The 56,460-nt window shown below is 67.1% G+C and carries 50 protein-coding genes, 3 tRNA genes and 1 pseudogene (1 of these 54 only partly in view); 31 read left to right on the top strand and 23 right to left on the bottom strand.

All coding sequences use genetic code 11. From position 1 onward, the window contains the following. The first annotated feature begins 351 nt into the window (after positions 1-351). A complete protein-coding gene (locus DFP88_RS15440; protein WP_110815609.1) occupies positions 352-2,676 on the top strand; it encodes an AAA family ATPase in 2,325 nt (774 codons plus the stop codon). Positions 2,677-2,863: 187 nt separating this feature from the next. On the opposite strand, the gene DFP88_RS16920 is transcribed toward DFP88_RS15440, so the two are convergent. Together DFP88_RS16920 and DFP88_RS15445 are read right to left on the bottom strand one after the other, a co-directional pair. After that, positions 2,864-3,721 (bottom strand): hypothetical protein, encoded by an 858-nt coding sequence (locus DFP88_RS16920; RefSeq protein ID WP_146227530.1) that lies wholly within the window; start codon positions 3,719-3,721, stop codon positions 2,864-2,866. An 826-nt stretch (positions 3,722-4,547) separates the two neighbouring features. Then, positions 4,548-5,276: an alpha/beta fold hydrolase gene (locus DFP88_RS15445; RefSeq protein ID WP_220032352.1), complete on the bottom strand. Its 729-nt coding sequence runs from the start codon at positions 5,274-5,276 to the stop codon at positions 4,548-4,550. A 146-nt stretch (positions 5,277-5,422) separates the two neighbouring features. Between DFP88_RS15445 and DFP88_RS15450 the strand changes: the two genes are divergently transcribed. Further along, a complete protein-coding gene (locus DFP88_RS15450; RefSeq protein WP_110815610.1) occupies positions 5,423-6,328 on the top strand; it encodes a LysR family transcriptional regulator in 906 nt (301 codons plus the stop codon). A 119-nt stretch (positions 6,329-6,447) separates the two neighbouring features. Here DFP88_RS15450 and DFP88_RS15455 read toward each other — a convergent pair whose 3' ends face one another. From DFP88_RS15455 to DFP88_RS15465, 3 genes are all read right to left on the bottom strand, one after another. Beyond that, positions 6,448-7,581 carry an MFS transporter gene (locus tag DFP88_RS15455; RefSeq protein ID WP_110815611.1) on the bottom strand — a complete coding sequence of 378 codons (1,134 nt, stop codon included), beginning with the start codon at positions 7,579-7,581 and terminating at the stop codon, positions 6,448-6,450. Next, positions 7,578-8,102 (bottom strand): TetR/AcrR family transcriptional regulator, encoded by a 525-nt coding sequence (locus DFP88_RS15460; protein WP_110815612.1) that lies wholly within the window; start codon positions 8,100-8,102, stop codon positions 7,578-7,580. Before DFP88_RS15460 ends, DFP88_RS15455 begins: the two co-directional genes overlap by 4 nt. Before the next feature lie 366 nt (positions 8,103-8,468). Then, positions 8,469-8,816 carry a winged helix-turn-helix transcriptional regulator gene (locus DFP88_RS15465; protein ID WP_110815613.1) on the bottom strand — a complete coding sequence of 116 codons (348 nt, stop codon included), beginning with the start codon at positions 8,814-8,816 and terminating at the stop codon, positions 8,469-8,471. A 94-nt stretch (positions 8,817-8,910) separates the two neighbouring features. On the opposite strand from DFP88_RS15465, the gene DFP88_RS15470 reads away from it, so the two are divergent. From DFP88_RS15470 to DFP88_RS17565, 10 genes and pseudogenes are all read left to right on the top strand, one after another. After that, positions 8,911-9,657: an SDR family NAD(P)-dependent oxidoreductase gene (locus tag DFP88_RS15470; RefSeq protein WP_110815614.1), complete on the top strand. Its 747-nt coding sequence runs from the start codon at positions 8,911-8,913 to the stop codon at positions 9,655-9,657. Positions 9,658-10,174: 517 nt separating this feature from the next. Further along, positions 10,175-10,482: pseudogene (locus DFP88_RS17385) on the top strand (transposase); the annotation flags it as partial. A 313-nt stretch (positions 10,483-10,795) separates the two neighbouring features. Then, complete coding sequence (locus tag DFP88_RS15475; RefSeq protein ID WP_245904849.1) at positions 10,796-12,016, top strand: ABC transporter substrate-binding protein; 1,221 nt, start codon at positions 10,796-10,798, stop codon at positions 12,014-12,016. A 94-nt stretch (positions 12,017-12,110) separates the two neighbouring features. Continuing rightward, positions 12,111-13,391, top strand: a complete 1,281-nt coding sequence (locus DFP88_RS15480; protein ID WP_110815616.1) for a carbohydrate ABC transporter permease — start codon at positions 12,111-12,113, stop codon at positions 13,389-13,391. A gap of 2 nt (positions 13,392-13,393) precedes the next feature. After that, the gene (locus tag DFP88_RS15485) at positions 13,394-14,221 is read left to right on the top strand and encodes a carbohydrate ABC transporter permease (protein WP_245904850.1); all 828 of its coding nucleotides are present in this window, start codon (positions 13,394-13,396) and stop codon (positions 14,219-14,221) included. Beyond that, positions 14,221-15,285 carry an ABC transporter ATP-binding protein gene (locus tag DFP88_RS15490; protein ID WP_110815617.1) on the top strand — a complete coding sequence of 355 codons (1,065 nt, stop codon included), beginning with the start codon at positions 14,221-14,223 and terminating at the stop codon, positions 15,283-15,285. Before DFP88_RS15485 ends, DFP88_RS15490 begins: the two co-directional genes overlap by 1 nt. Then, positions 15,282-16,736: a glycerophosphodiester phosphodiesterase gene (locus tag DFP88_RS15495; RefSeq protein WP_110815618.1), complete on the top strand. Its 1,455-nt coding sequence runs from the start codon at positions 15,282-15,284 to the stop codon at positions 16,734-16,736. Before DFP88_RS15490 ends, DFP88_RS15495 begins: the two co-directional genes overlap by 4 nt. Further along, a complete protein-coding gene (locus tag DFP88_RS15500) occupies positions 16,733-17,740 on the top strand; it encodes a LacI family DNA-binding transcriptional regulator (protein ID WP_110815619.1) in 1,008 nt (335 codons plus the stop codon). The genes DFP88_RS15495 and DFP88_RS15500 overlap by 4 nt, the downstream gene beginning before the upstream one ends. Beyond that, complete coding sequence (locus tag DFP88_RS15505; RefSeq protein ID WP_110815620.1) at positions 17,737-18,573, top strand: inositol monophosphatase family protein; 837 nt, start codon at positions 17,737-17,739, stop codon at positions 18,571-18,573. Before DFP88_RS15500 ends, DFP88_RS15505 begins: the two co-directional genes overlap by 4 nt. 351 nt (positions 18,574-18,924) lie before the next feature. Further along, on the top strand, positions 18,925-19,164 hold the full coding sequence (locus DFP88_RS17565) for a helix-turn-helix domain-containing protein (RefSeq protein WP_220032355.1): 240 nt from the start codon (positions 18,925-18,927) through the stop codon (positions 19,162-19,164). A gap of 38 nt (positions 19,165-19,202) precedes the next feature. On the opposite strand, the gene DFP88_RS15515 is transcribed toward DFP88_RS17565, so the two are convergent. Further along, the gene (locus DFP88_RS15515) at positions 19,203-20,390 is read right to left on the bottom strand and encodes a tyrosine-type recombinase/integrase (protein ID WP_110815621.1); all 1,188 of its coding nucleotides are present in this window, start codon (positions 20,388-20,390) and stop codon (positions 19,203-19,205) included. Between the two features lie 138 nt (positions 20,391-20,528). Beyond that, positions 20,529-20,604, bottom strand: a tRNA-Thr gene (locus DFP88_RS15520). A gap of 136 nt (positions 20,605-20,740) precedes the next feature. On the opposite strand from DFP88_RS15520, the gene DFP88_RS15525 reads away from it, so the two are divergent. Both DFP88_RS15525 and DFP88_RS15530 read left to right on the top strand, forming a co-directional pair. Further along, positions 20,741-20,920, top strand: coding sequence for a hypothetical protein (locus tag DFP88_RS15525; RefSeq protein WP_110815622.1), 180 nt, complete (start codon positions 20,741-20,743; stop codon positions 20,918-20,920). Next, the gene (locus DFP88_RS15530) at positions 20,920-22,389 is read left to right on the top strand and encodes a sodium:solute symporter family protein (RefSeq protein ID WP_110815652.1); all 1,470 of its coding nucleotides are present in this window, start codon (positions 20,920-20,922) and stop codon (positions 22,387-22,389) included. The genes DFP88_RS15525 and DFP88_RS15530 overlap by 1 nt, the downstream gene beginning before the upstream one ends. A gap of 5 nt (positions 22,390-22,394) precedes the next feature. Here DFP88_RS15530 and hpnE read toward each other — a convergent pair whose 3' ends face one another. The 4 genes from hpnE to DFP88_RS15550 all read right to left on the bottom strand — a co-directional run bounded on the left by hpnE (position 22,395) and on the right by DFP88_RS15550 (position 26,345). Continuing rightward, positions 22,395-23,660 (bottom strand): hydroxysqualene dehydroxylase HpnE, encoded by a 1,266-nt coding sequence (gene hpnE / locus DFP88_RS15535; RefSeq protein ID WP_110815653.1) that lies wholly within the window; start codon positions 23,658-23,660, stop codon positions 22,395-22,397. Further along, positions 23,657-24,517, bottom strand: coding sequence for a squalene/phytoene synthase family protein (locus tag DFP88_RS15540; RefSeq protein ID WP_245904851.1), 861 nt, complete (start codon positions 24,515-24,517; stop codon positions 23,657-23,659). Before DFP88_RS15540 ends, hpnE begins: the two co-directional genes overlap by 4 nt. After that, positions 24,514-25,362: a squalene/phytoene synthase family protein gene (locus tag DFP88_RS15545; protein WP_110815623.1), complete on the bottom strand. Its 849-nt coding sequence runs from the start codon at positions 25,360-25,362 to the stop codon at positions 24,514-24,516. The genes DFP88_RS15540 and DFP88_RS15545 overlap by 4 nt, the downstream gene beginning before the upstream one ends. Positions 25,363-25,538: 176 nt before the next feature. Then, entirely contained in the window at positions 25,539-26,345 is an 807-nt protein-coding gene (locus DFP88_RS15550) for a lysozyme family protein (RefSeq protein WP_110815624.1), read from the bottom strand. Between the two features lie 183 nt (positions 26,346-26,528). Between DFP88_RS15550 and DFP88_RS15555 the strand changes: the two genes are divergently transcribed. The 3 genes from DFP88_RS15555 to DFP88_RS15565 all read left to right on the top strand — a co-directional run bounded on the left by DFP88_RS15555 (position 26,529) and on the right by DFP88_RS15565 (position 30,007). Next, positions 26,529-27,902, top strand: coding sequence for an NAD-dependent succinate-semialdehyde dehydrogenase (locus tag DFP88_RS15555; protein WP_110815625.1), 1,374 nt, complete (start codon positions 26,529-26,531; stop codon positions 27,900-27,902). A 111-nt stretch (positions 27,903-28,013) separates the two neighbouring features. Then, positions 28,014-28,640: a glutathione S-transferase family protein gene (locus DFP88_RS15560; RefSeq protein ID WP_110815626.1), complete on the top strand. Its 627-nt coding sequence runs from the start codon at positions 28,014-28,016 to the stop codon at positions 28,638-28,640. Positions 28,641-28,744: 104 nt separating this feature from the next. Next, a complete protein-coding gene (locus tag DFP88_RS15565) occupies positions 28,745-30,007 on the top strand; it encodes a glycerate kinase type-2 family protein (protein WP_110815627.1) in 1,263 nt (420 codons plus the stop codon). 374 nt (positions 30,008-30,381) lie between these two features. Here the strand turns inward: DFP88_RS15565 and DFP88_RS15570 are convergent, their stop codons facing one another. Next, positions 30,382-31,203: a metallophosphoesterase family protein gene (locus tag DFP88_RS15570; protein ID WP_110815628.1), complete on the bottom strand. Its 822-nt coding sequence runs from the start codon at positions 31,201-31,203 to the stop codon at positions 30,382-30,384. Between the two features lie 411 nt (positions 31,204-31,614). Between DFP88_RS15570 and DFP88_RS15575 the strand changes: the two genes are divergently transcribed. From DFP88_RS15575 to DFP88_RS15600, 6 genes are all read left to right on the top strand, one after another. Further along, positions 31,615-32,583, top strand: a complete 969-nt coding sequence (locus tag DFP88_RS15575) for a porin (protein ID WP_181418679.1) — start codon at positions 31,615-31,617, stop codon at positions 32,581-32,583. A 151-nt stretch (positions 32,584-32,734) separates the two neighbouring features. Further along, entirely contained in the window at positions 32,735-34,273 is a 1,539-nt protein-coding gene (locus tag DFP88_RS15580; RefSeq protein WP_181418680.1) for an ABC transporter substrate-binding protein, read from the top strand. A 77-nt stretch (positions 34,274-34,350) separates the two neighbouring features. Continuing rightward, positions 34,351-35,280, top strand: a complete 930-nt coding sequence (locus DFP88_RS15585; protein WP_110815631.1) for an ABC transporter permease — start codon at positions 34,351-34,353, stop codon at positions 35,278-35,280. After that, the gene (locus DFP88_RS15590; RefSeq protein ID WP_110815632.1) at positions 35,277-36,119 is read left to right on the top strand and encodes an ABC transporter permease; all 843 of its coding nucleotides are present in this window, start codon (positions 35,277-35,279) and stop codon (positions 36,117-36,119) included. Before DFP88_RS15585 ends, DFP88_RS15590 begins: the two co-directional genes overlap by 4 nt. 6 nt (positions 36,120-36,125) lie before the next feature. Continuing rightward, entirely contained in the window at positions 36,126-37,199 is a 1,074-nt protein-coding gene (locus tag DFP88_RS15595) for an ABC transporter ATP-binding protein (protein ID WP_110815633.1), read from the top strand. Then, positions 37,199-38,188 (top strand): ABC transporter ATP-binding protein, encoded by a 990-nt coding sequence (locus DFP88_RS15600; RefSeq protein ID WP_110815634.1) that lies wholly within the window; start codon positions 37,199-37,201, stop codon positions 38,186-38,188. Before DFP88_RS15595 ends, DFP88_RS15600 begins: the two co-directional genes overlap by 1 nt. Before the next feature lie 268 nt (positions 38,189-38,456). Here the strand turns inward: DFP88_RS15600 and DFP88_RS15605 are convergent. Together DFP88_RS15605 and DFP88_RS15610 are read right to left on the bottom strand one after the other, a co-directional pair. Beyond that, positions 38,457-38,531 (bottom strand) — tRNA-Asn (locus tag DFP88_RS15605). 59 nt (positions 38,532-38,590) lie between these two features. Then, a complete protein-coding gene (locus DFP88_RS15610; RefSeq protein ID WP_110815655.1) occupies positions 38,591-39,469 on the bottom strand; it encodes an MBL fold metallo-hydrolase in 879 nt (292 codons plus the stop codon). Positions 39,470-39,511: 42 nt separating this feature from the next. Between DFP88_RS15610 and DFP88_RS15615 the strand changes: the two genes are divergently transcribed. Then, positions 39,512-40,834, top strand: coding sequence for an ATP-binding protein (locus DFP88_RS15615; RefSeq protein WP_110815635.1), 1,323 nt, complete (start codon positions 39,512-39,514; stop codon positions 40,832-40,834). Between the two features lie 9 nt (positions 40,835-40,843). Here the strand turns inward: DFP88_RS15615 and DFP88_RS15620 are convergent, their stop codons facing one another. The 3 genes from DFP88_RS15620 to DFP88_RS15630 all read right to left on the bottom strand — a co-directional run bounded on the left by DFP88_RS15620 (position 40,844) and on the right by DFP88_RS15630 (position 44,880). Continuing rightward, on the bottom strand, positions 40,844-41,815 hold the full coding sequence (locus DFP88_RS15620) for an aldo/keto reductase (RefSeq protein ID WP_110815636.1): 972 nt from the start codon (positions 41,813-41,815) through the stop codon (positions 40,844-40,846). 107 nt (positions 41,816-41,922) lie between these two features. Beyond that, entirely contained in the window at positions 41,923-42,303 is a 381-nt protein-coding gene (locus DFP88_RS15625; protein ID WP_110815637.1) for a hypothetical protein, read from the bottom strand. Between the two features lie 108 nt (positions 42,304-42,411). Continuing rightward, on the bottom strand, positions 42,412-44,880 hold the full coding sequence (locus tag DFP88_RS15630; RefSeq protein ID WP_110815638.1) for a penicillin acylase family protein: 2,469 nt from the start codon (positions 44,878-44,880) through the stop codon (positions 42,412-42,414). Positions 44,881-45,002: 122 nt separating this feature from the next. On the opposite strand from DFP88_RS15630, the gene DFP88_RS15635 reads away from it, so the two are divergent. The 5 genes from DFP88_RS15635 to DFP88_RS15655 all read left to right on the top strand — a co-directional run bounded on the left by DFP88_RS15635 (position 45,003) and on the right by DFP88_RS15655 (position 49,196). Further along, positions 45,003-45,869 (top strand): NAD(P)-dependent oxidoreductase, encoded by an 867-nt coding sequence (locus DFP88_RS15635; RefSeq protein WP_110815639.1) that lies wholly within the window; start codon positions 45,003-45,005, stop codon positions 45,867-45,869. Positions 45,870-45,954: 85 nt separating this feature from the next. Further along, positions 45,955-46,695 carry a molybdate ABC transporter substrate-binding protein gene (gene modA, locus DFP88_RS15640; RefSeq protein WP_110815640.1) on the top strand — a complete coding sequence of 247 codons (741 nt, stop codon included), beginning with the start codon at positions 45,955-45,957 and terminating at the stop codon, positions 46,693-46,695. Positions 46,696-46,706: 11 nt separating this feature from the next. Then, complete coding sequence (gene modB, locus DFP88_RS15645) at positions 46,707-47,396, top strand: molybdate ABC transporter permease subunit (RefSeq protein WP_110815656.1); 690 nt, start codon at positions 46,707-46,709, stop codon at positions 47,394-47,396. Next, positions 47,393-48,454 (top strand): molybdenum ABC transporter ATP-binding protein, encoded by a 1,062-nt coding sequence (gene modC / locus DFP88_RS15650; RefSeq protein ID WP_110815641.1) that lies wholly within the window; start codon positions 47,393-47,395, stop codon positions 48,452-48,454. Before modB ends, modC begins: the two co-directional genes overlap by 4 nt. Before the next feature lie 64 nt (positions 48,455-48,518). Next, positions 48,519-49,196: a GntR family transcriptional regulator gene (locus DFP88_RS15655; RefSeq protein WP_110815657.1), complete on the top strand. Its 678-nt coding sequence runs from the start codon at positions 48,519-48,521 to the stop codon at positions 49,194-49,196. On the opposite strand, the gene DFP88_RS15660 is transcribed toward DFP88_RS15655, so the two are convergent. Further along, positions 49,150-50,997, bottom strand: a complete 1,848-nt coding sequence (locus DFP88_RS15660) for a glycosyltransferase family 2 protein (protein ID WP_110815642.1) — start codon at positions 50,995-50,997, stop codon at positions 49,150-49,152. The two genes, DFP88_RS15655 and DFP88_RS15660, sit on opposite strands and share 47 nt — an antisense overlap. Positions 50,998-51,054: 57 nt before the next feature. Then, a complete protein-coding gene (gene carA, locus DFP88_RS15665; protein WP_110815643.1) occupies positions 51,055-52,224 on the bottom strand; it encodes a glutamine-hydrolyzing carbamoyl-phosphate synthase small subunit in 1,170 nt (389 codons plus the stop codon). Between the two features lie 162 nt (positions 52,225-52,386). Between carA and DFP88_RS15670 the strand changes: the two genes are divergently transcribed. Further along, a complete protein-coding gene (locus DFP88_RS15670) occupies positions 52,387-52,842 on the top strand; it encodes a GatB/YqeY domain-containing protein (RefSeq protein ID WP_110815644.1) in 456 nt (151 codons plus the stop codon). Positions 52,843-52,849: 7 nt separating this feature from the next. Here the strand turns inward: DFP88_RS15670 and DFP88_RS15675 are convergent, their stop codons facing one another. The 3 genes from DFP88_RS15675 to lipB all read right to left on the bottom strand — a co-directional run bounded on the left by DFP88_RS15675 (position 52,850) and on the right by lipB (position 55,964). Then, positions 52,850-53,362, bottom strand: coding sequence for a DUF2244 domain-containing protein (locus tag DFP88_RS15675; RefSeq protein ID WP_110815645.1), 513 nt, complete (start codon positions 53,360-53,362; stop codon positions 52,850-52,852). Positions 53,363-53,469: 107 nt separating this feature from the next. After that, the gene (gene ctaD, locus DFP88_RS15680) at positions 53,470-55,173 is read right to left on the bottom strand and encodes a cytochrome c oxidase subunit I (protein ID WP_110815646.1); all 1,704 of its coding nucleotides are present in this window, start codon (positions 55,171-55,173) and stop codon (positions 53,470-53,472) included. A gap of 113 nt (positions 55,174-55,286) precedes the next feature. Then, the gene (gene lipB / locus DFP88_RS15685; RefSeq protein WP_110815647.1) at positions 55,287-55,964 is read right to left on the bottom strand and encodes a lipoyl(octanoyl) transferase LipB; all 678 of its coding nucleotides are present in this window, start codon (positions 55,962-55,964) and stop codon (positions 55,287-55,289) included. 229 nt (positions 55,965-56,193) lie between these two features. Here lipB and DFP88_RS15690 point away from each other — a divergent pair. Next, a tRNA-Leu gene (locus DFP88_RS15690) sits at positions 56,194-56,280 on the top strand. A 73-nt stretch (positions 56,281-56,353) separates the two neighbouring features. Here DFP88_RS15690 and DFP88_RS15695 read toward each other — a convergent pair. Continuing rightward, on the bottom strand, positions 56,354-56,460 hold the 3' portion of the coding sequence (locus tag DFP88_RS15695; protein ID WP_181418681.1) for a helix-turn-helix domain-containing protein. Its footprint extends 79 nt past the window's final position; the window shows 107 of its 186 coding nt (coding positions 80-186); the start codon falls outside the window, past its right edge; the stop codon is at positions 56,354-56,356.

Consider the following 56,460-nt stretch of genomic DNA (forward strand, 5'->3'; position numbering starts at 1 on the left):
GCGCCTCGGTGAAGCGGCTTTTCCTCATGTCGTCTGCTCCTTCGGGATGAAGCAAACTCTACATTGAACCGAGGGACGTTCCGGGGGGCAGGTCACCCGGAAAGGCTGCAAGCGCAAGTTCGCTGTGGATGCGAACAGGCTCGTGAGTACGATAGGAAACGAAAGTCATCCGGTCTGAAATGGCCTAAGTCCGGGTCCAAGGCATCGCCATCATCTTCTTAGAGCTTGACCTTTGAGTGTAAACGGGGCCCAATCCAAAGAGAGCGTCTACGCAACAATGTCTGATTTCGAAGATAACTAAAGTTACGCTCAACGAGCACTTGATTTTGAATTGGCGGATTCGAAGAGAATATGAACACCGCGTCAAAGCCTAACTTCTCGCTATCCGCCCGACATCTTGGCCCCATTTTTGCTCTCGACGGAGAGTTGACGAAGAATAATCAGAATCTAATTTTTGCTCGTAATGGTACCGGAAAATCTTTCCTGTCACGCGCCTTTAGATATCTCGATCTTCATGGGCAGAAGGTAGACGTTACAGATGCCGCTTTCAATCTCGTATCTGACGAGTCTACCAATGGCTCTGGCTCGTTCGCGTTTTCTCGTGGCACGACGGCAATGGGAACTCTCGAACTCCAGAAGGCGGGAGATGCGGTTACAGCAACGGTCAATGACGCAATCTTCCATGTGTTCTCCGAGGACTTCGTGCAGGACGAGCTGCGGGAGCGCAAATATGAACTGGACGGCGAGATTGAAAACCTGATCGCCGTAGATAGTGCGAACATCAAGCTCGACGACGCAAAGAAGGCGCTGGAAGATTCCAGAGCGAAGGCCTCCAATGCCTATAGTGCGCTAGATAGTAAATTTACCGCCGCGAAAGAACCCGAGCTGCATGGGAAAGCAAGTATCAAAAAACAGTTGAGAGAGTACAAGGCTCTTTCGCTGGAGAAACTTCTTGAGCTTTATGAAAAGAAGCCCGAAGCGCCGGGCCAAACCCTTGCCGACATCATCAAGGACCTCGATAGCCTCAAGGCAATACCTGCAGAACCTGCCTATCCCGGGAAAGTCGAGGCCATTGCAACAGACGATGTTGATCTCGACGCCCTTGCCGTATCGCTTGAGCAGCCGACCTCCCCATCAAGTGTCTCCGAAGCAATCAAGAAGAAGATCGACGCGCACCACGGCTTCTACCAGGAAGGCGCAAAGATGGTCCGAGATGAGCACCGGGCCGAATGTCCCTTCTGTGAACAGGGAATTGCCAACCCAGATCCAAAGGCGTTGATTGACGCCTATATCGAGTACTTTGAAGACGAGGAAGAGAAGCACAAAGCAGAGCTTAGGGAGTTCTTTCGAAAGCTTAGACAAAAAGAAATCAACCTGGACCGGACGGAAACCCAACTTGCTCGACAGAAGTCCCGCTATGACGACCTCAGACGTCACGTGCCCTCCAAAAAGGATACGGAAATCAGTGACGGCGCGGATGCGCTGAAGAAAGCGCGCGATGCGATAGCGGCAATCAAATCAGTGATCGAGCAGAAAGCCGCAGCACTTGGGACGGCAGCTGCGCTTCCTGCCGAGAACATGTTCGCTTGGGTCACGGCGATCAACAAGGTCATTGGGGAGAGCAATGAGGAAGCGGCGGCGCTGACTTCGGCTGTCGGGAAAGCTGATGAAGAGCGCAGGACACTGCAAAGAAAGGCTTGTGCGATGTTTGAGCGCGAATTCGCTTTCGGAAACTGGCCCGAAATAGAAGTCCTTTGCGGACTTCTGGCGGATTCTGTCGTGAAACAGAACGCTGTGAGCGAGCTGGAGAAGGCAAGTCCGTCGGCACAAGCACGGGACCGTGTCGCCGAGACCTTTAAATTTCTCTTAAAGGAATTCTTCGCCGAGAAGTACGTTTTCGACACGACGAGCTTTGCGCTGAAGCGCGGGGAACAGAATATGGTTCGCGGGCCGCATCGAACCTTAAGCGACGGCGAGAAGACAGCAATCGCATTCTGCTATTTCATTGCCTGCGCGCACAAGAAGGTAGCGACTGGGAGCGATTACAGGAAACTGTTTTTTGTCTTTGACGATCCGGTTACCTCGATGTCCTATGATTTTATCTTCGCCATCGCGCAGACGTTAAAAAATCTGAACATCTCCGATCAGGGGGGAATCTCGATCAACCCAGGGAAAATTGCAGGTGACAAGTGCTGGAGGCCAGAATTGCTCTTGCTGACGCATAGTAGCTATTTCTTTAATATTTCGCTTACGAACCGCGTGGTCGATGCTAATGCAGCATTTGCGCTCCACACCGACGGCAAGAGCCACAGTCTTGCGCGCCTTAACAAATACATCGCCCCTTTTCAGGAGCAGCTGATCGACATCCACGATGTGGCGAACGGCAAAGATCCTGACCACAGGACCGCAAACTGTGTCCGTTCAGTGCTGGAGGCAATAGGTCGCTTCTGCAGGCCCGACAAGTCCGACAGTCTGACGGATTTCGTCAAGCATCTTGCGGGCGAGGAGGGCATGACGCTCAAGAGTGTCCTTATAAATTCGTTGTGCCACGGCACCTACTACGACGAGACGCCGCCTCCTGATGATCTAGTGCTCGCCTGCAAAGAAACCTTGGTTGTTGTGGAGCGCTACGCGGTGGGTCAATTGGCGCTGATTAACAAAACGGCCAAGGCATGATGATGTAAAGCTATGGTTCGGTCTGCAAGGCGTGCCGTGCCAACCTCAGCGTTCAAGTCGTTCTTGCTCTAAAATGTTCTAGCCAGTCTTTTCATATGACTTTGACCATGACGCACGCAGAGACAGACGTGCACCATTTTTCCGGTTTGAAAGGAGTGGCTAGGGATTGGGTGGTTCACTTTTCGACCTATGCAATATGAAAAGCAGGTGCGATCACCTCATTCCAGATCTGACCTCCGACACGGCCGCGTGCACCGGCGGAGTTGATATCTTCGAGCGTTCCGTCGGACATGTTTGCTGCAGTAGGGACATATCTGGCGGAAAGTTGGTCAATGACCGTCTGAGTTGCCGGAAACACTTTGCTAAACGCCCGCAAATTGGGCTCCATCTCATAGACGATATTATCTGGCAGTGATCCACGATGCATGATTATTTCTGTTCGAACTCTGGAACTTATTACATCCATAGGTGTCGGTTTTGTCTTTCGGCCGACATCATCTAAGATGATTGACGGAATGTATGGGTAGATCGCGTCGCCTGACCACCGCTGCCTCTTAATAGACGCATCCACAACGAAGAACGGGGGCGCGCAGACCCAGGAGTGCCCAAGCGCAGCACCCTCAAAATCCCGATAGTCAACTGTGTGCAGTCCGCGCCGAATACCTTGGTCTCTCACCTCATAAGTTGAACTGCCGACGATGCCGACAGACCAGACGCCAAGCCGCGCCAGACTTTTGGTCAGAAGCGAACATGCTATCTGGCACGACCCTTCGAGTCTGTCCTCTTCCAGAACGTCGGCGATCAATTGCGTCAATCGCGGAACGGTTTGCCGGACATGGGCATCATAGTCGGCGTCACGGGGTCGCAGCATGACCCAATTGGCATAATCTTCCAACAATGCGGGGTTGCGCTGCTCTGCTGCGATAAATCTCGGATGATCGACAAATTCAAAATCCGAAGTGTCAATGCCTGAATTTTGGAACAGTCGATTGATCTGCTCAAATTGACTTGCCTGTTTTTTCTTTTGCCGCCTGGCCTCGCCCATTCCCAACCCCTTCCCTTAGTTCCTACGCTTCTCCCAGTATCAAGAGTTTCTCGTTTATGTCAGCAGGAGCTCAAACCGTCATGGGTCGTGGCCCCACAAGAATGCTTTGTCGGTTCGATGCGACTTTAGGCTCATTTAGTGCTGGCCAGCCCAAGCCTGCGAAGCTCCTCGGCGCAGAAAGCTATGGTCTCTGGCATTGGAGTAGCACCCCGAAACCCAGTCCATCAACCGAAATAGACTCAGCCCGGCCCTCAAAGGTAAACGGATCGCGAACTGTGCTGTCGCAGCGAATGGCATGATCGACGATTCGCAACGCAGCGACGGCTGTCCGCGGTGAACGACTGATAAGGGCCGGGATTGCCCGCGGCCGGGCAGGGGCGAACGGCAGCTTCGGGCCGATAGCGGCTGCGGCCGGGCAGGGGCCCGAAGGTCCGCAATGGGCCGATAGCGACTGCGGCGGGACAGGGGACCGAAGGTCCGCAATGGGCCGCCACTGCGGACCTCGAGGCCCTGGGCGATGCTGCGCGATGCCATGAAAGTCCGGTAATGAGATGCTGCGTTGCGGCAATGTTGATCGTGTCGAACGTCAGGTTTGGGCCGGGTGCGACGGCCGCCGCTGCCTGTCAGGCGTACGATACACCGCAGCGCAGCATGTCGGCTCCGAGCCCAGATTGTCAACTTTCCGCACCCGCGCGGGTGGCAGACGAGGCCGCGTTGGATCGTCGGATACGATGGTCTGCCCGACCGAGCACATCCTGAAAGCAATGATCTTGTGTGAAGGGAATAACATGCGGACCGCTATTGCGATCCGCATGCGAGAGCGGAATTAGTTCACCGCCTCGGCGGCTTGTGCGATCACCTCGGCCACTTCATCGGGGCTCGTCATCGGCAGCATGTGGCCATTCCCGATCTCGATGACTGTCGAACCGGCTCGCTCTGCCATACGGCGCTGTAGCTCTGGCGAGATGAGAAGATCCTCAGTCGCGACGGTCATCCAACTCGGTTTATCCTGCCACGCTGCAGAAGTAACCTTGTGTGCAAGATTCTCTGCATTGGCCCATGCCTGGGACCTTGCCACAAAGAGTGCGTCTTCTTCTGATAGACCGTTGCCTGCCAAGGCGAGGAACGCGTCATCATCTACCAAAAGAAAGCCATCGTCGGTGATCGACAGCTTGTCAGCCGTGAAATCACTGCCCGCCGAGGCCAGCAGGTCTCCGCCGCTTTCCCCGATATCAGGTTGGAACGCCGTGACATACACGAGGCCTTTTACGTCCGGGTCGATGCCGGCTTCGGTGATGACGACACCCCCATAGGAATGCCCAACCAGCAATACCGGGCCGTCCTGTACGTCCAGGCTCCGTTGGACCGCCGCGACGTCGTCTTCGACGGATGTCATCGGGAGTTGCGTGATGGTGACGTCGTAATCCTGGGCGATCAGCCGGTCGTAGACCCCGCGCCAGGTGCTGCCATCGACGTTTCCGCCATGAACCAGAACAATGTTGTGAACCTCAGCGGCTGCCATGCCTGGCAGCGACATCATGGTGCCGAGTGCCACGCTTCCGGAAAGGAGAAGGGTGCGAAGGTTGGTCATTGTCAGTACCTCTGTAGGTAGTTGAAATCAGTGTCAGAGGAAAGGTAGCCATAGCGGAACCTAATCACTATACTGCTTCGAGTGATACAGCTTATCAGTGAGGCGTATAAATGGATCGTCGCGATCTGCCCGATCTGCAGCTATTTCAGGTCGTAGCCGAGGAAGGGAGCTTTACCCGCGCGGCGCTGCGCTTGGGTCGGGCGCAGTCCGGGATCAGCCAGGCGATCGCCGCCCTGGAACAACGCATTGGAGTGCCCTTGCTGGCGAGGACAACGCGCAACGTGCGCGCGACAGAGGCCGGGCAGCGTCTTTTGAAGTCGTTGAGCCCGGCCCTGCGATTGATCGAGGAAGGGCTGACCGAACTCAAGGAGGCGCGCGGCGGCGTGGTCGGCACTCTACGGCTGACGTCCATTGAATACCCGGCAAGGGCGATCATCATCCCCGCGCTCACAGGATTCATGGAGCAATATCCAAACGTGACCGTGGATCTGCGCATCAGCGACCAGCTGACCGACATCGTCGAAGCCGGGTTCGATGCCGGCATCCGTATGGGCGCACATCTGGAACAGGACATGTCGGCAGTGCCCCTCGGTCCTGACTTGCGTGCGGTGGTCATCGGCTCGCCGGACTACTTCGCCCGACGCGGCGTGCCTAAGCGCTTGGAGGATCTTGCAGACCATGCCTGCCTGAACTATCGGCACGCGAGCCACAGCGACCTGTTCCGATGGTCGTTCAGGCAAGGCGAACGTCGTATTGAGATGGGGGTCAAAGGTCCGCTAATCGCCGACGATGCCCATGTGCTGATTGAGGCCGCACTAGCTGGGCAAGGGTTGATCTACCTGTTCGAGCCCTTCGTCTCGGAGCACCTGGCGTCGGGACGTCTTCAAGCTTGCCTTGAAGAGTTTTGCCCGCTCTGGTCGGGCTATCATCTCTACTACCCCGGCAGGCACCAGAAATCGGCCGCACTCGCGGCGCTGGTCGATTACCTCCAATCCAGAAGGCGACGAAGCGCATGAGTATGCAGGTGTCACGTAATTTCACCACGACTGAATGCGGGTCGTTGCATGTATACATGGAAGGTCTGCAAAGATGCCCTTCCAAGACTTTCTGTGGGGGCGTCACTTACCCCCGGAGGCTACGCAAGTGCGCTATCATCTGTGCTTTTTTCTCGGAAGACTCCGGCGATCATTGCGGTGGCGGCGAAACATACCACGGCATACTTGACGCCCGGACCCGCCATAAGAAATCCGAAAAGCGGTGCGCCGACGCTCTGACCCACGGCGATGGTCAGAAACCCAACCATGAGCCCTGTTGCAGGCCGGTCCGGCAGGGCGTTGGTGCCCCAGACAAGGTAGACCCCCGTCAGCATCACGTAGGCCGCGCCGAAAACGGCACCGCCAACCAGCATGGGTGCGGGGCCAAGTCCGAGGCCGACCGTCAGGATGCTGGCCGCCATCAAGCCTAAGAAGGCCCAGTGATTGCGGTCGAGACCAAACTTTCCGACAAGTGTTCCTGCCAAGGCTCCAACAAGCCCGCCGACACCGATGCAGGTCCAGAGAAGGCCAGTTCCGGTCGTTCCCCAGTCCAGCTGGCTCGCGACGAGCTGGCCGCCGAAGGACCAGAGCGCCGTGCTCGCGGCCCCCATCAGGAAGGATGCCGAGATCAGTCGTAGGACCGGTCCCGTCATCGGGGGCAGACCACCAGAGCGGCCGCTGCCCGAGGCTGCGGGGAGCGCGATGGCGGCTGCGATGGCCAACACCAGTGCCACGGCGGCAAAAGCTCCGAAGGCCAGCCGCCATTGTCCCATGATAGCGAGGGCGATGGGCCCCGACAGCGCAACGCCCGCACTCACGCCGGCATTGATGACCGTGTTCGTCAAGTCCTGCCGGCCTCTTCTGACCGCCGCTGCAACCGCGGCGGCCATAGGCGGCGAGGCAAGGCCCGTGCTCGATCCGGCGACCACCACGGCAATGGCCAGGATCAGTGGCGAAGGCGCGAGCGCGATGCCCGCCATGCCGATTGCCGCAACGAGGGCCGCCCCGACCGCGATTGCGCGCGCGCCGAGCCGTTCGGTCAGGGTGGCCGAGGCGACAATGGCGATGCAGTAGCCGGCGAAAGAGCCACCCGAGATCGCGCCGCCGAGGGACGTTCCGAGACCAAGCTCGCCGTCGATCTGCGGCAGGAACAGGCCGAAGGCGAAGCGGGCAAAACCGTAGCAGACCGCGATGAGGGCGAAGCCTGTCGCGCCGATGCGAAGGGCCGGGCTCATGAGCGCGCCCTCTCCAGCAAGATGGCCGCCGCCGCCTTTGCTGCGGAGACGGTTTGTGCTCCACGATAGACAGCCGCGTGGGTCGCGCCCTCGAAGAGGACCAGCACCTGCTCTGCGAGCACCGGGTCCTCGCATCCCAGATCCGTTGCGACGACCTCGCCGACCCGCCGGTGGAAGGCCTCCTTGTGCGCCGCGACGGCTTCGGCGATCTCCGGCGTGTCGCCACCCGTTTCCGCGCGAGAGCGAAGGAACAGGCAGCCCCGACATCCCTCGACCCGCACCCAGTCTTCGAGCGCTGCAAACAGAGCGTCTACGGTCTGCACCTCCAGCCGGGCCATGAAACGCCGGTCCCGCTGGGTCAGGACACGCGCCATGAGCGCGGCCTTGCTACCGGCGTTCTTGTAGAGCGTGCGGCTCGACATTCCCGCAGCCTCCGTCAACCGGTCCATGCCGGTGGCCATGAAGCCGTGACGGTCGAAGAGCCGCTCGGCGGCGGCGGTGAGTTTGGTGGTCAGGTCCATGGGAACCTCCTCGTGCGTCCATAGACACCAATGTAAAACGATCGTTTTACATTGCAAGCTGGCATGAATGAGGGCAGCTTTGTCCGCACTGCGGACCTCTGGTGTCTGGACGATGCTGCGCGGCCTTGTGAAAATCCGGTTTGGGGAAGCTGCGCTGCAGCGGGGCAAGCTTGGCGAATGTCCGCTGAGGGCCGGATGCAGACCAGTTCGGCCAGAACCGTGGAGGTCCGTTAAGGGCCGGACGCGCCGAGTAGCATCTATGTAAGGTCATCTTGCCCGCCGGAGCGCCGCAGGGCGGCTTCGCGTTTGGTCGCGCCCGAGCCGGAGCGCAGGTCTGGCGCATGTGCGGTCCTGTCGTGTGGAAAGTCACTTTGTCCGGGCTCTTTGGCCCACGATCTCGGCGAGCTCGTCTGCATGGTGCGATCCCCATTCACACAGTTGAACAAGTGCTTGCGCCAAGCTCTGACCGAATGGCGTGAGCGAATACTCCACCCGAGGCGGTATCTCTCCGAGGTCGCGCCGCGCGACGATGCCGTCGGCAATCAGCTCCTTCAGTTGCTGGGCGAGAACCTTGTCGCTGACCCGACCGACCGTACGCCGCAACTCGGCGTAGCGTAAGGTGCCGCGCGCCAGGTGGTAGACTATGAGCGGCTTCCACTTCCCACCCATGACGAAGAGAACCGCATCCAGACCGCAGGTGAATGGGGAGGTCATCTGAGCATCCAATTTGCACTTACCTTTTGGTGCATACTGGTCAAGATGTACCCTGATGGTCAACTAGCCCGTGCCAGTGCGAAAAGGAGACATCATGGGCAAGCTTGATAACAAGATCGCCGTCATCACCGGCGGCAACAGCGGCATCGGCCTGAGTGCGGCGAAGCGGTTCGCGGCCGAAGGGGCGCAGGTCTACATCACCGGGCGCCGGACGAAGGAACTTGACAAGGCCAGCGCCGAGATCGGCGCGAATGTCACGGCCGTACAAGGGGACGTCACGTCCTCCGAGGATCTGGATCACCTCTTCGAGGTCGTCCGAACGCAGCACGGCCGTATCGATATCCTGTTCGCGAATGCGGGGGTCGGGCAACTCGAGCCTTTGGGGAATATCACAGCTGCTGCTTTCGACCAGATCTTCGCGGTGAACGTGAAGGGCACCGTCTTTACCGTGCAGAAGGCGCTGCCGCTGATGAAGGACGGTGCCTCGATCATCCTCACCGGCTCGACAACCGGGATCAAGGGAACGCCGGCTTTCAGCATCTACAGCGCCAGCAAGGCGGCGATCCGTAACTTCGCGCGGAGCTGGGCGCTCGATCTCAAGGGCACCGGTATTCGCGTGAATGTCCTCTCGCCGGGAGCCACGGACACGCCCGGTCTGCAGGGCGTTGCGGAAGCGGTGGGCGGTACAACGATGTACGACGCCCTCCTGGCCCAGACACCGGCAGGCCGGATTGCGGAGCCGGAGGATGTCGCCTCCGTCGCGCTCTTTCTGGCATCAGACGACAGCGCGGTGATGACCGGTAGCGAGGTTTTCGCGGACGGCGGCATGGCGCAGGTCTAACAGACCCTGTGGCGACCCAGACCGCAGATGAAACTCCAAACGGAAGTAGGTCTAGCGGGCCGTTCGGCGTCCTCGCCGAACGGCAGTCTCCGGATCCTGTGCCGCGCTGAGAAAGCTCTTGCGTCGAGATCTCGCCGATGAACGGCGGGGGCGCATGCGGACCGGCTGCGACCAGCAAGATGATGGGCACGGCTGATATCAGGCCGTTTCCCTGCCTCGCAATCATGGCGAACGACCGCTCTAGCGGGCTTCCGAGCAGTTTCCTGCGCCGCGGACCTCGACCCGTTCTGGTCCGGATGCAGACGGGGCCGGCCAGCCTATCTTACGTCCGCTGCTGGCCGGAAGCATCTGGCACCGGGCCGCTCGCCGAATTCCGCTAAGGGCCGGAAGCGGTTGCGGCCAGGCAGGGCGCCAGATGTCCGCTTCGGACTAGACCGATCGGAGTCGGGCGACCTGCCTTCCAGTGAAATCCCTCACCGCGATGTTGAGTCTGCCGCACCTCGAAGAAGCAGACGACATGAGGAAAAGCCGTTTCACGGATGCGCAGGTCATCGAGATGATCAAGGAACAGGCTCGACGCACCGCGTCGACGGGATGGCGACGACGGAGGTCTGTCGCAAGCACGGGCTGAGCCCCGCCACCTTCTACAAGCTGGAGGCCAAGTCGGCGTGATGGAGCTGTCCGACGCCCGGCGGCTGAGGACGTTGGAAGACGATAACGCGACGCTCAGGCGGCTGCTGGCGGAACGATGTTCGACCACGTGGTCCACAAAGACCTGCTGGGAAGGCACTGACGACGTCTAAGGAGCGGCGGGAAGCGGCGCTCTAGGCGATGCGAGATCACGAGGTCTTGCAGCGCCGGGCGTGCCGGCTCGTCGGTGTAGATCGAGTGAGAGCAGGTTGCACCCTTTCTTCAAAATGAAACACTTCTGTCGCTCGCGCTTCATCAAATTCCTCGATCTTGGCAAATGCACACGAGTGCAATGGAAACCCAATATCCGGGGACTGTCATGCCTTCTCAGAATCTCCTTCGCGGCGCTGGGGCGCTGCTACTGTCATGCGCGGCCCTTCCCGTGCTGGCTCAGGACTATACCATCACCGTCTGGGCAGGCGGGACTGGAGACGACTCAAACTACCGCATGGACGCCATCGACATGGCGGCCGACATTCTCGAACGCGAGGCCGCGATCCGCGGAGAAGAGCTCTCGATCACCGTCGAAAGCCAGGCCTGGTCCGGCTGGGACGACTTCAAGCAGGCCTTCAGTCTCGCCTCCGAAGCCGGCAACGCCCCTGACCTGATCGTTTCCGGCCATGAAGACATAGGCCCGTGGTCGGAAGCCGGCCTGATCGTTCCGATTGAGGATTACGTTTACTTCGACACTTGGCCGCTCAGCTCGATCTACCCCAACCTGATCGAGGTCGCCTCGTTCAACGGCCAGATCTGGGGCATCCCGCAAGACGCCGAAGCTCGCGTCATGTTCTGGTCCATCCCCGCCTTGGAAGCCATTGGCTGGAGCGAAGACGAGATCGCCAGCCTGCCTGACCTCATCCTGAATGGCGAGTTCACGCTCTACGACATGCTCGACGCTTTGAAGGCGATGCAGGACGAAGGCGTGCTCGAGCCGGGCATGGCCTTTGGCCCCCGCGTGTCGAACGGCCCCGATTACTGGCAGTTCTACCAGGCCTTCGGCGGCGAGATGGCCGATCCCGAAACCGGCAAGCTGGTGCTCGACACCGAGGCGCTGACCGGCATGTACCAGTTCTTCGTCGATGCCGTCGAAATGGGCGTGGTCTCCTCCACCCATCTCGGCATGGAATGGGACGCCTGGCACCAGAACGCGGCCGCCGGCAGCTACGGCGCCTGGCATGGTGGCACTTGGCACTACGCCCAGTGGACGAACCAGTTCGGCCTCGAGGACTTCTTCGGCACCGTTGAGTATACGCTGATCCCCGCCGGCGACGAGAACGGCCGGGCCAACTCGATCACCCACCCGCTGGTCTACCTGCTCACGGCTGCCGCGCCCGAGGAAGAAGCGGCGATCGCGGCCGAACTGGTGGCCATCGCCTCCGAGCCGCGCATCAACGCGCTGCACGCGGTGAAATCGGCACATCTCGGCATATCCGAAGAAGAGACGCTGGTGCCTCTCTATGCCGAGAACCGCTGGCTGACCGCCGCGTCCGAGCGGCTCGCGCCCCATACGAACGCGATCCCGAACAACCCGGATTTCGGCACTTACTGGACGGCGATGTACGAAGGTCTCGAAGCCTCCTGGACCGGCGTGACCTCTGTCGAGGATGCGGTGGCCGAGGTCGAGGCCAGTGTCACTCAGGCGCTCGGCGACGATGTCATTGTCCGCTGATCGCCCCGCAATCTGGACGGCGCGCCGCTCGCGCCGTCCTCTCCGCCGCCCGGAAACGGCGGGGGCGCCTCGCGTCTCCCGCCTCGGCCTCGCCATGGTGGCGCCCGCGATCCTGCTGCTGATGGCGTTCTTCTTCACACCCGTCGTGCTGACCGGCGTCTTTGCCTTCACCGATATGTCCACCTCCACCGGCATCAGTCGGGGCTGTTACGTCGTCACACCGACGACCCTTCGCCGGCTTGGCGACCGGGGGCTGGGCGCGAACGACGCCGAGGCCATCTCCGCCGCCAGCTACGCCGTTGACGAGGCAGGCCTCGCCGCCGCGCGCGACGCGGGCACTGATGCGGCCTTCCTTGCCGATATCGAGGAGCGGCTCACCGGCGAGACCTTCGAGACCGCGCGCGACTTCGAGCTGGCGCTGAGAGACCTGCCGAATGCGCCGCGCAGCCCCCGTGCGCTGAAGTCGGCCGCTGATCTCTTTGGCCAGTCGCTGCTCAACCACCGCTTCGTGACTCGCGCCGAGCTGGCCGAGGCCCTCGCTGCCCATGCGCCGGGCGTCGCCGAAGAGATGCGCGAGGCGCTGACTGATGACGCCTATACCGGCGCCGTCTTCACCACGGAGAATTTCACCCGCCTCGCCACTCAGCCCGAAACCGGGCGCCTGATCGCCAATACCGCGCTCTATGTCGGCGCCACGCTGTCGCTCTTCAACGTGGGGCTCGGGCTCTTCCTCGCGCTGGTGCTCTTCTACATGCCGAAGCCCGTGACCGGCCTCTTCAGCACCCTCTGGCTCTTGCCCCGCATCACGCCGGTCGTGCTCTACACGATCATGTGGAAGTGGTTCACCTGGGAGGATGGCTTCCTGCCGATCCTCGCCGAGCAGCTGGGCCTGCCCGCGTTCAACTACATGAAGGGCTCGGTCGTCACCGCCTGGATGACGATGATCGCGCTCAACGGCTTCATCGGCGCCTCCTTCGGGCTCATCCTCTTCTCGGGCGCGCTGCGCGCGATACCCGTGCAGCAGCTCTGGGCCTCCGAGGTAGACGGGGCGAACCGGCTGCAACAGATCCGCCGGGTCATCCTGCCGCAGCTGCGCTGGCCGATCCTTTTCGTCACCTCCTACCAGACGCTGTCGTTGCTCTCCTCCTATGAGCACATCTGGCTCACCACGAACGGCGGGCCGGGCAAGACCACGACCGTCTGGGCGCTGGAGGCCTTCAAGACCGCGCTGTCGAACTATTCGGGCAACCTCGAATACGGGCTCGGCGCCGCCATGGCGCTGGTGCTGGTGGTCGTGGGCCTGGTGCTATCCATCCTCTACCTGCGCCTCTTCCGCTTCGGCGACCTCGTCGGCCGCCCCCGGATCGAGTTCTGACCATGATGACCCGCAACTTCTCGACCCTCCCGCTCATCGTCGTGCTCACCCTCGTCAGCCTGCCTCTGATGGTGATGTACGGCTTCCTCATCCTCGACACCTTTACCGACGCCCCGCCCGGCGATCTCTGGCCCGACCGCTTCACGCTGGAGCACTGGCGCTTCCTCTTCGACGCCAGCGTCGTGGGGAATGTCTGGCAGGCTGCGGGCAATTCGCTGATCCTTGCCCTGTCGATGATGGTAATCGTTCTGTCGCTCTCCACCACGGCGGCCTACGCGATCAGCCGCCTGCATCTGCCGTACCGGCGGCTCTTTCTAGGCGGCATTCTCGTCATGCACGCCTTCCCGGCGGTGACGCTGCTGATCGGGGTGTTCTTCGTCCTCAACTTCACAGGGCTCTACAACTCGATGATCGGCGTGATCCTCGTTAAGGGCGCGCTGATGCTTCCCTTCGGCATCTGGATCATGAAGGGCTTTTACGATGCCGTCCCGTGGGAGATCGAGATGGCCGGCGTGCAGGACGGGGCAAGCCGCTTCACCGTCTGGCGGCGGCTGATCCTGCCGCAGGTGAAGCCAGGTCTCGTGGCGCTCGGCGTCTTCTCGTTCCTAGACGGCTGGGGCGAGTACCTGCTGCCGCGCATCCTCGCGCCCGGATCGGAGATGACCGTCCTCTCGGTCTTCCTCAACGAGCTCATCGCGGCCGACCAATTGGGCTTCGACTTCAATCTCTTCAAGTCAGTGGGCGTCTTCTACACGCTGCCGGTGGTGCTGCTTTTCATCATCTTCCAGAACCGGCTCATGAACATCTTCGGCGGAGGCACAAAGGGCTGATGCGACTTCACCTGGACAATTTCACCAAGCGTTTCGACGGCACGGCCGTGATCGAAGACCTCGATCTCACGGTAGAGGACGGCGAGATGCTCGCCCTTCTCGGGCCCTCGGGTTGCGGCAAGTCCACCACGCTTCTTTCCATAGCGGGTATCTACCGCGCCGATGGCGGGCGCATCGTCTTCGGCGACCGCGATGTCTCGAACCTGCCGAGCCAGCGGCGCAATGTGGGCGTCGTCTTCCAGAACTACGCGCTCTATCCGCATATGAGCGTGGAGGAAAACATCGCCTTCCCTCTCACCGTTGGCAAGAACAGGCCCTCCGCCGAGGACGTGACGCGCCGTGTTCGCGAGACGGCGGAACTGGTGCATATCGAGGAGCTGATGGCCCGTAAACCCGCGCAGCTTTCGGGCGGGCAGCAGCAGCGCGTGGCGCTGGCGCGCGCCATCGTGCGACGGCCAGACGTGCTGCTCCTAGACGAGCCCCTCGCCAACCTCGACGCCAAGCTTCGGCTGGAAATGCGCTCGGAGATCCGGCGCATCCAGCTGGAGACGGGGATCACTGCGATCCTCGTGACGCACGATCAGGTCGAGGCCATGTCGATGTGCGACCGAGTGGCGATCATGGACAAGGGCGAGATCCTGCAGATCGACGCGCCAACGCAGATGTACCGCGCCCCGGCTAGCCGCTTCGTCGCCGGCTTCCTCGGCAACCCGCCCATCGTCTTCCTCGACGGGCATACCGGGCCGTCCGGGCGTTTCGAGATGGAAGAGGGGCTGAGCCTGCCTCTGCCGTCGCGGCTCGCCGGCTTGCCCGAGGGCCAACCTATCGCTCTGGGGCTTCGGCCCGAGCATTACGGGGCAGGGGGCGGCGCCAGCGCGGCCGGCCGGGTGATCTTCGTCGAACCGCAGGGTCGCGAGATGCTCTTCGATGTCGAGGCCGCGCCCGGCATCGTGCTGCGGTCCATTCAGCCGGTCCGCGACGACGTCGCCGTCGGCGACCGCGTCGACTGGCCTGTCGATACCGAGCGGCTCCTCGCCTTCGATGCCGAGGGGCGCACGCTGTGAGACCGTCGCTGACCCACCCATGGCCCCCTAGGCGCGACGGGCGGCCGCTCTGCATCGCCCATCGCGGCGCCTCCGCTCATGCGCCCGAAGGCACGCCTCTCGCCTTCGACATCGCCGCCGATCTCGGCGCCGATATGTGGGAGGTCGACATCTGGCTGACCGCCGATGGCGTGCCTGTCGTCAGTCACGACCCCGTCGTGCCCGGAAAAGACGGCGGGCGGATCGAGATCGCGCACTGCAGCCGCGACGAGCTCGCCCGCCGTCTGCCCGACCTGCCAACGCTGGCGGAGACGATCGCCCACGCGCGACGGCGAGGGCAGGCGCTCTATCTCGACCTCAAGGCCCGCGGCTCTGGCTCTGCCGCGGTGGCGGAGCTGACCCGCGCCGACTTCGCGCCCGCCGCGCTCGGCGCCTTCGACGATGCCGAAAGCCGTGCGCTGATCGAGGCGGGCTGCCCATGGCCGGTCACGGTGCTGGTCCGCCTCGGCGAAGACCCCTTCGCGCGCGCCGAAGCCACGGGCGCCGACATCATTCACCTCTGTTGGGAGCATGCTGGCCCACGCCCGCAGGATCTCGTCACGCCCGACCTGCTGGCAGAGGCCAAGCGGCGGGACCTCGGCGTCGCCATCTGGCACGAAGAGCGGCCCGAGGTGCTGGCCGATCTGCTGGCGCTACCCGTCCTTGGCATCTGCAGCGACAACCCCGAGCGGCTTGGTGGTTTCCACGCCGGACCGGCAAGCGGGATCGAGGTCGTCTGCCACCGCGGCATCAACCACATCGCCCCCGAGAATACGATGGAAGCGGCGCGCCTGACCTACGATTTCGGCTGTGACTGGCTGGAGCTCGACGTGCGGCGGGCCGCCTGCGGCACGATCGTCGTCATGCACGACCCTACCGTCGACCGGACGACCGACGGAACGGGCGCCGTCGCCGATATGACCCTCGACGCGCTCAAGCGCCTTGATGCCGGGTCGTGGAAGGGCGCCAAATGGGCCGGTGCAGAGGTTCCGACACTGGCCGAGGCGATCACGCTCTGCCAGGCGCGCGGGCGGCGGATGTATATCGAGGACAAGGACGTGCCCGCCGACGAGCTTATCGCCCTCGTGCGCGAAATGGATTTCATGGACGACTGCTTCTTTTGGTCCCCCGATCCGCGCCTGATGCTGGACTTGCGCGCCGCTGCGCCGGAGGCGAGCATCAAGGCCAATGCCGCGCATTACGGTGGGTTCGAGGCGATGCAACAGATGATCCGGCCGCAGATCTGCGAGATTCAGGTCGAGGATTGGACGGAGGAGGCACCGCTCTGCCGCGCCAATGGGATCCGCCCAATGCTGCAATATTTCGACGACGACCCGGCCATCTTCGACCACATCGCGGCTCTGCGGCCCGAAATGATCAATCTCGACCGGGCGGACATGCTTCTGGCGGCGCTCAGGCGGGGTGAAGCGTGAGCGAACGGCAGGTGACGGCCCTTGATGTGGCGCGGCGCGCCGGCGTGTCCCGCTCCGCCGTCAGCCGGACATTCACCGTTGGCGCCAGCGTCGCCCCCGCCACCCGCGACAAGGTGCTGGCGGCGGCCGAGAGCCTTGGCTATCGCGTCAATTTCCTGGCTCGTAGCTTGATCCTCCGCCGGTCGGAACTGGTCGCACTCGTCGTGTCCGACATGGACCATTCGTTCCGCGCGAGGACGGTCGACCTGCTTGCTCGTGGGCTCGTCGCCAGAGGGTATCGGCCAGTGCTGCTGCCTTGGAGCGAAGGCGATCATCCGGCACGCCTGATCGACATGATGCTTCAATACAGCGTGGCAGGCGCCATAGTTACCAGCGACACGCCGCCGCATCAGATCGCAGAGCAATCTGCCCGCTGGGGCGTGCCGCTGGTGCTGGTCAACAAGGCTCCGGTCGCTGATCGGTCGGCCCGCGTGGTGCAGGACACCGAGGCGGCGGGGCGCCTTGCGGCAGAAGTACTGTGTTCGGCCGGCTGCCGGCGCATCGCATATATTGGCCAAGAGCGTCCTTCATACACCATCCGCGATCGCAGGGAGCATTTCATCGCGGCGGCGCGGGAGCTCGGCTTGGTTGTCGCCGCAGAGGTGGCAGGGGCGGCGCAGAACCACTTCGGCGGGATGGAGGCCGCAGAGCGCTTCCTCGCCTCGGGCGTCGCGGTAGATGGTGTGCATTGCTGTAACGATTTTCTTGCCATCGGTTTCATCGACGGGCTGCGGCGGGCCGGTCTGTCCACGCCGGCCGATCTCGCCGTCGTCGGCTGTGACGATATCGCCGAGGCGGCGTGGCCGGCCTATGAACTGACGACGATCCGGCAGGACGCCGGCGACGTCGCCCGCGCCACTCTCGACGCGCTGATGGCGTGCATCGCCGAGCCAAACGCGCCGGGCAGAACGACAGAAGTTGGCGTCTCACTTATAGAGCGCGCCTCGACCCAAAGGCCGACATGACAGATCACAGAGAGCAGGAGAATTCGGTGCAGGAGCGGGCCGGGCAGCAGAAGACAGAGCAAGAAAGGGCCGCCCGTGTTGCCGCCTGTAACGAGCTAATAGCTGAGGCGGCAGCACTCGCCCTTGGTTGGTTCCACCGCCGATCGGAGCTCAGCCGCGACTCCAAGTCCGGCCCGCAGGATCTGGTGAGCCAAGCGGATCGCGAGGTGGAGGAGATGATTCGCGGCCGCCTTACCAGCCTGTTCCCCAGCGACGCCATCCTCGGCGAGGAGCAGGGAGTAACCACTGGTCAGAGCGGCTGGAAATGGATCGTCGATCCTATCGACGGCACCGCCTCGTTCCTGCACGGGCTGCGCGGCTGGTCGGTGTCCATCGGGCTCAGCCATGATGGCACGATCATAGCCGGCTGGATTGCCGACCCCGCCGGCGGGCGCACCTATTCGGCGACGCTTGGTGGCGGTGCCTGGTGCGACAGCAACCGCCTGCAGGTCTCTGGCGCCAGGTGCTTCTCCGATGGGATTATGGCAATCGGCTCGGGTGCGCCGGCGCAGATCGGCTCCCTTGTCGCCGATCTCCTCAGCCGCGGCGGCGGTTTCCAACGCAACGGCTCCGCGGCGCTCAGCCTCGCTCACGTCGCTGCCGGCCACTACATCGGCTTCTACGAGCCGCTCCTTTCTCCCTGGGATTGCGCGGCGGGCCTCCTAATGGTGGAGGAAGCGGGCGGTCGCGCCCAGCCGCACCCCATGACTCGGTCCGCCCCTGTTCTGACCGCTACCCCCGCGATGTTCGAACCGATGCGAGAGTGGGTCGCCAAGGCAACGGCCGGCCCTTGAACCGCCAAACTACTCTGCGAGATGGCCCGCCGCGAGATCGGCACCACGTCTCGCGCTTGAGGATGATGTCTGAAATGATCCAGCCGACTTCGCCGAGCGAGTGGACGTGTCGAGCCCCGCGCCGTGCCCAGCGCCGCTTTCCGGTCACGGCTGGATGAACGTTCCGTCGCAGGTCAACGGCCTGCTGCGTGAACTGCATTAATGGCTTCTCATAGGGGGCCACGCTCCCGCCATCGCTGCGCTCGGGGTGCAGTACAGCCACGCGGGGCGGATTGCGTGTGCGGTCGATATCCTGCGGCTGGAGTACGCACAGCATATTAGGGTCGATGATTTTGCGGGGAAGCGGCTGCAATGAGTGAGCCCGCGTTCCGCAGGCACTTCCACGCCATCACAACCTTGTCGCCGCTCCAGTTCCAGAAACAGCTGCGCTTGATCGAAGCAAGGCGGCTCATGCGGGCAGAGAGCACGAAGATCGCGCAGGCAGCCCAGATTGTCGGCTACGCTAGCGTGGCCCAGTTCACTCGGGAGTATGGCCGCCTAATCCTTGCTCCTCCAGGGAAGAACATACGCGACGCAAATGTTGCCGCCTAAGTGCTCGACCAGCATAGCTGCGTAGCGACCCGCTTACATCATGCGAACTGTAGTGCTCTTGTCGATTTCTCGCCGGTCACGAACTGCGACCATGCCTCCATCACAGGCTTGCGCCGTTCCAAAAGGTCCGACCGCGCGTAGGCTCTCTCGACCGCGTGGCCAACCTTGTGCCCGAGCACCGTCTCCGCAACCTCCCATGAGATGTCATGATCCTGGGCCCATGTGCGGAAGCTAGAGCGAAAGCCATGTGGTCGGCCGGGCTCCGCTAGCTTGTTCAGCCGCAATTCCAAAGCGCGTGAGCCAATAGGCCGACCTCTCTGACCGGGAAAGAGCAGATCTCCACCGAAGCGATTTGCTTCCTCAAGGATAAGATCGGCGGCCGCAGTGAGGGGCACGCGGAATGGCTCAACTTTGCCCTCGCGTCCTTTGATCCGATCCGCGGGGACGGTCCATACACCATCTTTGATCTCGGTAGCGCGCGCTCCAGCGCATCCGTCGAGCCGTACCAATGTCAACAGCATCCACCGGAGGCAGAGATCGCTTGAATTGCCCGTATCTAGTTTGGCGTAGAGCGCCGGTATCTCCTGCCATGGTGTCGAGGGCATTGGTGTCGGCTTGTAGATGACCTCGCCGAGCATGTGCTTTGCGGCCTCAACCGCGAAGGGTTCATAAGGAAATCCCATCAGCTTCATCTGACGGAACACGATCCGCGTCCGTCGCCACGCCTTGATCGCCACCGCATGTTTGGTGCGCCAGATTGGCTTCAACGCTCGATAGATGTCGTGCTGATCGATCTGCGATCCTGGCTTGCGTCCGAACACCGGCAGCATGTGGGTTTCGAGTGGGCTGCGCCACCGGCCGCGCTGACCGTCGCCGCGCAAGGTATGTCGCAGAGACTCAAACACCAGGTCGACGGCTTCAGAGAACACCGGATCGGTGCGGTCGCGCTGGATCCGTTCGGCTTCTCTCTGCGCGTCTCGTGCAGTGATCGGGTCCAGCCCCGCGGCTAGCCCGGAAGCCCAGCGATCCCGCGTCTTACGGGCATCGGCCAGTGTTGTGGCCGGCCACATGCCCAAGCCCATCTCTCGGCGCTTCCCGAGGTGCGAGTACCTGAAAACCCATTTGCCAGTGTCGCCCTTTTTGACGAGTGTCAGGCCGCCCCCGTCGAAGAGCTTCCCATCCGGCGCATTCTTCAACCTGATCGCAGTTAGCTTCTTGTCGGCCACTCCAGTCCCCCAGCTAGTCCCCCAACTAGGCCGCGCTGTCCCCCAACCTGTTGCGACAGGAGGAGACGGCGAACAGCCCTAACCCTAAGCAATATAGGGGAAAGACGCTTCTTGGTGCAACTGTATGAGATGGGTCTGTGGTGCCCCCAGAGAGACTCGAACTCCCGACCCTCTGATTACAAATCAGATGCTCTACCAGCTGAGCTATAGGGGCACTGGCCGCGAATTACCTGTCCGCCGGAGGCTGGACAAGTGAAAATGCCGCAGCCTGACGGGCAGGGCCCTTGCGCGGGCTTTCAATCCGCGGCGGATCCTCTAGCCTTGGCCCCGTCCTGAAGGAGAGTGCCCCGATGACCGGTTTCCGCCTCTGGCTCGGCCTAGCCGGGCTGCTGATCCTCGCGGGGGTGGCGCTGCCCTATGCGGTGCTGCCGGGGCGCGGCGGCGCCTGGGACGTGGTGCTGGTCTGGTCCGCCTTCGGCGTGCTGGTGATCGCGCTGATCGCCACGGCCGTCCTGCGGTGGAGGGGCTGATGCCGGCCTTCTGGATCTGGATCGCCGTCGCGGGCTTCGCGCTCATGGGCCTCGGCATCGCGCTGGCCGCGGCACGAGGCAATACCGGCACGGCTGCCGACTACTACCTGGCCGGGCGGCGCATCGGCGGGGTGGTGGCGGGGCTCTCCTATGCCGCGACGACCTATTCCGCCTTCATGCTCGTCGTGCTGACCGGGCTGACCTATTCGGGCGGGATCGGCGCGCTGGGGTTCGAGCTGGTCTATTTCTCGGGGCTGACGCTGCTGGTGGTCTTCGGACCGCGCATCTGGCTCGTCGGGCGCAAATGGGGCTTCGTCACCCCGGCAGAGATGCTGGGCGCGCGCTACGGCAGCGCCTGGACGGCGCGGCTGACGGCCCTCGTGAGTCTGGTCTTCCTCATGCCCTACGGCACCACGCAGCTTGCGGGGGTGGGGCTGCTGATCTCGGGCGTGACGGGGGGCGAGATATCGCTGGGCCTCGCCATCGGAATCGGCGCGGCCCTCGCGATGCTCTGGACGCTGGTCGCGGGGCTGCGCTCGGTCGCCTGGACCGACGCGGTGCAGGCCTGCGTGATGCTGGTCTCGGGGCTGCTGGCGATCGTCTTCGTCACCCGCGCGATCGGCGGGCCGGGCGCCTTTGCGCGGGAACTCGTGGCGCAGCGGGCTGACTGGCTCGCGGTGCCGGGGCCGGGGCTCTGGAGCTTCGGCACCTTCGTCGCGCTTTCACTGCCCTGGTTCTTCTTTCCGCTCTCGAACCCGCAGGTCAGCCAGAGGCTCTTCGTGCTGCGCGACATCTTCGCGCTGAGGCGGATGATCCTCTGGGTGCTGGGCTTCGGCCTGATCTTCACGCTGGTCGCGGTGACCTGGGGCTTCGCCGCGCTGATCCTGACGCCCGAGCTTGAGCTTGCGGCCAATGCCACCCCGGCGCTGCTGGCCTCGGGCGCGGTGCCGCTGCCGGTGGCGCTGCTGCTGGTGGTGGGCATCCTCTCGGCGGCGATCTCGACGCTGGATTCCATCGCGCTGACGCTGGGCTCGATGGTGGCGCGCGATCTGGCCGGGCAGCGCGAGGGGCAGGACGCGCGGCAGCTGCTGCTGGGGCGGATCACCGTGGTGCTGGTGATCCTCTTCGCGGCCTTCTTCGCGCTGCGGCAGGCGCAGATCGTCAGCCAGCTTGCCGCGCTGTCGGCGGCAGGGCTTTGCGTCACGGTGCCGGCCATCGTCGGCGCCTTCTTCTGGTGGCGCGGCACGGCGGCGGGGGCCATCGCCTCGCTCCTCGGGGGCGCGGCGCTCGCGCTCTGGCTGGCGCTGGGGCAGGGGGTCAGCGTTTTCGACCCGGCGCTGGCGCTGAGCGTGCTGGGCCTCTCGACGGTGCTTTTCGTCATCGTCAGCCTCGTGACCCGCCCGCGGCGCGAAGCGCTGGACTTCGAGGCGCACCTGCGGCCCGACCTCTACCGCCACAGGATCTGGTAGCGCCCTCAGGCGCCGCCTGCCTCCAGCATCGCCGCCCCGGCGGCCCGGCCGGACAGCACCGCCGCCTCGAGTGTCGAGGGCAGCGGCCCGCGCACGTGGTCCCCCGCGTGCAGCAGGTTCGCGAGGGGGGAGCGCATCGGCAGCCGCGCGGCATCGTCCTCGGGCGCGGTATGAAAGGTCGCGGCCCGCTCGCGCAGCAGCCGCGCCGCGATGTAACCGGCCTCTAGCCGGCCAAGGGTCCGGGCGACGTCCTGCCATAGCCGCGCCAGCGCCGCCTCGCGCGTCATCCCCGCCACCGGCGTCGCCTCTTCCGCCGAGACGGTGACGGAGAGCACATCGCCCCGCCGGAAGATCCACTGCGCCGCGCCGCCGATCACTCCGGTCACCGGGGCGGCGAGCGCCGCGAGGTCGGGGGCGACGCGGAAATGCGCGTTCAGGATGCTCAGCCCCGGCGCCGGGACGGCGGCGAGGCCCAGCAGCGCGGCGGCGACCTGCGGCGGGGCGGCGAGGATCACGCCGTCACGCGGGCCCAGCGGCACAGGCTCTTCGCGGGCGAAGCACAGGCGCGCTGCCCGTCCCCCCTCCGCCTCGATCCCCGTGACGGCGGCGCGGTAGCGGACTGTCACGCCGCGCTCCTGCAGCAGGGCCACCGCCGGCTCGATCAGCGCGTGTCCCAAACCTTCGGGCGCCGTCACGGGCCGGCAGGCGGCGCCGCCCCGCGCCAGGCTGCGGGAGAGGACCGCGCGCAGGAGCGCGGCCGAGGCGACCTCGGGCGGGGCGTTCAGCACGGCAAGGGTCAGCGGCTCCCACAGGTCGCGCCAGGCGCCGCCGCGGCGAGGGATCGCCTGCGCCACGCTGCGGGTCCTCGGCGCGGCCCAGAGCCGCGCGGCATCAAGGGCGATGCGGGGTAGCCCCTCGCGCAGGCCGGTGCCGCGCGTCAGGTCCCGCAGGCCTGAGGGGACGCGCAGCACCCAGCGTTCGCCACTCTCGAGATCGGCAAAGGGCAGGGCCGCCTCGGGCGCGATCTCCAGCCGGTCCGCGGCGCCTATGCGTGCGGCATGGTCCAGAACCGCCCCGTTGCCGGAAAGGATCAGGTGGTTGCCGTTGTCGATGACGCGGCCGAGGCGCGTGTCCTCGAAGCTCCAGCAGCGGCCGCCGGGGCGGTCCGTCCGCTCCCAGACGGTGACCTGAAGCCCCGGCTGCTCGCTCAGCTCGAGCGCGGCGGCGAGGCCGGCGAGGCCCGCGCCGATGACATGGATCTGCCGGGTCATCCCCGCCGGCCGGCCAGTGCCGCGCAGCGCGCCCCGTCCAGCATCTTGCGCCAGCCGGGCCGGGCGGCAGGCGGGCGCGACCAATCCGCTTCCATCCGCCGCAGGAGATGCTCATAGGGGCCCATCATCAGCAGCGCGGGCGCGAGGCGCAGTCTGTCGTGGGCGGGCACCTCCCGCGCCGCGGCGCGGTAGGCGGCGCGTGCCAGCGCCCCGACTTCGGCCCGCACGGCGGGCAGCGCGGGCGAGGTGGCGGCGGCGCGGGGCTCGGGTGGCACGCCGGCGGCCTCGAGCGCCTCGCGCGGCAGATAGAGGCGGCCGAGGGCGGCGTCCTCCTCGACGTCGCGCAGGATATTGGTCAGCTGCATCGCCTCGCCCAGCTGCAGCGCGAAGCGGTACGAGGCATCGCCGCGCCAGCAGCCGAAGGCATGCATCGACAGGATGCCCACGGCCCCGGCGACGCGGCGGGCATAGGCGCGCAGGCCCGCCAGATTGGGGGCCACGACAGGGTGCAGGTCCATGCGCATCCCCTCCAGCACCAGCCGCAGCTCCGCGACCGGCAGGCCGAAGCGGGCGGCGCCCTGCGCCAGCGCCCGGCCTACGGGTGTGCAGGGGGCGCCACCTTCGACAAGATCGAGCTCGCGGTCCCAGAAATCGAGGTCGCGGGCCTTTTGCGCCGGCGCTCCGGGCCCATCGACGATGTCGTCGACAAGCCGGCAATAGGCGTAGACCGCCCAGATCGCCGCCCGCCGCTGGCGCGGCAGCACGCGCATCCCGGCGGCGAAGCTCGATCCGGCACCGCGCACGATCTCCTCGGGCTCGCGCAGAAAGGCCGGATCGATGCCCCGCGCCTCCGTCACCGCCCGGCCTCCGCGCGCAGCCTGCCCGAGGCAGCCCGCCGCGGCGCGAGGGCCGAGGCCGCGCCGAGCACCGCCGACCGCGCCATCGCGGTGCTCGAGGGGGCGACGCGGCCCGCGAGGGGATCGTGCCGGGCGAGCTGCGCGTGAAGGTGGCGGGCCAGGTGAAGGATGCTGCGCACCTCGCCCCGCAGGCGGCGTGCGCGCAGAAGGCCGGGCAAGGCCTCCGCCCGCGCCAGAAGGACGGCGGTCTGCTGCAGCGCCCGGTCCACGGCCTGCCGCAGGCCCGGCGTCAGCGCGGCGCCGCGCAGCGCCTCGGGCGTCTCACCGGCCGCGGCGATCCAGTCCAGCGGCAGGTAGACGCGGCCCAGCCGCGTGTAATCCTGCCGCAGGTCCTGAAGATGGTTCAGCACCTGCAGCGCGCTGCACAGCGCATCGGCGGCGTCGTGGCTTTCCGCGCCCTCGTCGTGCAGGTCGAGGATGAAGCGCCCGACGGGCACGGCCGAATGCCGGCAGTAGCCCATCAGCGCGTCCCAATCGGCGCAGGCGGCGCCCGTGGCATCGGCGCGAAAGGCCACCAGCAGCGCGCGCGGATGGGCCAGCAGCGCCTCGCGCCCGGCCTCCCGCGTCAGGCGGCGCAGGGAGAGCGCCTCGGGCGCGCCGCCGGGGGTGCCGTCCAGTCCGGCCTCGACGCGGTCCAGCGCGGCAAGGCGCTGCTCGGGGCTGGCGGCGGGATTGTCGGCGGCATCGTCGGCGCCGCGGGCGACGGCGTAGAAGGCCTGCATCAGGGGGCGCAGATCGCGGCGGATCAGCAGCGAGGCAACGGGGAAGTTCTCGCCCCGGCTCATGCCCGGCCTCGGGGCGGGCGCGTCCCGGCGGGCTGGCGGCATGGCATCGCAATCCTCATTCGTCCTGCCCAGCCTTGGCCGGACCCCTCTCGCGCGCGGTCATGGTAGATAAACGCGGCGCGGGTGCAATCGGATTGGTCGCTGCCTAAGGGGCAAAGCCGCAGGGTGGCGGGCCCTCAGCCTTCGAGGATGCGCGCCATCTCGCGGTCGAAACTGGCCCAGCTCATGGTGGCGGAATTGCCGGCATAGCCGTCGTAATGCGACCGCCCCGAGGAATTGGGCAGCCCGGCCCAGATCTTGGCGAGGTTGTTCATCAGCCCGTGCCGCGAGAGGGTCCCGGCGCGGAAGCGGGCCAGCCCGGCCTCGTGCAGCAGGATATCCGCCAGCCGGTCCTGCAGCTGCGGCGAGAAGCGGTCGCCGCCCTGCGCGCCGGCCATCTCGACCAGCCGCCGCAGGGTGGCCGGAATGAACTGGTAGCGACCGATGGCATGGGGCTGGCCCGGCGTCGCCTCGATCCAGGCGTAGATTTCGGCCAGCGTCATCTGCGTGGGCGGGCGGCCGGGCTTGCGCCGGGCGCCGTATTGCACGGCGTCATAGCCTTCGGGCCCGGCCTCGGCCTGGGCGATGAGGTGGCGGATCATCGTGGCTTCGGGATCGTCGCCCAGCGGTCCGCCATGGTACGCACTCCTGCCGCCCGCATCCGGCGCCGCGAAAAGCCCGCCCGCGGCGCGTCCGATGAAAAGGCTTTGCGCCGCGGCGCGCGCAGCCTCGGCCGCGGCGGTGTCCGGGCGCTGCGCCCTTGCGCGGATCAGCGGCTGCGGCGCCGCGGCGCCGGCAGAGACCGCGATCAGCGGCTGCCGCGCCGGGGCGAGGCCCCCGTTGCCGAGAAGCGAGTAGCCCTGCGCCCCCGCGCCCCCGGCCAGCGGCAGCAGGAGCATCGCGGCGAGCATCGGCACGAGGGCAGGCAGGGGGGGGCGGCGCATCGGCGCCTCCTGATCCGGGAACATCGGCGGCAGGCTTAGGGCAGGCGGGTTGAGGAAGCGTTGCTGCCCGCCCGCTCACGCCCGCGTTAACCATTGTGCACAATCTTATGATACACATGGAAACATCCGGCCCGGTTTGCGTTCGGCAAGTGAAAAACACTGAAGGCAGATCGGAAGACCTCCATGACGAGCCAGATCACCACCATCAATCCCGCCACCGAAGAGACCATCCAGTCCTACGACCTGATGACGGACGCGCAGGCCACGCAGGCGATCGAGGCCTGCCATCAGGCCTTTTCGCGCTGGAAGACCCGCAGCCTCGATGACCGGGCCGCGGTCATCCGCGCCATCGGCAAGGAGCTGCGCGCGCAGAAGGAAGAGTTCGCAAAGCTGATGACGCAGGAGGTCGGCAAGTTGATCGGGGACAGCCGCAAGGAGGTCGAGCTTTGCGCCGCGATCTGCGACTTCACCGCCGAGGCGGGCCCGAAGGAGCTGGCCGAGGAAGAGCGTGACATTCCCGGCGGCAAGGGCGTCGTCAGCTACGCGCCCACCGGCGTCATCTACGGCATCCAGCCCTGGAACTTTCCCTGCTACCAGGCCGTGCGCTATGCCATCGCCAACCTCATGGCCGGCAACGGCGTCCTGCTGAAGCATGCGCCGAACTGCACCGGCTCGGGTCTGTTCCTCAGGACGGTCTTCGAAGCGGCGGGCCTGCCCGAGGATCTCTTCACCGTTCTGGTGATCGACCACGACCAGTCCGACAAGGTGATCGAGAACCGCCTCGTGCGCGGCGTCACGCTGACCGGCAGCGACGGCGCCGGCCGCACGGTCGCGGCCAAGGCGGCCGAGAACCTGAAGAAGACGGTGCTCGAGCTCGGCTCGAACGATGCCTACATGGTGCTCGAAGACGCCGACCTCGACACCGCGGTCGAGGCCTGCGTGCAGGGCCGGCTCTACAACAACGGGCAGACCTGCGTGAACGCCAAGCGCTTCATCGTCACGGCGCCGCATTACGACGCCTTCGTCGAGCGTTACGCCGAGCGGATGCGCGGCGTGGAGCTGGGCGATCCGACGGACGAGGCGACGAAGCTCGGCCCGATGGCGCGTGACGACCTGCGCGACAAGCTGGCCAGCCAGGTGAACGAGAGCGTCGAGAAGGGTGCCCGCGCCATCGTCGGCGGCACCGTGCCGGACCGCAAGGGCGCCTATTACCCGGCGACCGTGCTGGTCGACGTGAAGCCCGGCCAGCCGGCCTACGACGACGAGCTTTTCGGCCCCGTCGCCTCGATCATCCGCGCCGAGGATGACGCGGATGCGATCCGCATCGCCAACGACAGCCGCTACGGGCTGGGCGGCGGCATCTTCAGCAAGGACGAGGCGCGCGCCCGCAAGATCGCGGCGGAACAGTTCGACACCGGCATGATCTCGATCAACGGCTACACCGTCGCAATCCCGAACATGCCCTTCGGCGGCGTGAAGGACTCGGGCTACGGGCGCGAGCATGGCGGCTTCGGCATGAAGGAATTCGTCAACGCTAAGTCGATCTACATGCTCTGACGCCGCGTTGACCGGCATCAGCGGCCTGTAAAGGGGGCGCGCACCGGGGCCAGCAGGGCCGGTGCGCGCCCTTGTCGCGCTTCATCCTCCGTGTCAGGAAAGGGTTTCATCATGTTGAAATTACACTGTCTTGCCTACTCGCGCGGCCTTCGTGTCGTCTGGCTTCTCGAGGAACTCGAGGTGCCTTACGACTTGGTCTTCTACGAACGGACCGAGCGCTTCCGCGCGCCTCAGGCGCTCAGGGGCGTCCATCCGCTCGGCCGCTCTCCGGTGATCGAGGACGACGGCCTGATGCTGGCCGAGTCCTCGGCCATCCTGCGCTATATCGACACGCGCTACGGCAGCGGCAGCTTCCAGCCCGCCCCGGCGAGCCGGCCCTACTTTGAGCATGCCGAATGGCTCGACTTCGCCGAAAGCTCTGCCGCCACGCCGATCATCACCGCCGCCCTCGAAAAGGCCTCTGGCAAGGAGGAGGTGCCGCAGGACCAGCGGGTGAAGGCGCAGCTGGCGGACAACTTCGACTACATCGAGTCGCGGCTGGCGGATCGCCCCTTCCTGATGGGCGAGGCGCCGATGCTGGCCGATATCCAGATGTCCTACCTCATGGCCGTGGCCGAGATGGCGGGCCTGCTGGAGGCGCGGCCCGGACTTGCGGCCTATTGGCAGCGGCTGCAGGAGCGGCCGGGATTTCAGGCCGCGACCGCGAAGGCCGGTCCGATGGCGCCGCAGCGCCGCTGACCGCTTCTGCGCGGCGCGCCTGGAAAGGCTTGATCTCCGCCCGATCCCGGTGATCCTGCCCGTACCCGGGGCTGGCCCGGGGCCTGCACCTCGAGGAGGGGGCCTTGCCCGAAGACGACCGCGCGCTTCTGACCCGCCTGTTCGAGGCCGCCGTCGCCGCGGCCGATCCCGAACGCGTGCTGCCGCCCTACCTGCCGGAGCGGCCGAAGGGGCGCACCGTCGTCGTCGGCGCGGGCAAATCCTCGGCCCGGATGGCGGCGGTCTTCGAGGCGCTCTGGGACGGCCCGCTCGAGGGGGTCGTCGTCACCCGCTACGGCCATGGCGCCACCTGCCGCCGGATCAGGGTTCTGGAGGCCGGGCATCCGGTGCCGGATGCCGCCGGACTTACCGCGAGTGCTGCACTGAAAGCGGCCGTGACCGGGCTGGGGCCGGAGGATCTGGTGGTCGCGCTGATCTCGGGCGGGGGATCGGCCCTGCTGCCCGATCCGCCCGAGGGCCTGACGCTCGAGGACGAGGTCGCGCTGAACAGGGCGCTGCTGGCCTCTGGCGCGCCGATCTCGGTGATGAACGCGATCCGCAAGCAGGTCTCGGGCATTAAGGGCGGGCGCCTCGCGGCGCTGGCGGCCCCGGCCCGAGTCGTGACCCTCGTGGTCTCGGACGTGCCGGGCGATGCCCCGGCGCAGGTCGCCTCGGGGCCCACCGTGCCCGATGCGGCCAGCCGGGCCGAGGCCCGCGCGCTGGTCGAGACCTGGGGCATCGCCCTGCCGGAGGCGGCGGCGCGCCACCTTGCCGGCGAGGCGGGCCCCGCGCCCCTGCCGGGCGATCCGATTTTCGCCCGGGCGCAGACGCATGTCGTCGCCTCCGCGCGCCTCTCGCTCGAGGCGGCGGCGCGCGAGGCCGAAGCGCAGGGCCTGCCGGCGGCGATCCTGTCGGACAGCATGGAGGGCGAGGCGCGCGAGGTGGGCCGCGTTCAGGCCGCCATCGCGCGCGAGATCGCCCTGCGCGGCCGCCCCCTGCCGCGGCCCGTCGTGCTTCTGTCCGGCGGCGAGACCACGGTGACGCTGCGCGGCACCGGCGGCCGCGGCGGGCGCAACGGAGAGTTCCTGCTGGCCTTCGCCCTCGCCGCCGAGGGGGTGCCCTTCACCGCCCTTGCCGCCGATACCGACGGCATTGACGGGTCGGAGGAGAACGCCGGCGCCTTTGCCGATGGCGGCAGCATGGCCCGCCTGCGCGCGCACGGCGCCGATCCCGCCGCGCTGCTGGCCCGGCACGACAGCCACGCCGCCTTCGCCGCCCTGAACGCACTTTTTGTGCCCGGACCCACGGGGACCAACGTGAACGACTTCCGGGCGATCCTGCTGCGCTAGGGGCCGCGTCCAGGTGCGGAAGCGGGCAGGGAAACGCTCTCCAGCCCGGCGACCTAGAGGGCTTGTCGCGGCTTCAGGACGTTCTTGCGCTGCGGAAACTGGCCTTTTTCGCGCGCGCCGTCCTTGCGTTTAGAGGTCGGCCTTTCGGTCGCGTCGCTTATTCGCGCCGGCCCAGCATAGGGCGCAGGATTTCCAGCGCCTGCCCGAATCTCGACGAGATCGCCGGAAAGGCGCTGGCAATGCAGAAGACGAGCCTGATGCACAGGATCGCCGATTTTATCGGCATCCCGATACGAACGGTTCCGAAAAAGGATGGTATATCTAACTAAATGACCTTGCAGAGCGTCCTGTGGCTGCCGTCTTTACGGCGACGACTAGCCAATCGTGCTGCGCGGATGTTCGGCGTAGGGCAGGGGGAGAATCTGCGCCGTTATTTCCTGGTCCAGGAATTCCAGAAGGGTCACGCCGTTCACGTTCATGCCAAGGCTCGCGGGATAGTCGTCCTTCTGGCGAATTAGGGTGGGCCCCGAAATTATCATGACACCTTCGCTCTGAACGGACCGCGCCTCGTGCAGGTGGCCGCAGATGATGGCGCGGATGTCGGCCTTGGTCGTTGCTTCCAGAAGGCGCGCGCGCGCGGCAGCCGGTATGGTCTTGGTCCGATCATCCGTTTCGGTCAGGCTGCGCAGGCAGGGCGGCTTATGCATGAACAAGACCACGGGCCGTGATCCCGCGGCCGCGAGCGCTTGATCGAGAAAACGCCATTGCAGGGCTTCCTCGGGAAACCCCGACTCGAAGAGGGAATCGTTCAGCCCGATAAGGCTCCAGTTATGGAAGCCCATTTGCCAGTGATCCGGTCCGAATAGCGCCTTGTACCTGGAAAGCCTTTCTCGCGTGACGCCGTAGTTGGCGAGCCAGGGAACCTCGGGGCGGGGCCTTGGAAGAGGCGGCGCACCGCCCGTGTCGTGGTCTCCGGGAAGGCAGAGCCATGGCCCGGGCAACCGGTCTAGCTGCGCCCGTGCCTGCGCAAGGGCGCCCCCCTCGTCCGGCCCGTTCCGCACGTAGTCGCCTGTCAGAACACAGAGATCATGCGGCGTGGCCTTGGCTACCTCGACCGCCAGATCCCAGTTCCGGGCCACCGCGCCGTCGCCGCCGCCGATGTGGATGTCAGTGATGTGCAGGATGCGGCGGATCATCGGGGCTGGGTGCTCTGGCAATGGATTTCTCTCAATTCTCGTTTCATCCGCAACGATAAGCTTTCATTTAGACAAGGTTCTGCCGTCCGGAAAAAGAGCCTTTTCCTGGTGAGGCCGAGCGATTCGGCTGCAAAAAATTGGATCAGGATCTTCGCGCGGCCCAGTTCTGTCAACGCGAATTTTTACGCCGCACCGCGGCGCCTTTGCTGAAAAGATTTGCATAAAATTATCACATTACTGTCTTGATACCGTTACGCAGTTTTGAAATTCTGTACCAATTTTTGGTGGCCAACCTACCCACATGCTCTCAACGGGCCGCCAGTTTTGGGAACGGAGAATCGAATGAGATTTACGGGTCGGCGCACCGGGGTGCGAAAAACCAATGACGTCATTTCCGAAAAACAGAGCAGGATGAAGAAGCTCGGTGCATTCGGTGGTGCCCTGATTGCGGCCACCAGCATCATGGGAACGCAGGCCAATGCGCAGGCGCTGACTTTCGACGCAGACGGCTATATTCGGCTTGGATATAACTACAACAGCGACCGGGAAGACGAGACTGTTCCCGAATTCCGTCTTCGGGTTCAGCCCATCGCAACGCTGGCGGTAACCGAGGACCTGTCGTTCGGTTTCGGGTTTCAGTATCAGGTCGACGAGAATTACGCGGACGGCAGGATCGATTTCAAGAACGCGCAGACCAACGTGCCTTATGTCTTCGCCCGCTACGAGAAATACTACGCGGCTTTCGGCAATACCGACGGGGCGATCAACCGTATCCCGTTTCGCGCGGGCTACGAGCCGGGCGTGACCTATCCGTTCAATCAGGCCTCGGCGGTGAACTTCCGCTATGCGCGGCTCAGCTGGTCGGGTGAAGCCTCGGACGTGCTGTACCTGGGCTACGGCGGCTTCCGCGACCCGTTCCGCGCCGGTGTCTCGATCTCGACCGAGGATCGTCAGATCGCGCCCGGCGGGTTCGAGACCTTCGACGAGGAATGGTCGGCCTATGTCTCGAACGGCGGCGACAATTACCAGCTGTCGATCGGCTATGCCGAGGGCCGCGAGGATCAGTCGCTGGTCATGGCCACGGCCCAGTACACGCTGGGCGACCTCTCTCTCAGCGCGCTTCTGGCGCAGGACGATGTCGAGGACGAGTCCCTTTCGGGCACGGCCTACGGCATGAGCGCGCGCTGGCAGGTCAGCGAGCCCGTCAGGATCGAGGCGACCTATGCCAACGGCACCGCCGACAACGACACCGAGGCCTATGGCGTCGGCGCGTCCTACCAGTTCGAGAACGGCATCTCGCTGCGCTCGGGCGTGTTCCAGCAGACCAACGAGACCATCGATCGCCAGATCGCCGATATCGGCCTGATCTACTTCTTCTGATCGCAGGCCAGCCCGGGCGGCGCCTGCGCGCCGCCCGTCACCCTCCTGTCGCGCGTCGTGTCCTGTCCGGACCGGCCGCTGACGGGTCCCGGTCCGGCACGGTTCCCTCGGGTGCCGGACCGCGATCCCCTCGATATGAATGGCAAGCATCATGAAACACATCTTCTCCGCGTCCCTGATGGCCATCGCGGCCGCGACGGCGACAAGCGGGCAGGCGCAAGACAGCACGCAAAGCCTGACTGTCGCCCTCGACACCATCCCCGACACCCTGTGCATCACCTGCCCGGTGACCTTCCCGCGCCGCATCCTCTACAATGTCTTCGATCCGCTGATCGGGCGCGACTACGGCGCGGACGGGCAGGGGACCGATCCGGTGCCCGGCCTCGCCACCGCCTGGGAGCAGGTCTCGCCCACCGAGCTGGACCTGACGATCCGTCAGGACGTCGTGTTCCATGACGGCACCCCGATGACGGCCGAGGACGTGGCCTTCACCCTGTCCGAGGAAAAGCTCTGGGGCGCCGAGGCGCTGACCCCCGATGCGCTTGCCCGCGGCGTCTTCACCTCGGTCGAGGTGCTGGATCCCGAGACCGTACGCATCACCACCGCCTTCCCCGACCCCTCGCTGGTGCGGCGGCTGCAATCGCATATCGGCCGCGTCGTGCCCAAGGCCTATTTCGAAGAGGTCGGCGCCGAAGGGTTCGACCGCGCTCCCATCGGCACCGGGCCCTACCAGTTCGAGACCTTCGATCCGCGCAGTCAGGTCGTGCTGACCGCCAATCAGGACTACTGGGGCCCGGTGCCGCAGGTCGAGGAGGTCATCTTCCGCGACATCCCCGAAACGGCCGCCCGGGTCGCCGGGCTGATCTCGGGCGAGCTCGACCTGATCGTCGGCGTGCTGCCGCAGCAGTTCGACATGCTCGAGACGCGCGGCTTCAGGGCCGTGGCCGCCCCGCAGGAGAACATCCAGATGCTCTCCTTCATGACCGGACCCGAGGATCTGCCGCTGCACGATCCCTTGCTGCGCCGCGCGCTGGTCGCGGCCGCCGATCTCGAGGGGATCAGCACGGCCCTTTTCGGCGGCACGGTCACGCCGATCAACGGCATCCAGCTGCCGCTCTACGGCGACTACTACACCGAGCAGAACAGCACCCACGACCACGAGTTGGCGCAGGATCTGGTGGCGCAATCGGGCTACGACGGTGCGCCGATCTCCCTGCAGCTGATCACCGGCGGCTTCGTGCTGGTCAACGAGACCGTGCAGCTTCTGCAAGAGCAATGGGCCGCGGCAGGGCTGAACGTCGAGCTCGACATCATCCCGGACTACACGCAGCATACGCTGGTGCCGCCGACCCAGACCAGCATGTGGTCGACCTCGAACAACGTGACGATGGCCGACCCCTACGAGCCGGTCTGCGCGACCTTCACAGGGGGCAGCTACTACGCCGCGCAGGGACGCATCGCGCCCTCGGAGGCGCTTGATGCGCTCTGTGCCGAGCTGCGGGTCGAGACCGATGTCGAGGCGCGCCAAGAGCTCTGGACGGATATCCAGGCGGCCTGGGCCGAGGCGCCGCAGGCGCTGTTCCTCTGGCAGCGGCCGGAGTTCTACGCGATGCGGTCCGACCTCGACTGGGCGCCGACCTCGGATTTCGCGATGCTCTTCGCGCCTGTCGATCCCGCGCCGTCGAACTGAGCCCCGTGCTCCTTGCGGAAAGGCGCCGCGGCGCCTTTCCCACAGCTTGCCTCTAGCCCAGGAAGGCCGCCCCCCGCATGTCCGCCTATCTCGCCCGGCGACTGGTCAGAAGCGTCGTCACGCTATGGCTGGTCGCCTCGATCGTCTTCGTTGCCTTCCGGCTGGCGGGCGATCCGCTGAACGTCCTTCTGCCCGACAGCACCGATCCGATCACCCGCGCCTTCTACATCGAGAAATGGGGCTTCGATAAACCTCTGGTCGAGCAGTACCTGCGGTACTTCTACAACCTGGCGCAGGGCAACCTCGGGCAATCCTATGTCAGCGGGCGCGATGTCACCGCCATCATCGCAGAGGCCTTGCCGAACACGCTTCTGCTGGGGCTGACCGCGCTTGCGGGCTCGGTCCTGCTGGGGGTCGGGGCGGGTGTGGTCGCGGCGCTGTTCCGCGGCACGGTCATCGACCGGGGTGTGATGCTGGCCTCGGTCCTGGCCTTCAGTGTGCCCGATTACGTGCTGGGCGTGGCGCTGATCTTCGTCTTCGCGGTGCAATGGATGGTGCTTCCCAGCTCGGGCAGTGCGACCTGGGCGCATATGATCCTGCCGCTGGTCACGATCGCGAGCTCTGGCGCGGCGAGGATCGCGCGCTTTGCCCGCAGCGCGATGCTCGACGCGCTGAACGCGCCCTATCTGCGCACCGCCCGGGCCAAGGGCCTGCGCGAGGGGCGGGTCGTGCTGCGCCACGCGCTGCGCAACGCCCTGATCCCCATCGTCACCGTGCTCGGCTTTCAGCTGGGCTTCGTGCTGGGCGGCGCGGCGGTGGTCGAGACGGTGTTCGCCTGGCCCGGCATCGGCCGGCTTTTCGTGCTGTCGACAGCGGCGCGGGACCTGCCCGTGGTGCAGGCCCTGACGCTGCTGATCGCGGCGGGCGTCATCGCGGCGAACCTCGCCGTCGATCTGGCCTATGGCTGGCTCGACCCCCGGATCAGCCTGAGCGGGGGGCGGGCATGACGGCCCTCATCGCCCGGCGCCCGCCGCTTGGCGCCCTGCTGGCGGGGCTGTGCCTTGCCGCGCTCGTGCTCTCGGCGCTGCTGGGGCCGCTCCTGTCGCCCTATCCCTACACGCAGACCGACCTGATGCGGACATTGGCCCCCCCGGCCTGGATGGACGGCGGCAGCTGGGACCACCCGCTGGGCACCGACCAGCTGGGCCGCGACAGCCTGAGCCGGATCTTCTATTCGTTGCGCATCACGCTGATCATCGGCTTCATCGGCACCGCCATCAGCGCGGCCCTCGGCTCGCTTCTGGGCATGATCGCGGGAGAGCTTCGCGGCTGGGTCGATGCCGGCGTGATGATGATGGTCGATGTCCAGGCCTCGCTGCCGTTCCTCGTCTTCGCGCTGACCGCCCTCGCGATCTTCGGCAACGGGTTCTGGGTGCTGCTGGCGGTCATCGGGATCAACGGCTGGGAAGGCTATGCGCGGCTGGCCCGCGGCATGGTGCTGAGCCTGATGCACGAGGATTACGTCACCGCCGCCCGCGCCGTCGGCACCCGGCGCTGGCGGCTGTACCGGCGCTACCTGCTGCCCGGCATCCGCAGCGCGATGATCGTGCAGTTCACCGTGACGCTGGCGGGAACCGTTCTTCTGGAAAGCGCGCTCAGCTTTCTGGGCCTCGGTATTCAGCCGCCGGTCACCAGCCTTGGGCAGATGCTGGGCGAGGGGCGGGACTACCTGCTTTTCGCGCCATGGATCGCGCTGGCGCCGGGCGCGGTGATCGTCCTGCTGATCCTGTCGATCAGCCTGCTGGGCGACTGGCTGCGCGACCTTCTCGACCCCTTTGAAACCTGAGGTCCCATGAGCGACACACCGCTTCTGAAGGTCGAGGATCTCTCGGTGCGCTTTCACACCCGGCATGGCGCCGCGCATGTCGTCAACGGGATCAGCTACGATGTCGCCCCGGGCGAGATCCTTGGCATCGTCGGCGAATCCGGCTCGGGCAAGAGCGTGCATACGCTCGCCATCGCGGGCCTGCTGCCGGGGCCGCGCGCCGAGGTCACGCAGGGCCGCGTCCTGTTCCGCGGGCAGGACCTGCTGGCCCTGACCCCGGACGAGCGGCGCCGTCTGCGCGGCCGCGAGATCGGCATGGTGTTCCAGGACTGCATGACATCGCTGAACCCGGTGATGACCGTGGGCGCACAGATCTCCGAGGCGCTGGTTCTGCGGATGGGTCTGGGGCGCAGGGCGGCCCGGCGCCGCGCGGCCGAGATCCTCGACGCGGTCGGCGTGTCCGAGCCCGTGCGGCGGCTCGACGACTACCCGCATCAGCTTTCGGGCGGCATGCTGCAGCGCGTCGGCATCGCGATGGGCATCTGTTGCGAGCCGAAGCTCCTGATCGCCGACGAGCCCACGACCGCGCTCGACGTGACTGTGCAGGCGCAGATCCTCGCCCTGATCTACCGGCTCTGCCGCGAGATGGGCATGACGGTCCTGCTGATCACCCATGACCTTGGCGTGGTCGCGCGCACCGCGCACCGCACGGCGGTGATGTATGCCGGCCAGTTGATGGAGATCGGGCCCACCGCCTCGGTCTTCACCGACACGCGCAGCGCCTATACCCTTGGCCTTCTGCGCAGCCAGCCGGTGCCCGGCGCGGGGCGGCGCCAGCGCCTGGCGCAACTGCCCGGATCGCCGCCTGACCTGCGCGCGCTGCCAAGCGGCGATCCCTTCGCGCCGCGCAATCCCTTCGCCACCACGCGCGACGCGGCCGAGCGCCCGCCGCTGCGGCCCGTGCCGGGCGGCGATCCCCGGCATTTCGTGGCGGCTTGGTACGACCTTCCGCAGGCCTTCGCCGCGCAGATTGCCGCCACGGGCGGGCCCGTGCATCCCACCGATCTTCGCCAGCGCTACTACCCGCAAGGAGCCGCCTGATGAGCGACACACCGCTTCTGTCGGCCCGCGGGGTCAGCCGCCATTTTTCGGTCCGTCACGGCCTGTTGGGCCGCCGGGGCGCGACGCTGCGGGCCGTCGATGGCGTCGATCTGGATGTGCGCGCCGGCGAGACTCTGGGCATCGTCGGGGAATCCGGCTGCGGCAAGAGCACGATGGGTCGGCTCCTGTTGCGTCTTCTGGACCCGACGGGCGGGCAGATCCTGCTTGAGGGGCAGGATCTCGCTCAGCAATCGCCGGCGCAGATGCATGCCTTGCGGCGCGACGTGCAGATGATTTTTCAGGACCCGTTCTCGAGCCTGAATCCGAGGATGAGCGTGGGCGAGATCATCGCCGAGCCGATGATCAATTTCGGCCTCTGCGCGACGGCCGCGGAGCGCCGCGGCAGGGTTGCCGCGCTGATGGAGCGTGTCGGCCTCGACCCGGCGCGGGCCGGGCGCATGCCGCACGAGTTCTCGGGCGGGCAGCGCCAGCGGATCGGCATTGCCCGGGCACTGGCGGTGCGGCCCAAGCTGATCGTCGCGGATGAGCCGACCTCGGCCCTCGACGTGTCGATCCAGGCGCAGATCCTGAACCTGATGGCCGAGTTGCAGGAAGAATTCGGCCTGACCTACGTGATGATCACCCATGACCTCTCGGTCCTGCGCTATTTCTGCGACCGGGTGGCGGTGATGTACCTGGGCCGGATCGTCGAGGAGGGGCCGACCGAGGCCGTCTGCACCGCGCCCGCGCATCCCTATACCCGCGCGCTGCTGTCGGCGGTGCCCGATCTCGATCAGGTGGGGCAGGGGTGGGACAGCGCCGTGCCGCTGTCCGGCAAGCCGCCCTCGCCGGTGAACCCGCCGCCCGGCTGCAACTTTCACCCCCGCTGCCCTGTCGCGCGTCCTGACTGCAGGAGCGGCGGCCATCCTCCGATGCTGCACCCGGCCGAGGACCGGCGGGTAGAGTGCCTGTACCCGCTGGAGGCGTGAGGGGCTGCCGCCGTCGCGGCCTGCGCCGCCGGGCGAAATGAGGCCGGGACCGGGCCGCGGGCCGCAGACCTGCCGCGACGCGTGTTCATGCCTGTGGGGCAGGGTCGGCCTTGCTCGCGCGAAGGCATTAGGATGAAGAAATGTTCATTAAATCGTGCCGTCAAGCCGGGCGCCGCCGCGCTCCGCGTCGTGACCGACCCCGCGATGTGCGATGCCAATTGACCCCCGCGAGGGGATGCTCAGTCAGATCGGGACTTGCAGGGAAAATTGGCTCCGGCGGTAGGGATCGAACCTACGACCAATTGATTAACAGTCAACTGCTCTACCGCTGAGCTACGCCGGAACACCCGCGCTCTATAGCAATAGCCTCCGGGGGCGTCCAGAGGTCCCGTAACGTGAACTTCACGCGGCGGCGAAACTGGCTGCGGGGCCGGGGGGTACGTCGCAGGTGGCAAGGCCGCGGGCAAGCAGATCGAGCAGGTGCGAGAGCACCGTGGCGCTGGCCGCGGCGGCCACCCCCTCGGGCAGCGGGCCGTAGAGGCGCAGCGCGAGGGCGGCGGGGGTGCCCGGCGCTTCGGCGAGGGCGGCGCGCAGCTGGTCCTCGCGCTCCTGCCGGTGGGACAGCAGCATCGCGATGCGGGCGGCGGGGTCGGTCACGGGCTCTCCGTGGCCGGGATAGAGGATATCCAGCCCCTCCCGCTGCAGCAGCGCGAGCGAGGCGCGGTAGTCGGCGAGATCGCCCTGCGGCGGGACAATCGCCGTGCTGGTCCAGCCCAGCACCAGATCGCCGCTGAAGCCCATGCCATTCCGCACGAGGCAGAGGTGATTGCCGAGGTGACCCGGCACATGCAGCGCCCGCATGGGCCCCTCGGGCGTCTGCAGCACCGCCCCGTGACCGAGCGGGCGGTCGAAGCGGAAGCCCTCATCGAGGCCGGGGCCAGCGGGCAGGCCAGCCGCTTCCAGCCGCGCCATGGTGGCGCTCTGCCCGGCCCGGGGCCCGCCGAAGGCGTAGACCGGGGCGCCAGTCGCCTGCGCCAGCGCGGGCGCGAGGGCCGAATGATCCAGATGCGCGTGGGTCACGACGATGCCGCCGCAGGGCCGCCCGCCGAGCGCCGTCATCAGCGCCCGCAGATGCGCGGGATCCTCCGGCCCCGGGTCGATGACCAGCGGCGCCTGCCGGCCGAGGATGTAGCTGTTGGTCCCGGGCCCGGTCAGGGCGGAGGGATTGGGGGCGAGCACGCGGATCACATCCGGCGCCAGCTCTGCGGGTCCTGGCTGCATCGTCTCTTTCCCCTGCCGCGTCATGGGCCTAGCCTCTATCCCATGCGCTGGGGTTGGCTCAAACGGACATTACCGCGAAGCCTGTTCGGTCGGGCAGCGTTGATCGTCGTATTGCCGGTGCTGATCCTGCAGCTGGTGATCTCGATCCTCTTCGTGCAGCGCCATTTCGAGGGCGTGACCCAGCAGATGACCCGCTCGGTCATTCTCGAGCTGCGCTACCTAGAGGCGGCGGTGGCAGCGGCGCCGGACCTGCCGGCGGCCCGGGCGGCGGCGGCCTCCATCGCCGCGCCGCTGGAGATGACTGTGTTCCTGCCCGCCGGTGCGGCCCCGCGCGGCGATCCGCGCGCGCTCTTCGATCTGCCGGCGCGGACGCTGGCGCAGACGCTGCGGGCCGGCGTGCCGGGGCTCGTCGCCGTCGATACCGACACCGACCGGCGCGCTGTCCGGCTGTGGCTGCAGACGCCGCGGGGGCTGATGCAGGTCGCCTTCGACAGGCGCCGCGTCTCGGCCCGCAACCCGCACCAGCTGATCGTCATCATCATCGTGCTGGGCGCGCTTCTGATGGCCATCGCCTCGGTCTTCCTGCGCAACCAGCTGCGTCCCATCGCGCGGCTGTCCGAGGCGGCGACGGAATACGGCAAGGGGCGCCGGATTCCCTACCGCGCCTCCGGGGCGACGGAGGTGCGCGCCGCCGGCGCCGCCTTCATCGACATGCGTGCCCGGATCGAGCGTCAGAACCAGGCGCGCACGATGATGCTTTCGGGCGTCAGCCACGATCTGCGCACGCCGCTGACGCGCCTGCGGCTCGGCCTGTCGATGCTGGAGGACGAGGCGGAGGCCGCGCCGCTGATCCGCGACGTCGACGAGATGCAGGGGTTGACCGACAGCTTCCTCGATTTCGCGCGGGGCGATGCCGAGGACGCGGTCGAGATCGTCGATCCCATCGCGCTGGTGCGCATGGCGGTCGAGGATGCGCAGCGCGGCGGTCAGGAGATCGCGCTCGTGCAGGCCGAGGGGCAGGGCGCGATGCCGCTGCGCCCCGTCGCGATCCGCCGCGCGCTGAGCAACCTGATCGGCAATGCGCTGCGCCATGGCAGCCGGGCCGAGATCGGCGTGGTGTTGAACGAGCGGGCGCTGCGCATCATTGTCGAGGATGACGGCCCCGGCATCCCCGCCGAGCAGCGCGAAGAGGCGATGCGCCCCTTCACGCGGCTTGATGCCTCACGCAATCAGGATCGCGGCGGCGGTGTGGGCCTTGGCCTTGCCATCGTCATCGACGTGGCGCGGGGCCATGGCGGCAGCCTGCGGCTGGATGACAGCCCGCGCCTGGGCGGGCTGCTGGCCGAGCTGATCGTCGCGCGCTGAGCGCGGGCCTCAGGTCGGGGCGCCGGCCGCGTCGAGGCGCTGCATCTCGGCCTCCGTCAGTTCCAGACCGGCGGATTTGACGAGCGTCTCCATCTGGCTTTCCGAAGTGGCCGAGGCGATGGGCGCAGTGACGCCGGGCTTGGCCATCAGCCAGGCCAGCGCGACCTCGGCCTGCGTCACGTCATGCTCGGCCGCGACCGCGTCGAGGGCGGCGAGGATCGCCTCGCCCCTGGCGTTCAGGTAGCGGTCCGCGACGCCGCTCCGGGCGCGGCCTTCGCCATCCTCGGGCTTGCGGTACTTGCCGGTCAGGAACCCCGAGGCGAGCGAGAAGTAGGTGATGACGCCCAGCCCCTCTTCCTGCGCGAGGGCCTGCAGCGGCCCCTCGTAATCGCCGCGGTCGTAGAGGTTGTATTCCGGCTGGATCACCTCGTAGCGGGGCAACCCGCCGCGCGCGAGATCGAGGGCCCGGCGCAGCCGCTCGGCGTCATAGTTCGAGGCGCCGATCGCGCGGATCTTGCCGGCCTGCATCAGCCGGCCATAGGCGGCGAGGGTCTCGGCCTCCTCCGTCTCGTCATCGGGCCAATGCGAGAAGTAGAGGTCGATGCGGTCGGTCCGCAGCCGGCGCAGGCTGTCCTCGACCGCCTGCTCGATCCAGCGCTGCGACAGGCCCTTGCGCGGCTTGCCCGCGGCATCCTGCCCGCCCATGTCGCTGCCGACCTTGGTGATCAGGGTGACCTTGTCGCGGCGCGCGGGATCCTGCGCCAACCACTCGCCGATCAGGCTCTCGCTCTCGCCGCCCTCGTTGCCGTCGACCCAGCGGGAATAGACGTCCGCCGTATCGATTGCGTTGAAGCCCGCGTCGAGGAACTGGTCCAGCAGGCGAAAGCTCTTCTCCCTGTCGACGCTCCAGCCGAAGACGTTGCCGCCCAGAACGACGGGCGCGGTGGAGAGGCCGCTCTGGCCGAGGTGACGATGCTGCATGATGGACCTCCTCATATTCCGGCGGGCGCCGCTCTCGCCGGGCGGGCCGCTCTGGCTGAACGGGCAGCGGGATGAGGGGGTTCCGGGGAAGTCCCCGGGGGGCTGCGTCAGTTGACGCGGCAGTCGTTCATCAGCTCGGCCATGGAGGCGCCGAAGAGCGGGGCCGCATTCAGCGCGCGGCGCAGGGGCTGCTCCCGCTCCTGCGGCAGGGACATCGGGAAATGGCGGGCGCGTCCGTCGCGGAGCCGCAGCGTCACGGTGCAGAGCGCGGCATCGGCGTCGAGCGCCGGCGCGACCTCGGCCAGCGCCTCGCGCGCCAGTCCCATCGCCTCGACGAAGCCGCCTGCGCCGGCCTCGATCTGCCAGCCGCAATCGGCGATGCCGTCGCCATCGAGATCGAAGTCGAACTGCGCGCTGCTGACGCTGTCGGACCATGCGAAGATGATGGACCAATAGGTGGAGTGGTCGTCGGGATGGAACGAAGTCAAAACAGCCTCACGAGATACCGGGCCGGGATGCGTCCCCGGGTTAACCAACACTGTCGAATATGTATCGAATCGCGCCCTTACGTCACGATCCACTTTAGGGCAGGGCGGTTATTCGCCGACGGCCCGCGGCTCGAGATGGGTCACGCCGACCGAGGCGGCATAGGCCAGTCCGGGATCGAGTGACATCGGGATGTACTCTCCGCGGCGCCACAGCTCTCCCAGGTCGTCGTAGTGCCGCGACAGCGGGTGGCCCGACTGCCCGGTCGAGATGATGAAGACGCTGCTGTCGGGATCGGCGAAGTCGTAGACGCCGCGGTAGCCGGCGGCATGGACGTTGCTGAAGGGGTCCGGCCCGGTGCCGGAGGTGGCGCCCCGCATCAGCGTGTTGTCGCCGCCAGAGGTCGACTGGCGGATGTTCACGAACCAGCCCAGCACCGGCGTCTCGCCCAGCACGGGGTGATCCTGCAGCGCCTGGTGGGCATCGCCCCAGCGCAGCCCCTCCAGATCCTCGCCATAGCGCTCGGCGATCCAGATCAACGCGTCGTCGAGGGCGAGGCGGGCGATATCGCTGCAGCTTTCGACCCGGCTCGATCCGGTGATGTCGCACCAGCTTGCGGCGCCGGCGGCATCGGTGAAGACCCGCTCGATGAAGAGCGGCTGCAGGCGGTGGAACTCCTCCGTCAGCGGGCCCAGCTTGTCGCGGATCAGCCGGTCCTGAAGGCTGCGCATCCAGGCGGCGTAGATCAGCGGCTCTGGCAGGTGCTCGTTCATCTCGCCGTTCCAGGCGGCCAGCAGGTCGAGCGCCTCTTGCCGCCGGCGCTCGGGGGTGCCGGCCTCGGCCGGCTCTCCGGTGTACCAAAGCTCGGCGCCGATCATCGGCAGCAGGGTCCGCGCGGTGGGCGAGACGGTGTCGAGCTGCGCCTCGACGAAGCTGTCGCGCGTATGCACGTCGCGCGACTGCATCAGCGCCGTCCAGCGCCGCACCCGCTGCGAATCGCCCCAGTCGTAGGAGACATGCTCGGGGAAGGGGCGGTCGACGGTCTTGTTGTTGGTATTGCCGACGATCCCGCCCTCGGGCGCCACGAATTCGGGGTTGTCCTCGTAGGGCAGGGTTCCCTGCCAACGGTTCTGCGGCAGGTAGCCCAGCGTCGGCATCCGCCCCTGCGTCTGGTGCGCCGGATCGCGCGCCGGCATCCGGCCGATCATCTTCATCGCGATCTGCGTGCGGTCCGCGAGGACCAGGTTCTGCGCGGGGGCGACGAAAAGCTCTCCGGCCTCGAGACCCTGCTCGATGCTATGGGCGCGCATCAGCCGCATCGCCGCGGTCATCGAGGTGTCCCCTTCCTCGAGCGCGGTCCAGCTGAGCGTCGTGACATGGCCGGGCGGGCGGATCGTGCCGAGGTCGAACTGCTCGGGCGGCAGGACCGGCCCATTGTCCGTCCATTGCAGGGAGATGGTGACCGGGGTGGCATCCTTGACGCCGATGATGCTGTCGCGCGTCTCGAAGGGGGCCCAGCCCTCGGGCGTGCGGTATTGGCGGGCGTCCTGCGGGTTCACCTCTTCGACATGCACGTCCTGATCGTCGAGATAGGCCGAGGTGATGCCCCAGCCCAGATCGGCGCTGCGCCCCGAAAGGATCAGCGGCATGCCGGGGATCGTGCCGCCGATCACCCCGCCCGATGTCATCTCCACCCGCGCGAGGTACCAGATCGAGGGGGCGCTCAGCGCGAGGTGCGGATCGCTCGCCAGCAGCGTCGCCCCGGTGGCCGAGCGCGATATGCCCGCCGCCCAGCCGTTCGATCCGCCCAGCTCCAGCGGGGCCACCGGCGAGAGCGGATCGTCCTGCGGGCTCGCCGCGGCATAGCGCGGCAGCGCCTCGGGCATCAGCGCGGCGTAATCGGGCAGGGCGGCGGTGCCGGGCCCGGCCTCCGCGCCCATCAGGTCCGAGACCTGGTCCGGCTCCAGTACCAGCGACAGGCGGGCGCGCAGCACCTCGCTGCGCATCTGGCTCGAGAGTTGCAGCGCCATCAGCTTGAGGATCGCGAGGCTGTCGGCGGGCTGCCAGGGGGCGATGGACTGGTTGAAGATCCACATCTCGGGCGCCCCGCGCCCGCGCGCACCGGCGTTCACCTCGCCGATCCAGGCATTCACGCCGCGGGAATAGGCCTCGAGCGCGGTGCGCGTGCGGGCATCCTGCGCCGGGACCGCCCGCACCGCGAGGCCGTAAAGGTCGAGCCGCCGCAGCAGCATGTCGGTCTGCAGGGTGCGGGCGCCGAACAGCTCGGACAGGCGGCCCTGCACGGTCCGGCGCAGCATCGTCATCTGCCACAGCCGGTCCTGCGCATGGGCATAGCCAAGGCCGAAGAAGACATCCGCGTCGCTCTCGCCGAAGATATGCGGCACGTCGGCATGATCACGCACGATCTCGACCGGGGCGGCGATGCCATCGACCCGCGCGGTGGCGTCGTAATCGGGCAGGCTGCGGGCGGCGAACCAATAGGCCAGCATGAGACCCGCCAGCAAAAGCAGGATCAGAGCGATGGCCAGCCTGAGCAGCCAGCGGAACACGAACGCCATGCAGTCTCCCGGGGCATCGAAGGGCGGGTCGGCGGACCGCCGGGCGTTGACTAGACCGACTTCGCCCCGGATGAAAGGTGCCAGCGACACGAAGACAACGACACAACGGCAGGGGGCGGATCATGGCCAAGGTGGCATTTCTCGGGCTGGGGGTCATGGGGTTTCCCATGGCCGGACACTTGGCGGCGGCGGGACACGAGGTCTGCGTCTACAACCGCACCGCCGCCAAGGCGCAGGACTGGACCGCGCGCCACGGCGGGCGCAGCGCCGCCACACCGGCGCAGGCGGCACAAGGGGCCGAGATCGTCCTGTCCTGCGTCGGCAACGATGACGACCTGCGGCAGGTATGCCTCGGCGATGACGGCGCCTTTGCGGGCATGACAGAAGGCACGCTCTTCGTCGATCACACCACAGTCAGCGCCGGCGTCACGCGCGAGCTGGCGGAGGCTGCCGCCGAGCATGGCATCGGCTACGTCGATGCGCCGATTTCCGGCGGGCAGGCGGGGGCCGAGAATGGCCAGCTCTCGGTCATGTGCGGCGGGGCGCAGGCGGATTTCGACCGGGCGCAGCCGGTGCTCGAGGTCTATGCCAAAATCTGCAGGCGGCTGGGCGAGGTCGGCTCGGGCCAGATCTGCAAGGCGGCCAACCAGATCGCCATCGCCGGGCTGGTCCAGGCCCTGTCCGAAAGCCTTGCCTTCGCGCAGGCGCAGGGCCTCGACGGGCGCGCCGTGGTCGAGGTGATCAGCCAGGGCGCCGCGGGCAGCTGGCAGATGGCGAACCGGCACGAGACGATGCTGGACGGGCAGTTCGATCATGGCTTCGCCGTCGACTGGATGCGCAAGGACCTCGCCATCTGCCTCGCCGCCGCGGAAGAGACCGGGACCAGCCTGCCGGTCACCGCCCTCGTCGACCAGTTCTACAAGGAGGTGCAGCAGATGGGCGGCGGCCGCTGGGATACCTCGGCCCTGATCGCCCGGCTGCAACGCTGAGACGCGCGGCGCCGGTCATGGACCCCGGTGCCCGCCTCGCCTATGCGGGGGCGTCGTGACCCCGCCACACTGCCGGAGCCCTGCCATGCGCCGTCTTGCACGCCTATCCTGCGGCCTCGCGGCGCTGCTGCTGGCGACGCCGGCCACGGCAGAGCGGGTGCTGGTCTTCGCCGCCGCCAGCCTAGGCGGCACGCTGGACGAGGCCCTCGCGCCATGGGAGGCCGCGACGGGCCATGACGCCGTCGTCGCCTATGCCGGCAGCTCGGCCCTTGCGCGCCAGATCGAGGCGGGGGCGCCGGCGCAGGTCTTCATCTCGGCCAACGAGGCCTGGATGGACAGCCTCGATGCGGCAGCGCTTCTGGCCCCCGGCACCCGCCGCGACCTCTTGGGCAATTCCCTTGTCCTGATCTCGGGCGAGGCCGATGTGCTGGCGCTGGAGGACTTGCCGCAGACGCTGGGCGAAGGCTGGCTGGCGATGGCGCTGACGCAGGCGGTCCCCGCGGGCATCTACGGGCGCGAGGCGCTGGTCTCGCTGGACCTCTGGGACAGCCTCGAGCCTCGCGTCGTGCAGGCCGAGGACGTGCGCGCGGCCCTCGCCCTCGTCGCGCTGGGCGAGGCGCCCTTCGGCATCACCTATGCCTCGGACGCCGCGGCGGAGCCGAGGGTGCATGTCGCCGCGACCTTCCCGGCCGATAGCCACGCGCCGATCCGCTACCCCGCCGCCGCGCTGGCGGGCAGCGGACCGGTGGCGGTGGACCTGCTGGACTGGCTCTCGGGGCCGGAGGCGGGGCAGGTCTTCGCGGCAGCGGGCTTCGACCTGCCGTGATGGAGGCGCTGGTGCAATGGCTGGGACCCGAGGAATGGGCCGCCGTGCGCCTGTCCCTGCGCGTCTCGGCCATGGCGACGCTCTGCAGCCTGCCGCTGGGCCTTCTGGTGGCGCAGGCGCTGGCGCGCGGGCGCTTTGCCGGGCGCGGGGTGCTGAACGCGCTGGTGCATCTGCCGCTGGTGCTGCCGCCCGTGGTCACCGGCTACCTGCTGCTGCTGGCGCTGGGCCGCCGCGCGCCCCTGGGCGCCTGGCTGGCCGAGCGGGGCATCGCCTTCGCCTTCAGCTGGACCGGGGCGGCGCTGGCGGCGGCGATCATGGGCTTTCCGCTGATGGTGCGGGCCATGCGGCTGGGGATCGAGGGTGTCGATCCGCGGCTGGAACAGGCGGCAGCCACGCTCGGCGCCTCGCGCCTGCGGATCTGGCTGACGGTGACGCTGCCGCTGGCCCTGCCGGGCATCCTCGCGGGGACCATCCTCGCCTTCGCCAAGGCGATGGGCGAATTCGGCGCCACGATCACCTTCGCCTCGAACATCCCCGGAGAGACGCGGACCGTGCCGCTGGCGATCTACGAGTTCCTGCAGGTCCCGGGCGGCGAGGGGGCGGCGCTGCGCCTCGTCGCGGTGTCGCTGGTGCTGGCGCTGGGCGCCGTCGCCGCCTCAGAGGCGCTGGCCCAGCGCAGCGCGGCGAGGCGGCGCGGATGATCGAGGTTCGGGCACAGAAGCAGCTCGGCGAGTTCCGCCTCGATGCCGCCTTCGAGGCGCCTGCGGGGGTCACCGCGCTCTTTGGTCGGTCGGGGGCGGGCAAGACCAGCCTTGCCAATGCCGTCGCCGGGCTGCTGCGCCCCGAGGCCGGGCGGATCGCGGTGGACGGCACGGTTCTCTTCGACAGCGCGCGGCGGATCGACCTGCCGGTCCGGCACCGGCGCATCGGCTATGTGTTTCAGGACGCGCGGCTGTTCCCGCACCGGACCGTGGCGCGCAACCTGTCCTACGGCGGTCGGCACGACGCGGCGCGGGTGATCGAGATGCTGGGCCTCGGCCCGCTGCTGGACCGCTACCCCGCGGCCCTTTCGGGGGGCGAGGCCAGCCGCGTCGCGCTGGGCCGGGCGCTGATGTCCGATCCCGTGATGCTGATCCTCGACGAGCCGCTCTCCGCGCTCGACGCCCCGCGCAAGGCCGAGATCCTGCCCTACCTCGAGCGGCTGCGCGACACGGTGCGGCTGCCAATCCTCTACGTCAGCCATTCCGCGAGCGAGGTCGCGCGCCTCGCCACCACCCTCGTGATCATGGAGGCGGGGCGCGTGCTGCGCGTCGGCCCGGCGGAGGAGGTCATGGCCGATCCCGCTGCCGTGCCGCTTCTGGGGGTGCAGGAGGCCGGTTCCCTGATCACCGCGCGGGTCGAGGCCTATGACGCCGAGGACGACCTGACGGAGCTGGCGCTGTCCGCAGGCCGGCTCTTGCTGCCGGGGCGGGCGGGCGTTCCCGGCCAGCCCCTGCGGCTGCGGATCGCCGCGCAGGACGTCATCCTCTCGCTCGAGGAGCCCTCGGGCCTCAGCGCCCTGACCCGGCTGCCGGTCACGGTGACGCGGGTCGAGGAGGGGCGCGGCCCCGGCGTCGCCGTCGGTCTGGCCGCCGGAACGGATCGCCTCTTGGCGCGGCTGACCCGCCGCTCGGCGCGCAGCATGGGGCTGGCGCCGGGCCAGCAGGTTTGGGCCATCGTCAAGGCGACGGCGGTGGCGCCGCAGGATGTCGGCGGGTGAGGCGGGGCCTGCCGCCTTGCCCCCGGTCCGGCGCAGCCGCTACCCTGACCGTCTGGAGGTGACGATGCCCGATGCCGATCCCCGCGCGACCGATGTGTCCCGCCCGCCGCCGCAGGACGCCTATGCGCTGATCCTCGAATCGATTGACGGCGGTCTTTACGGCCCCGGCGACCGCCTTGTCGAAAGCGAGCTGGCCGAGCGCTTCGGGGTGTCGCGCACCCCCGTGCGCGAGGCGCTGCAGCGCCTCGAGACGCAAGGCATGCTGGTGCGGGACGGGCGGTCGCTGATCGTCGCCGCGCTCGATCACAACGCCCTGTCCGAGCTTTACGTGGTGCGCGGCGCGCTCGAGGGGCTGGCGGCGCGGCTGGCGGCCCGCCACGCGGTGCCCGAAGAGGTGCAGGTCCTGCGCGCCATGGTCGAGGCCGACCGCGCGCTGGTGGACGACCCGCGGGCGCTGGCCCGGGCCAACCGGCGTTTCCACGCGCAGATCCACCGCGCCTCGCACAACCGCTTCCTGGTGCGGCAGCTCGACACGGTGCACCGGACCATGGCGCTCCTCGCCTCGACATCGCTGGCGGCGGAGGGGCGGGGGCATACCGCGCTGCAGGAGCACGAGCGCATCGTGGCGGCGATCGAGGAGGGCGATGCCGCCGCGGCCGAAGAGGCCCTGCGGGATCACATCTCGCGCGCCTTCGTCACGCGGCTGAAGCTCGACGCGGCGAAGGTTGAAGCGGCCGGTTAAGGGGTATGTCCGGCGGCGGCAGGACGAGGCCATGCGTGGTCTTGTCCCAGAAGAAGGGCTTGCGTCCGATCTCCCAGACCGCCTTCCAGGCGGCGAGCGTGGCCATAGGGAAATACAGCGACAGCGCGACGGTCCAGATCAGCAGGCCGCGTTTCTCGGCCCGCACGGCGCCCAGCCCCGCCACCGCGATCACCAGCACCTCGGACCCGAGGAACAGCAGAGCCAGCGACCAGGCGAGGGCGTTTGGCAGCAGCGGCTCGATCGGGTGCGGCAGGCCGAGGAAGAGCAGCCAGAAGGACCAGAGCACCGGCGCCAGCAGGAACTGCAGGAGCGTGCCCAGAAGCAGCACGTTCAGCGCGACGAAGCCCGTGGGCCCCAGATCGGCCCAAAGCCTGCGCGGTTGCCGCATCGCCACCGCCCAGGTCATCCCGTAGCCCTTGAGCCAGCGCGACCGCTGCCGCACCCAGGCCCATGGATGGGCGGTCGCCTCCTCTTGCGTGGTCGTATCGATCAGCTCCGTCCGGTAGCCGCGGCGCGCGAGGCGCAGGCCGAGATCGGCGTCCTCGGTCACGTTCCAGGCGTCCCAGCAGCCGACGGCCTCCAAGGCGGCGCGGCGCAGGAACAGCTTGGTCCCGCCCAGCGGCACGACAAGGCCGAGCCGCGCGAGGCCGGGTAGGACGACGCGGAACCAGCCGTTGTATTCCAGCGTGAAGCAGCGGGTGATCCAGTTCGTCCGCGTGTTGTAGAAATCGAGCGCGCCCTGCAGGCAGGCGACCTCGGGCGGCGCCTTGGCGAAACGTTCGGCGACGCGGGTGATCTGGTCGGGGGCGGGCGCATCCTCGGCGTCATAGATGCCGATGATCGAGCCGCGGGCAAAGCGCAGCGCGTAGTTCATCGCCCGCGGCTTGGTCCGCAGCTTGCCCTCGGGCACCTCGATGACGCGCATCTGCGGCGGCAGCTCCACCGCCTCGATCGCGGCGCGGGTCACGTGATCGTCGTCCTCGAGGATCAGGCAGATGTCGAGCAGCGCCTGCGGGTAATCGAGCCGCGAGAGGCGCACCAGCAGGTGCTGGGCGATGTATTGCTCCTTGTAGAGGGGCACGAAGATCGAGACGACCGGCGCCACCTGCATCGCGAAGCGGTTGCTCAGCGGCGGTTTCGGCACCCGCAGCGGCGCGGCCAGCGCCGCCGCCAGCCGTAGCAGGGACGAGGAGACCAGTGTGGCGACCGACAGCAGCGTCAGGGACAGCGCCAGCGATGCCGGCGAGAGCGCGCCCCAGAGCACCGCTGAGGCTGCAAGGGTGATGCCGATCCGTCCGGTCAGCGCCGGCCGGCTGCTGCGGCAGCTTTCCCCCTCGGGTACGCAGGTCTCGGCCTGCGCCACCAGGGCCGGCTCGACCACCTGCGCCATCGCCTGGCGCAGCGAGGCGACCGGGCATTGCGCCAGCCGCACCGGGCCGAGCCGCGCGGTCAGCATGCGGCGCTGGTGCGGCGCCAGCGGCGTGCCGGCGGTCAGGACGACCGTGGCCGCGCCGCAGCGGCGCCAGGGCAGGGCCCCCATCTCGAGCGCGAGGGCCGGGCCGAGCGCGGCGATCAGCGCGGCATCCGGCGGGTCTTCCAGCGGATCGACCTGCAGCGGGGGCGAATTGGCGGGCCGCTGCCGCCGGTGCAGCGCGGCGGCAAGGGCGGGACGCAGCCCGGGCTCGAACCCCGTGCGGTCGCGCCCCGGCACCGCAGCCGAGGCAGGCAACTGGCCGGGGTGCCCGCCGCCGCGGTGCTGCCTGATCGGCTGGAGCCCCATGATCCGCCCTCCGCTACGCCCTCGGGGCAGCATCGGGGCGGCAGGGTTAAGCGCCGGTTAAGAGGCGGCGGTCTCTGCCCGCGCGTCCATCGCCGCGGCGAAGCGCTCGAACAGGTAGTAGCTGTCCATGGGGCCGGGGCTGGCCTCGGGGTGGTACTGCACCGAGAAGACCGGACGGTCGGCCAGGCTGATGCCGCAGTTCGACCCGTCGAAAAGGCTGACGTGGGTCTCGGTCACGCCCTCCGGCAGGCTCTGGCTGTCGACGGTGAAGCCGTGGTTCATGCTGGTGATCTCGACCTTGCCGGTGCCGAGGTCCTTGACCGGGTGGTTCGCGCCGTGATGGCCGTGGCCCATCTTCACGGTCTGCGCACCAAGCGCCAAGGCGAGCAGCTGGTGCCCGAGGCAGACGCCGAAGACCGGCATCTTGCCGCGGTCGAGGATCTCGCGGATCGCGGGGACGGCGTAGACGCCGGTGGCCGCGGGATCGCCGGGGCCGTTGGTCAGGAAGACGCCGTCGGGATTGAGGGCCAGCACGTCATCGGCGGTGGCGGTGGCGGGCAGGACCGTCACCTCGCAGCCGGCGCTGGCGAGGCTGCGCAGGATGTTGCGCTTGGCGCCGTAGTCGATGGCGACGACGCGGTGACGCGGCGCCTCCTGACGCTGGTAGCCATGCGGCCAGGCCCAGCGCATCTCGTCCCAGCGGTAGGATTGCAGGGTCGAGACGTCGCGCGCAAGATCGCGCCCGACGAGGCCGGGGAAGGCGCGCGCCTCGGCCACGAGGCCGGCGATGTCGAAGTTGCCGTCGGGGTTATGCTCGAGCGCGACATGGGGTGCGCCGGACTGGCGGATCGCGCGGGTCAGCCGGCGGGTGTCGACGCCGCCCATCCCGATGCGCCCGTGCCGCGCCATCCAGGCGGGCAGCTCGGCCGTGGTGCGCCAGTTCGAGGCCAGCGTCGGATCCCATTTGACGATCATCCCCTCCGAGACCGGGACGGCGGTCTCGTCGTCCTCTTCGGTGGTGCCGGTATTGCCGACATGGGGGAAGGTGAAGGTGACGATCTGCCCGGCGTAGGAGGGATCGGTCATGATCTCCTGGTAGCCGGTCATCGCGGTGTTGAAGCACAATTCGGCCGTGGTGCGGCCGGTCGCGCCGAAGCCCTGGCCGTAGAACAGGGTGCCATCGGCCAGCGCGAGGCAGGCGGTCGGCGTGGGGGACGCGAACGGCATGGACGGCTCCTGCTTTGCAAAGTCGCGTGTATCTAGAGGGCAGAGGCGCGGGGCGCAAGGGTGGAGCATGGCCCTTTCCGGGGTGCTTTGAGGGGCGTTGCCCGGGCCGGCGCCAAGGCGTATGGTCCGCCTTCTTCAACGGCACGAGTCGAGAGACGGGCAATGGATCTTCGCACGAGGCTTTCCGCGGCGACCAAGGACGCGATGCGCAACAAGGAGGCCGACCGGCTGTCGACGCTGCGCCTGATCGGCGCCGCGATCAAGGACCGCGACATAGCGGCCCGCGGCGACGGCGAGGAGGGCGTGGGCGATGCCGAGGTGCTGGCCCTGCTGGGCAAGATGGTCAAGCAGCGCAAGGACAGCGCGCGCGCCTACGAGGAGGGTGGCCGGCTGGAGCTTGCCGCCAAGGAGCGCGCCGAGATCGGCGTGATCGAGGATTTCCTGCCGCGCCGCCTGAGCGAGGCCGAGACGGCCGCCGCCGTCGATGCCGCCGTGGCCGAGACGCAGGCGACGGGGCTGCGCGACATGGGCCGGGTCATGGCGATCCTGAAGACGCGTCATGCCGGGCAGATGGATTTCGCCCAGGTCGGCCCGGTGGTTCGCCAGCGGCTGAGCTGAGGCGCGCTCAGGCCTGCGGGCGGCGCAGCCGCTCAAGCGCCTCGCGCAGGGCCGGCTCGAGCGCGCGCCGCTCCTCTTCGGTGAGGAAGGCGCCGATCTCGACCTCGCGGCCCGCGCCCTTCAACGTCAGGTAATGCGCGACGGGTCCGCCCTTTGGATGGACCTCAAGGCTGGTCCAGTAGGGCTGACCCTCCCAGGACTGGCTGCGGCCGCGCGGCCCGTCGCGCGTCAGGCGCAGGACGCCCGGCGCGAGGACCAGCCTCTCGAGGATCGAGCCGTCGCTGTAGCTGCGCGCGATGCCGCCCCAGACCCCCCAGATCGCCAGCCCGATGAAGGGCAGGATGCCCCAGAGCACGGGAGAGCCCAGCACCGCCAGCAGTGGCAGGCAGACCAGCGCGAGGGTCGTGCCGATGAAGGTGACGAAGCCGCGCTTGGGCAGGGATCGGTAGGGCCAGAGGTGCAGCTCGTCGATCCTGCCGCCGCCCTCGGCCTTGCGCGGGGGCAGCCATTCGTAGGGCATCGGAGGCTCCCGGGCGGGGGTACCAAACGGAACGGGCCCGGCGTTGCCGCCGGGCCCGTGCGTCTTTGCCTGATGCGCCGGCCGGGGCCGGCGCAGGGGTCAGGCGATCAATGCGCGTGGGTCCGGTCCCAGTCTTCCTGCCGGGGCAGGGTCTCGAAGGTATGGGCCGGCGGCGGGCTGGGCAGGGTCCATTCCAGCGTGTCGGCCCATTCGTTCCAGGGGTTCGCGGCCGTGACCTTCTTGCCCGCGAAGAGCGTGTAGAACAGCACGACGATGAAGAACACGAAGCTGGAGAAGGCGATGAGCGCGCCGATCGAGCTGACGAGGTTCCAGGTCGCGAAAGCCTCGGGGTAGTCGATGTAGCGGCGAGGCATGCCTTGGCGGCCCAGGAAGTGCTGCGGGAAGAAGGTCAGGTTCGCACCGATGAACATGGCCCAGAAGTGCAGGTGGCCCGCCCATTCCGGGATCATCTTGCCCGCCATCTTCGGCAGGTAGAAGTAGATCCCGGCGAAGATCGCGAAGACCGCCCCGAGGCTCATGACGTAGTGGAAGTGCGCCACGACGTAGTAGGTGTCGTGGTAGACCCGGTCGACGCCGGCCTGCGACAGCACGACGCCGGTGACGCCGCCGACGGTGAAGAGGAAGATGAAGCCGAAGGCCCACATCATCGGCGTCTTGAACTCGACCGAGCCGCCCCAGATCGTGGCGAGCCAGCTGAAGACCTTCACCCCCGTCGGCACCGCGATCACCATGGTCGCCAGCATGAAGTAGCTTTGCTGCGTCAGGCTGATGCCGGTGGTGTACATGTGGTGCGCCCAGACGACGAAGCCCAGAACCCCGATCGCGATGAGCGCCCAGACCATCGGCAGATAGCCGAAGATCGGCTTCTTCGAGAAGGTCGCCACGATGTGGCTGATGATCCCGAAGCCCGGCAGGATGATGATGTAGACTTCCGGATGGCCGAAGAACCACAGGATGTGCTGGTAGAGGATCGGATCGCCGCCGCCTTCGGGCTGGAAGAAGGTGGTGCCGAAGTTGCGGTCGGTCAGCAGCATGGTGATCGCGCCGGCCAGCACGGGCAGGGCGAGCAGGATCAGCCAGGCCGTCACGAAGACCGACCAGGAGAACAGCGGCACCTTGAACAGCGACATGCCGGGGGCACGCATGTTCAGGAAGGTGGTGATGATGTTGATCGAGCCGACGATCGAGGAGGCGCCCGAGACGTGGACCGCGAAGATCGCCAGGTCCATCGAGATGCCCGGCTCGGAGGTCGAGAGCGGCGGGTAGAGCACCCAGCCGACGCCCGATCCGTGCCCGCCGCCGCCGCCCGGCGCGAAGAGCGAGGCGATGCCCAGCGCGGTCCCGGCGACATAGAGCCAGTAGGACAGGTTGTTCATCCGCGGGAACGCCATGTCAGGCGCGCCGATCTGCAGCGGCATCAGGTAGTTGCCGAAACCGCCGAAGAGCGCGGGGATGACGACGAAGAACATCATCAGCACGCCGTGATAGGTGATCGCGACGTTCCAGAGCTGGCCGTTGGGGGTGCAATCCTCGGTCGCGCGAGGGATCCAGGAGCGGATCGCCGTGGTGATCGCGTTGTCGGTGACCGATTCCGTGCACATGAACTGCACGCCGGGATGCATCAGCTCCAGCCGCATGTGCACCGTCAGGAGCACCGCGATGAAGCCGACGATGCCGGACGTGAAGAGGTAGAGGATCCCGATGTCCTTGTGGTTCGTGGACATGAACCAGCGGGTGAAGAAGCCTTGCTTCTCCTCGTGGTCCGGACCGGGGACGGTGGCATCTGCCATGAGGCTCTCCTCGGCGGTTGGCGGCATGTGGTGTCAAGGCGTTCTAGAGCCTGCCGCTGCGCGGAGCAACGCCCCGGATGCCGCAAGCTGGAACTATTCTTGATCGGGCGTGATCAGCGGCCCTCGGGCCCGGCCCCTTCAAAGACCGCGTCGAACTGCCGCCGCAGCGCCATGTCGAGGTCGGTCATGGTGACCGGGCAGCCCAGGTCGACGAGGCTGGTGACGCCATGCTCGCGGATGCCGCAGGGCACGATGCCGCCGAAATGCGTCAGATCGGGCTCGAGGTTGATCGACAGGCCATGCATGCTGACCCAGCGGCGCAGACGGATGCCGATGGCGGCGATCTTGTCCTCGGCCGGGGCGCCGTCCGGCAAAGGCCGCTTCTCGGGGCGCTGCACCCAGACGCCGACGCGGCCCTCGCGCAGCTCGCCCTTGACGCCGAACTCGGCGAGGGTGGCGATCACCCAGGCCTCGAGCTGCTGGACGAAGCGGCGCAGGTCGCGCCCCCGGCGCCCGACGTCGAGCATGACGTAGACCACGCGCTGCCCCGGCCCGTGGTAGGTATACTGCCCGCCGCGCCCGGTGGCATGCACCTCGAAACGGTCCGGGTCCACGAGGTCTGCGGGCTTGGCGCTGGTGCCGGCGGTATAGAGCGGCGGATGCTCTAGCAGCCAGATGCACTCGGGCGCGGTGCCCGCGGCGATCTCGGCGGCGCGGGCCTCCATGAAGGCAACGGCTTCGGGGTAGGGGACCGGCGCCTCGGAGATGCGCCATTCGAGAGGCGCTGTCATGCGCCCCTATCCCGCATCGCATCGCTCAGTCGCATCAGGATCAGCCCCGTCTTCGCACCCGTCGTGACCTGCACATAATGATCCCCTGCGGAGAGTGCCATCGGACAACCGCCTTGGTGGGTCGGAGGGCGCAAGCCGCTTCCGCAAGGACAGGATGAAAAACCGCGCCAGTGCTCTTGGCAGCGCCTGCGGCGTCGTCTATACGCCGCGCAGTCTACTTTGGACACGTGCGGTCGTGGCGGAATTGGTAGACGCGCAGCGTTGAGGTCGCTGTGGGGTAACACCCGTGGAAGTTCGAGTCTTCTCGACCGCACCATATTTCCGGCTTAAGTCCAGTAAAATAAGCCCCTCGGGGCTCAGGCGACTTGCCAACCCGCCAATCTACCCCCCTAAGCTACCTCGGTTGACGTGCCTTCCTCGATCCAGGCCATCACCTCGGTGACCTTCACGAACGAACAGCCGCCGCGCTTGTAGATGCGGATCGATCCGTCATTGG

The organism is Pseudoroseicyclus aestuarii (genome assembly GCF_003217255.1).
GTDB lineage: Bacteria > Pseudomonadota > Alphaproteobacteria > Rhodobacterales > Rhodobacteraceae > Pseudoroseicyclus > Pseudoroseicyclus aestuarii.

Bases quoted from the DNA above. Each gene is read 5' to 3' on its own strand.
- DFP88_RS15440 (WP_110815609.1), top strand. From the start codon at position 352: ATGAACACCGCGTCAAAGCCTAACTTCTCGCTATCCGCCCGACATCTT.
- DFP88_RS16920 (WP_146227530.1), bottom strand. From the start codon at position 3,721: ATGGGCGAGGCCAGGCGGCAAAAGAAAAAACAGGCAAGTCAATTTGAG.
- DFP88_RS15450 (WP_110815610.1), top strand. From the start codon at position 5,423: ATGGATCGTCGCGATCTGCCCGATCTGCAGCTATTTCAGGTCGTAGCC.
- DFP88_RS15455 (WP_110815611.1), bottom strand. From the start codon at position 7,581: ATGAGCCCGGCCCTTCGCATCGGCGCGACAGGCTTCGCCCTCATCGCG.
- DFP88_RS15460 (WP_110815612.1), bottom strand. From the start codon at position 8,102: ATGGACCTGACCACCAAACTCACCGCCGCCGCCGAGCGGCTCTTCGAC.
- DFP88_RS15465 (WP_110815613.1), bottom strand. From the start codon at position 8,816: ATGACCTCCCCATTCACCTGCGGTCTGGATGCGGTTCTCTTCGTCATG.
- DFP88_RS15470 (WP_110815614.1), top strand. From the start codon at position 8,911: ATGGGCAAGCTTGATAACAAGATCGCCGTCATCACCGGCGGCAACAGC.
- DFP88_RS15475 (WP_245904849.1), top strand. From the start codon at position 10,796: ATGGACGCCATCGACATGGCGGCCGACATTCTCGAACGCGAGGCCGCG.
- DFP88_RS15480 (WP_110815616.1), top strand. From the start codon at position 12,111: ATGGTGGCGCCCGCGATCCTGCTGCTGATGGCGTTCTTCTTCACACCC.
- DFP88_RS15485 (WP_245904850.1), top strand. From the start codon at position 13,394: ATGATGACCCGCAACTTCTCGACCCTCCCGCTCATCGTCGTGCTCACC.
- DFP88_RS15490 (WP_110815617.1), top strand. From the start codon at position 14,221: ATGCGACTTCACCTGGACAATTTCACCAAGCGTTTCGACGGCACGGCC.
- DFP88_RS15505 (WP_110815620.1), top strand. From the start codon at position 17,737: ATGACAGATCACAGAGAGCAGGAGAATTCGGTGCAGGAGCGGGCCGGG.
- DFP88_RS17565 (WP_220032355.1), top strand. From the start codon at position 18,925: ATGAGTGAGCCCGCGTTCCGCAGGCACTTCCACGCCATCACAACCTTG.
- DFP88_RS15525 (WP_110815622.1), top strand. From the start codon at position 20,741: ATGACCGGTTTCCGCCTCTGGCTCGGCCTAGCCGGGCTGCTGATCCTC.
- DFP88_RS15530 (WP_110815652.1), top strand. From the start codon at position 20,920: ATGCCGGCCTTCTGGATCTGGATCGCCGTCGCGGGCTTCGCGCTCATG.
- hpnE (WP_110815653.1), bottom strand. From the start codon at position 23,660: ATGACCCGGCAGATCCATGTCATCGGCGCGGGCCTCGCCGGCCTCGCC.
- DFP88_RS15545 (WP_110815623.1), bottom strand. From the start codon at position 25,362: ATGAGCCGGGGCGAGAACTTCCCCGTTGCCTCGCTGCTGATCCGCCGC.
- DFP88_RS15550 (WP_110815624.1), bottom strand. From the start codon at position 26,345: ATGCGCCGCCCCCCCCTGCCTGCCCTCGTGCCGATGCTCGCCGCGATG.
- DFP88_RS15555 (WP_110815625.1), top strand. From the start codon at position 26,529: ATGACGAGCCAGATCACCACCATCAATCCCGCCACCGAAGAGACCATC.
- DFP88_RS15560 (WP_110815626.1), top strand. From the start codon at position 28,014: ATGTTGAAATTACACTGTCTTGCCTACTCGCGCGGCCTTCGTGTCGTC.
- DFP88_RS15570 (WP_110815628.1), bottom strand. From the start codon at position 31,203: ATGATCCGCCGCATCCTGCACATCACTGACATCCACATCGGCGGCGGC.
- DFP88_RS15575 (WP_181418679.1), top strand. From the start codon at position 31,615: ATGAAGAAGCTCGGTGCATTCGGTGGTGCCCTGATTGCGGCCACCAGC.
- DFP88_RS15580 (WP_181418680.1), top strand. From the start codon at position 32,735: ATGAAACACATCTTCTCCGCGTCCCTGATGGCCATCGCGGCCGCGACG.
- DFP88_RS15585 (WP_110815631.1), top strand. From the start codon at position 34,351: ATGTCCGCCTATCTCGCCCGGCGACTGGTCAGAAGCGTCGTCACGCTA.
- DFP88_RS15590 (WP_110815632.1), top strand. From the start codon at position 35,277: ATGACGGCCCTCATCGCCCGGCGCCCGCCGCTTGGCGCCCTGCTGGCG.
- DFP88_RS15595 (WP_110815633.1), top strand. From the start codon at position 36,126: ATGAGCGACACACCGCTTCTGAAGGTCGAGGATCTCTCGGTGCGCTTT.
- DFP88_RS15600 (WP_110815634.1), top strand. From the start codon at position 37,199: ATGAGCGACACACCGCTTCTGTCGGCCCGCGGGGTCAGCCGCCATTTT.
- DFP88_RS15610 (WP_110815655.1), bottom strand. From the start codon at position 39,469: ATGCAGCCAGGACCCGCAGAGCTGGCGCCGGATGTGATCCGCGTGCTC.
- DFP88_RS15615 (WP_110815635.1), top strand. From the start codon at position 39,512: ATGCGCTGGGGTTGGCTCAAACGGACATTACCGCGAAGCCTGTTCGGT.
- DFP88_RS15620 (WP_110815636.1), bottom strand. From the start codon at position 41,815: ATGCAGCATCGTCACCTCGGCCAGAGCGGCCTCTCCACCGCGCCCGTC.
- DFP88_RS15630 (WP_110815638.1), bottom strand. From the start codon at position 44,880: ATGGCGTTCGTGTTCCGCTGGCTGCTCAGGCTGGCCATCGCTCTGATC.
- DFP88_RS15635 (WP_110815639.1), top strand. From the start codon at position 45,003: ATGGCCAAGGTGGCATTTCTCGGGCTGGGGGTCATGGGGTTTCCCATG.
- modA (WP_110815640.1), top strand. From the start codon at position 45,955: ATGCGCCGTCTTGCACGCCTATCCTGCGGCCTCGCGGCGCTGCTGCTG.
- modC (WP_110815641.1), top strand. From the start codon at position 47,393: ATGATCGAGGTTCGGGCACAGAAGCAGCTCGGCGAGTTCCGCCTCGAT.
- DFP88_RS15655 (WP_110815657.1), top strand. From the start codon at position 48,519: ATGCCCGATGCCGATCCCCGCGCGACCGATGTGTCCCGCCCGCCGCCG.
- DFP88_RS15660 (WP_110815642.1), bottom strand. From the start codon at position 50,997: ATGGGGCTCCAGCCGATCAGGCAGCACCGCGGCGGCGGGCACCCCGGC.
- carA (WP_110815643.1), bottom strand. From the start codon at position 52,224: ATGCCGTTCGCGTCCCCCACGCCGACCGCCTGCCTCGCGCTGGCCGAT.
- DFP88_RS15670 (WP_110815644.1), top strand. From the start codon at position 52,387: ATGGATCTTCGCACGAGGCTTTCCGCGGCGACCAAGGACGCGATGCGC.
- DFP88_RS15675 (WP_110815645.1), bottom strand. From the start codon at position 53,362: ATGCCCTACGAATGGCTGCCCCCGCGCAAGGCCGAGGGCGGCGGCAGG.
- ctaD (WP_110815646.1), bottom strand. From the start codon at position 55,173: ATGGCAGATGCCACCGTCCCCGGTCCGGACCACGAGGAGAAGCAAGGC.
- lipB (WP_110815647.1), bottom strand. From the start codon at position 55,964: ATGACAGCGCCTCTCGAATGGCGCATCTCCGAGGCGCCGGTCCCCTAC.